General features: G+C 70.7%; 52 protein-coding genes (2 of these 52 running past the window's edge). 30 read left to right on the top strand and 22 right to left on the bottom strand.

Annotated features, from left to right (window positions below):
* From G3I56_RS19615 to G3I56_RS19595, 5 genes are all read right to left on the bottom strand, one after another.
* Window positions 1-1,533, bottom strand: partial view of a CHAT domain-containing protein gene (locus tag G3I56_RS19615; RefSeq protein ID WP_164410610.1) — the 5' portion only. The gene continues 2,808 nt to the left of window position 1, outside the view; only the first 1,533 of its 4,341 coding nucleotides appear in the window; the start codon lies at window positions 1,531-1,533; the stop codon falls past the left edge of the window.
* 5 nt (window positions 1,534-1,538) lie between these two features.
* Complete coding sequence (locus tag G3I56_RS19610; protein WP_164410608.1) at window positions 1,539-2,351, bottom strand: hypothetical protein; 813 nt, start codon at window positions 2,349-2,351, stop codon at window positions 1,539-1,541.
* 117 nt (window positions 2,352-2,468) lie between these two features.
* Complete coding sequence (locus G3I56_RS19605) at window positions 2,469-4,067, bottom strand: transporter (protein ID WP_164410606.1); 1,599 nt, start codon at window positions 4,065-4,067, stop codon at window positions 2,469-2,471.
* A complete protein-coding gene (locus tag G3I56_RS19600) occupies window positions 4,064-4,840 on the bottom strand; it encodes an ABC transporter ATP-binding protein (protein ID WP_164410604.1) in 777 nt (258 codons plus the stop codon). The genes G3I56_RS19605 and G3I56_RS19600 overlap by 4 nt, the downstream gene beginning before the upstream one ends.
* A 101-nt stretch (window positions 4,841-4,941) precedes the next feature.
* A complete protein-coding gene (locus G3I56_RS19595) occupies window positions 4,942-5,595 on the bottom strand; it encodes a bifunctional DNA primase/polymerase (RefSeq protein ID WP_343240003.1) in 654 nt (217 codons plus the stop codon).
* A 339-nt stretch (window positions 5,596-5,934) separates the two neighbouring features.
* Here G3I56_RS19595 and G3I56_RS19590 point away from each other — a divergent pair, with 339 nt between their 5' ends.
* Entirely contained in the window at window positions 5,935-7,320 is a 1,386-nt protein-coding gene (locus tag G3I56_RS19590; RefSeq protein WP_164317397.1) for a transcriptional regulator, read from the top strand.
* Window positions 7,321-7,450: 130 nt separating this feature from the next.
* Window positions 7,451-9,205 (top strand): hypothetical protein, encoded by a 1,755-nt coding sequence (locus G3I56_RS19585; protein ID WP_164410600.1) that lies wholly within the window; start codon window positions 7,451-7,453, stop codon window positions 9,203-9,205.
* 76 nt (window positions 9,206-9,281) lie between these two features.
* On the opposite strand, the gene G3I56_RS19580 is transcribed toward G3I56_RS19585, so the two are convergent.
* Window positions 9,282-10,598, bottom strand: a complete 1,317-nt coding sequence (locus tag G3I56_RS19580; protein WP_164410676.1) for an ABC transporter substrate-binding protein — start codon at window positions 10,596-10,598, stop codon at window positions 9,282-9,284.
* Window positions 10,599-10,715: 117 nt separating this feature from the next.
* Between G3I56_RS19580 and G3I56_RS19575 the strand changes: the two genes are divergently transcribed.
* From G3I56_RS19575 to G3I56_RS43955, 4 genes are all read left to right on the top strand, one after another.
* Window positions 10,716-11,216 (top strand): hypothetical protein, encoded by a 501-nt coding sequence (locus G3I56_RS19575; RefSeq protein ID WP_164410598.1) that lies wholly within the window; start codon window positions 10,716-10,718, stop codon window positions 11,214-11,216.
* 95 nt (window positions 11,217-11,311) lie between these two features.
* Window positions 11,312-12,205 carry a formyltetrahydrofolate deformylase gene (gene purU, locus G3I56_RS19570; RefSeq protein ID WP_164410596.1) on the top strand — a complete coding sequence of 298 codons (894 nt, stop codon included), beginning with the start codon at window positions 11,312-11,314 and terminating at the stop codon, window positions 12,203-12,205.
* Between the two features lie 303 nt (window positions 12,206-12,508).
* Entirely contained in the window at window positions 12,509-13,222 is a 714-nt protein-coding gene (locus tag G3I56_RS19565) for an AAA family ATPase (RefSeq protein WP_164410594.1), read from the top strand.
* Window positions 13,223-13,466: 244 nt separating this feature from the next.
* Window positions 13,467-13,622: a DUF6415 family natural product biosynthesis protein gene (locus tag G3I56_RS43955; protein ID WP_164410592.1), complete on the top strand. Its 156-nt coding sequence runs from the start codon at window positions 13,467-13,469 to the stop codon at window positions 13,620-13,622.
* A gap of 8 nt (window positions 13,623-13,630) precedes the next feature.
* Here the strand turns inward: G3I56_RS43955 and G3I56_RS19555 are convergent, their stop codons facing one another.
* Together G3I56_RS19555 and G3I56_RS19550 are read right to left on the bottom strand one after the other, a co-directional pair.
* On the bottom strand, window positions 13,631-14,977 hold the full coding sequence (locus tag G3I56_RS19555; protein WP_164410590.1) for a zf-HC2 domain-containing protein: 1,347 nt from the start codon (window positions 14,975-14,977) through the stop codon (window positions 13,631-13,633).
* A complete protein-coding gene (locus tag G3I56_RS19550; protein ID WP_164410587.1) occupies window positions 14,974-15,699 on the bottom strand; it encodes a sigma-70 family RNA polymerase sigma factor in 726 nt (241 codons plus the stop codon). Before G3I56_RS19550 ends, G3I56_RS19555 begins: the two co-directional genes overlap by 4 nt.
* A 349-nt stretch (window positions 15,700-16,048) precedes the next feature.
* Here G3I56_RS19550 and G3I56_RS19545 point away from each other — a divergent pair, with 349 nt between their 5' ends.
* On the top strand, window positions 16,049-16,474 hold the full coding sequence (locus tag G3I56_RS19545) for an STAS domain-containing protein (RefSeq protein ID WP_164410586.1): 426 nt from the start codon (window positions 16,049-16,051) through the stop codon (window positions 16,472-16,474).
* Between the two features lie 187 nt (window positions 16,475-16,661).
* Complete coding sequence (locus tag G3I56_RS19540; protein WP_164410584.1) at window positions 16,662-17,228, top strand: EF-hand domain-containing protein; 567 nt, start codon at window positions 16,662-16,664, stop codon at window positions 17,226-17,228.
* Here the strand turns inward: G3I56_RS19540 and G3I56_RS19535 are convergent.
* Window positions 17,153-18,727, bottom strand: coding sequence for an AMP-binding protein (locus tag G3I56_RS19535; RefSeq protein WP_164410582.1), 1,575 nt, complete (start codon window positions 18,725-18,727; stop codon window positions 17,153-17,155). The two genes, G3I56_RS19540 and G3I56_RS19535, sit on opposite strands and share 76 nt — an antisense overlap.
* 151 nt (window positions 18,728-18,878) lie before the next feature.
* On the opposite strand from G3I56_RS19535, the gene G3I56_RS19530 reads away from it, so the two are divergent.
* The 4 genes from G3I56_RS19530 to G3I56_RS19515 all read left to right on the top strand — a co-directional run bounded on the left by G3I56_RS19530 (window position 18,879) and on the right by G3I56_RS19515 (window position 23,192).
* Window positions 18,879-20,072, top strand: coding sequence for an amidohydrolase family protein (locus G3I56_RS19530; protein ID WP_164410580.1), 1,194 nt, complete (start codon window positions 18,879-18,881; stop codon window positions 20,070-20,072).
* Window positions 20,072-21,205: an acyl-CoA dehydrogenase gene (locus G3I56_RS19525; protein ID WP_164410578.1), complete on the top strand. Its 1,134-nt coding sequence runs from the start codon at window positions 20,072-20,074 to the stop codon at window positions 21,203-21,205. Before G3I56_RS19530 ends, G3I56_RS19525 begins: the two co-directional genes overlap by 1 nt.
* Before the next feature lie 9 nt (window positions 21,206-21,214).
* Window positions 21,215-22,129, top strand: coding sequence for an acyl-CoA dehydrogenase family protein (locus tag G3I56_RS19520; RefSeq protein WP_164410576.1), 915 nt, complete (start codon window positions 21,215-21,217; stop codon window positions 22,127-22,129).
* Between the two features lie 514 nt (window positions 22,130-22,643).
* On the top strand, window positions 22,644-23,192 hold the full coding sequence (locus G3I56_RS19515; RefSeq protein ID WP_164410574.1) for an ATP-binding protein: 549 nt from the start codon (window positions 22,644-22,646) through the stop codon (window positions 23,190-23,192).
* A 370-nt stretch (window positions 23,193-23,562) separates the two neighbouring features.
* Here G3I56_RS19515 and G3I56_RS19510 read toward each other — a convergent pair whose 3' ends face one another.
* Window positions 23,563-24,498, bottom strand: a complete 936-nt coding sequence (locus G3I56_RS19510; protein ID WP_164410572.1) for a cyclase family protein — start codon at window positions 24,496-24,498, stop codon at window positions 23,563-23,565.
* 106 nt (window positions 24,499-24,604) lie between these two features.
* Here G3I56_RS19510 and G3I56_RS19505 point away from each other — a divergent pair, with 106 nt between their 5' ends.
* From G3I56_RS19505 to G3I56_RS19490, 4 genes are all read left to right on the top strand, one after another.
* Window positions 24,605-25,519: an SDR family NAD(P)-dependent oxidoreductase gene (locus tag G3I56_RS19505; protein ID WP_164410570.1), complete on the top strand. Its 915-nt coding sequence runs from the start codon at window positions 24,605-24,607 to the stop codon at window positions 25,517-25,519.
* Between the two features lie 109 nt (window positions 25,520-25,628).
* Window positions 25,629-26,780, top strand: coding sequence for an acyl-CoA dehydrogenase family protein (locus G3I56_RS19500; protein WP_164410568.1), 1,152 nt, complete (start codon window positions 25,629-25,631; stop codon window positions 26,778-26,780).
* Window positions 26,780-27,829: a Zn-dependent alcohol dehydrogenase gene (locus G3I56_RS19495; RefSeq protein ID WP_164410566.1), complete on the top strand. Its 1,050-nt coding sequence runs from the start codon at window positions 26,780-26,782 to the stop codon at window positions 27,827-27,829. The genes G3I56_RS19500 and G3I56_RS19495 overlap by 1 nt, the downstream gene beginning before the upstream one ends.
* Before the next feature lie 153 nt (window positions 27,830-27,982).
* Complete coding sequence (locus G3I56_RS19490) at window positions 27,983-29,482, top strand: MFS transporter (protein WP_239134979.1); 1,500 nt, start codon at window positions 27,983-27,985, stop codon at window positions 29,480-29,482.
* On the opposite strand, the gene G3I56_RS19485 is transcribed toward G3I56_RS19490, so the two are convergent.
* Window positions 29,384-30,442, bottom strand: a complete 1,059-nt coding sequence (locus G3I56_RS19485; RefSeq protein ID WP_164410564.1) for a helix-turn-helix domain-containing protein — start codon at window positions 30,440-30,442, stop codon at window positions 29,384-29,386. The two genes, G3I56_RS19490 and G3I56_RS19485, sit on opposite strands and share 99 nt — an antisense overlap.
* 185 nt (window positions 30,443-30,627) lie before the next feature.
* Here G3I56_RS19485 and G3I56_RS19480 point away from each other — a divergent pair, with 185 nt between their 5' ends.
* The gene (locus tag G3I56_RS19480; protein ID WP_343240007.1) at window positions 30,628-31,881 is read left to right on the top strand and encodes an MFS transporter; all 1,254 of its coding nucleotides are present in this window, start codon (window positions 30,628-30,630) and stop codon (window positions 31,879-31,881) included.
* 80 nt (window positions 31,882-31,961) lie between these two features.
* On the top strand, window positions 31,962-32,222 hold the full coding sequence (locus G3I56_RS19475; protein ID WP_164410560.1) for a type II toxin-antitoxin system Phd/YefM family antitoxin: 261 nt from the start codon (window positions 31,962-31,964) through the stop codon (window positions 32,220-32,222).
* Window positions 32,223-32,352: 130 nt separating this feature from the next.
* Here G3I56_RS19475 and G3I56_RS19470 read toward each other — a convergent pair whose 3' ends face one another.
* From G3I56_RS19470 to G3I56_RS19455, 4 genes are all read right to left on the bottom strand, one after another.
* Complete coding sequence (locus G3I56_RS19470; protein WP_164410558.1) at window positions 32,353-33,027, bottom strand: flavin reductase family protein; 675 nt, start codon at window positions 33,025-33,027, stop codon at window positions 32,353-32,355.
* Between the two features lie 50 nt (window positions 33,028-33,077).
* Window positions 33,078-33,920, bottom strand: coding sequence for an enoyl-CoA hydratase-related protein (locus G3I56_RS19465; RefSeq protein WP_164410556.1), 843 nt, complete (start codon window positions 33,918-33,920; stop codon window positions 33,078-33,080).
* A gap of 28 nt (window positions 33,921-33,948) precedes the next feature.
* Window positions 33,949-36,210 carry an acetate--CoA ligase family protein gene (locus G3I56_RS19460; RefSeq protein WP_164410555.1) on the bottom strand — a complete coding sequence of 754 codons (2,262 nt, stop codon included), beginning with the start codon at window positions 36,208-36,210 and terminating at the stop codon, window positions 33,949-33,951.
* Window positions 36,211-36,461: 251 nt separating this feature from the next.
* Complete coding sequence (locus G3I56_RS19455) at window positions 36,462-37,625, bottom strand: NAD(P)/FAD-dependent oxidoreductase (RefSeq protein ID WP_164410553.1); 1,164 nt, start codon at window positions 37,623-37,625, stop codon at window positions 36,462-36,464.
* A 189-nt stretch (window positions 37,626-37,814) separates the two neighbouring features.
* Here G3I56_RS19455 and G3I56_RS19450 point away from each other — a divergent pair, with 189 nt between their 5' ends.
* Window positions 37,815-38,279 carry a Zn-ribbon domain-containing OB-fold protein gene (locus tag G3I56_RS19450; RefSeq protein WP_203690198.1) on the top strand — a complete coding sequence of 155 codons (465 nt, stop codon included), beginning with the start codon at window positions 37,815-37,817 and terminating at the stop codon, window positions 38,277-38,279.
* A gap of 4 nt (window positions 38,280-38,283) precedes the next feature.
* The gene (locus G3I56_RS19445; protein ID WP_164410549.1) at window positions 38,284-38,931 is read left to right on the top strand and encodes a GNAT family protein; all 648 of its coding nucleotides are present in this window, start codon (window positions 38,284-38,286) and stop codon (window positions 38,929-38,931) included.
* Here the strand turns inward: G3I56_RS19445 and G3I56_RS19440 are convergent.
* Together G3I56_RS19440 and G3I56_RS19435 are read right to left on the bottom strand one after the other, a co-directional pair.
* The gene (locus G3I56_RS19440) at window positions 38,909-39,592 is read right to left on the bottom strand and encodes a pyridoxal 5'-phosphate synthase (RefSeq protein ID WP_164410547.1); all 684 of its coding nucleotides are present in this window, start codon (window positions 39,590-39,592) and stop codon (window positions 38,909-38,911) included. The genes G3I56_RS19445 and G3I56_RS19440 overlap by 23 nt on opposite strands.
* Window positions 39,593-39,618: 26 nt before the next feature.
* Window positions 39,619-40,038 carry a hypothetical protein gene (locus tag G3I56_RS19435; protein WP_164410545.1) on the bottom strand — a complete coding sequence of 140 codons (420 nt, stop codon included), beginning with the start codon at window positions 40,036-40,038 and terminating at the stop codon, window positions 39,619-39,621.
* An 83-nt stretch (window positions 40,039-40,121) separates the two neighbouring features.
* Here G3I56_RS19435 and G3I56_RS19430 point away from each other — a divergent pair, with 83 nt between their 5' ends.
* The 5 genes from G3I56_RS19430 (at window position 40,122) to G3I56_RS19410 (ending at window position 44,698) form a co-directional block, all read left to right on the top strand.
* Complete coding sequence (locus tag G3I56_RS19430; protein WP_343240002.1) at window positions 40,122-40,940, top strand: helix-turn-helix transcriptional regulator; 819 nt, start codon at window positions 40,122-40,124, stop codon at window positions 40,938-40,940.
* Window positions 40,937-41,188 carry a DUF397 domain-containing protein gene (locus G3I56_RS19425; protein WP_164410543.1) on the top strand — a complete coding sequence of 84 codons (252 nt, stop codon included), beginning with the start codon at window positions 40,937-40,939 and terminating at the stop codon, window positions 41,186-41,188. Before G3I56_RS19430 ends, G3I56_RS19425 begins: the two co-directional genes overlap by 4 nt.
* A gap of 606 nt (window positions 41,189-41,794) precedes the next feature.
* Window positions 41,795-41,932 carry a hypothetical protein gene (locus G3I56_RS19420; protein ID WP_164410541.1) on the top strand — a complete coding sequence of 46 codons (138 nt, stop codon included), beginning with the start codon at window positions 41,795-41,797 and terminating at the stop codon, window positions 41,930-41,932.
* A gap of 317 nt (window positions 41,933-42,249) precedes the next feature.
* Complete coding sequence (locus tag G3I56_RS19415; RefSeq protein WP_164410539.1) at window positions 42,250-43,152, top strand: hypothetical protein; 903 nt, start codon at window positions 42,250-42,252, stop codon at window positions 43,150-43,152.
* 76 nt (window positions 43,153-43,228) lie between these two features.
* Entirely contained in the window at window positions 43,229-44,698 is a 1,470-nt protein-coding gene (locus G3I56_RS19410) for an RICIN domain-containing protein (RefSeq protein WP_164410537.1), read from the top strand.
* 227 nt (window positions 44,699-44,925) lie between these two features.
* On the opposite strand, the gene G3I56_RS44760 is transcribed toward G3I56_RS19410, so the two are convergent.
* Complete coding sequence (locus G3I56_RS44760) at window positions 44,926-47,331, bottom strand: winged helix-turn-helix domain-containing protein (protein ID WP_164410535.1); 2,406 nt, start codon at window positions 47,329-47,331, stop codon at window positions 44,926-44,928.
* A gap of 525 nt (window positions 47,332-47,856) precedes the next feature.
* Window positions 47,857-50,088, bottom strand: coding sequence for a catalase/peroxidase HPI (katG, locus tag G3I56_RS19400; RefSeq protein ID WP_164410533.1), 2,232 nt, complete (start codon window positions 50,086-50,088; stop codon window positions 47,857-47,859).
* A 327-nt stretch (window positions 50,089-50,415) separates the two neighbouring features.
* On the opposite strand from katG, the gene G3I56_RS19395 reads away from it, so the two are divergent.
* Window positions 50,416-50,826 (top strand): Fur family transcriptional regulator, encoded by a 411-nt coding sequence (locus tag G3I56_RS19395; protein WP_164323759.1) that lies wholly within the window; start codon window positions 50,416-50,418, stop codon window positions 50,824-50,826.
* A gap of 150 nt (window positions 50,827-50,976) precedes the next feature.
* Here the strand turns inward: G3I56_RS19395 and G3I56_RS19390 are convergent, their stop codons facing one another.
* Window positions 50,977-51,549, bottom strand: a complete 573-nt coding sequence (locus G3I56_RS19390) for a TetR/AcrR family transcriptional regulator (protein ID WP_164410531.1) — start codon at window positions 51,547-51,549, stop codon at window positions 50,977-50,979.
* 116 nt (window positions 51,550-51,665) lie between these two features.
* Here G3I56_RS19390 and G3I56_RS19385 point away from each other — a divergent pair, with 116 nt between their 5' ends.
* The gene (locus G3I56_RS19385; RefSeq protein WP_164410529.1) at window positions 51,666-52,175 is read left to right on the top strand and encodes an isochorismatase family cysteine hydrolase; all 510 of its coding nucleotides are present in this window, start codon (window positions 51,666-51,668) and stop codon (window positions 52,173-52,175) included.
* A 23-nt stretch (window positions 52,176-52,198) separates the two neighbouring features.
* Here G3I56_RS19385 and G3I56_RS19380 read toward each other — a convergent pair whose 3' ends face one another.
* Window positions 52,199-53,368: an acetyl-CoA acetyltransferase gene (locus tag G3I56_RS19380; RefSeq protein WP_164410528.1), complete on the bottom strand. Its 1,170-nt coding sequence runs from the start codon at window positions 53,366-53,368 to the stop codon at window positions 52,199-52,201.
* Window positions 53,369-53,540: 172 nt separating this feature from the next.
* Here G3I56_RS19380 and G3I56_RS19375 point away from each other — a divergent pair, with 172 nt between their 5' ends.
* Both G3I56_RS19375 and G3I56_RS19370 read left to right on the top strand, forming a co-directional pair.
* On the top strand, window positions 53,541-54,782 hold the full coding sequence (locus tag G3I56_RS19375) for an acyl-CoA dehydrogenase family protein (RefSeq protein WP_164410527.1): 1,242 nt from the start codon (window positions 53,541-53,543) through the stop codon (window positions 54,780-54,782).
* Complete coding sequence (locus tag G3I56_RS19370; RefSeq protein ID WP_164410526.1) at window positions 54,782-55,306, top strand: nitroreductase family deazaflavin-dependent oxidoreductase; 525 nt, start codon at window positions 54,782-54,784, stop codon at window positions 55,304-55,306. The genes G3I56_RS19375 and G3I56_RS19370 overlap by 1 nt, the downstream gene beginning before the upstream one ends.
* A 127-nt stretch (window positions 55,307-55,433) precedes the next feature.
* Here the strand turns inward: G3I56_RS19370 and G3I56_RS19365 are convergent, their stop codons facing one another.
* Window positions 55,434-56,081 (bottom strand): TetR family transcriptional regulator, encoded by a 648-nt coding sequence (locus G3I56_RS19365; protein WP_164410525.1) that lies wholly within the window; start codon window positions 56,079-56,081, stop codon window positions 55,434-55,436.
* Between the two features lie 168 nt (window positions 56,082-56,249).
* Between G3I56_RS19365 and G3I56_RS19360 the strand changes: the two genes are divergently transcribed.
* On the top strand, window positions 56,250-56,753 hold the 5' portion of the coding sequence (locus G3I56_RS19360) for a VOC family protein (RefSeq protein ID WP_164410524.1). 216 nt of this gene lie beyond the right edge of the window; 504 of the gene's 720 nt are visible here — the first part of the coding sequence; its start codon is at window positions 56,250-56,252; its stop codon lies off the right edge, out of view.

Below are 56,753 nucleotides of genomic sequence, written 5' to 3'. Positions count from 1 at the left end.
GAAGGAGGCGAGAACTCCCTCCGGGTACTGCTGGTCCAGGTCCAGGTCCAGGTCCAGGTTCTGGTTCTGGTTCTGGTTCTGTTCCTGCTCCTGTTCCTGGGGTGCCGTGAACCAGACGACCCGATCGAAGGCGTGCGCGTGCGTCGCGACCAACTCCCTTGCGCACGCGGTCTTTCCGGCCCCGGGCATGCCTTGCAGCAGCACCCCGCAGAGCCCGCTGCGGGGTGCCAGTACGGCGCCGGCGCGGCCGAGGAGGGCGACGCGGCCGACGAAGTACTCGGGTACAGGAGGGAGTTGGGCTGCCATGTCCTCGCCGGGAGCGCCCGTCCCGCCCGGCGCGTCACCCATCGGCGCACCCAATGTGAGCCTCACCGCCCGCGCACCGAACAGTGCGGGAGTCGCCGCCCGGAGCGCGGACGCGGGCACCCCGTCCGCCGGGGAGCCCGCCGCCAACTCGGCCACCACCCCGGCCAGCGCCCGGGGCAACACCCGTCCCTCCATGACCAGTTGCCGGTAGAGGCGCTCGGCGAGGGCGATCGCGAACCCGTCCTCCACCGGGTACCGCATGGCCAGCACCGCGCACCCGAGCCGCTCGACGAGGTCCCCGGCGACGGCCCCGACCACGGGCCCCTCGGGGTCGGTGGAAGCCTCGTCGCCCACCGGAGTCGAGGCCGCCGCCGACCAGCAGGCCGACAGCGTGACCAGGGAGACGCCACGGGCGGCGCCGAGAAGGTCGACGAGTTCGGGCGCCCGGATCCGGTCGGGGCGCCCGGCGTCGGTCTCCAGGAGGAGTTCGCCGGGGGTGCCGTGGCCGGAGACGTGGACGAGGTCCCAGCCGGCCGGCCGCGCCAGTACGGCGCGCAGCCGCTCGCGCGTCACCCCGTACTGCAGTGTGCGCACCTCCACCGCGCGTCCGGAGCGCGCCGCGTCCGTGAACAGCCGGGTCAGCGCGAGCCGTTCACGCCGCAGGTTCAGCGCCCGGCTGCCCTCCGGCAGACTGAACAGCGCCAACACCCGTACGGGCCGATCTCTTTCACGCTCCCCGCCCTCGCGCCCCGCACCCCACTGCGTCACCAGGGTCACGTCCTGGACGGCCAGTGGCCGCCCCCGCGCATGAGCCAGCTCCAGTGGCACGAACATCAGGCGCCGCGCGGCCGGCACGTTCCTCGGCACGACGACCCGTACCACCGCCGGGGCCGCCGCGAGCAGCGCGGGCGCGACGGGCCCGAGGACCTCCGTTCCGATCCACGTGCCCACGTCCCGGACGATCTCCCGCTCCCGCGCGGCCCGTACGTCCGGGGCCGCGTGCCGGCGCAGATATCCGGGCAGGTCGAGGAAGGCCTCGTACTGCGGGCCGGTCGGGTCGAGGCGGACCTCGTGCCGGGCGAGGACCCCGCCGTCCGGCGCCACCAGCACCCACCGCCACCGGTCGGGCCCGGCGAAGTCCTCGACGTGCAGGGTCAGTTCGACCCCGGACTGATCGGGATCATCGGCCCGACCGGACTGGTCGGCTCGACCGGACCGGTCCGGCATCGCGGTCAGACCCCGAACTGTCTGCGCAGGCCCTGGATGACGGCGAGCGCCTGTTCCACCCGGGCGCGCACCGGGTGGCCGGCGGGGAGTTCCCGCAGTCCGCGCGCGTACATGTCCTCAGCGGTGCTGAGGTGTTCGTGATGGCCGGTCTGCACGAGTCCGAAGAGCGTGCCGCCGAGGTTGATGAGGCGCATCGCGTGCATCGGATGGTCGTCCGGGGTGTCGCGCAGTGTGGCGCGGGCGTGTCTGGCGGCCTCGTTCAGGATGGCGCCGTCGTTGTTGGTGCGCCCTTTGCGGAGCAGGGAGTTGGCGAGGTTGGACTCCTGCGCGAGGCGTTCCTCGTTCTGCCCGGCAGCGCGCACCGGCATGAGGTCGAGGCAGCCGCGGTACAGGGCGATGGCCTCGTCGATGGACTCCTCGTCCTTGGTGCTGTCGTAGACCTCCTGGAGGGCGGTGGCCAGGGAGGACATGTGCCGGGGGAGCCCCTGGTCGCCGGGCGGGGACTTGTCGACGGCCTGGCGGCCGTAGTCGACGGCCTTGATCAGGTCGGGGGCGGACCGGTCGCGTTCCCAGCTCAGCCGGTGCAGCATGCACAGCGAGGAGAGGGCGGCGGCGTGGCGGATGTCGTTGACCGGGTAGACCTCCACGGCCAGCTCGGCGGCCTGCACCGAGCCGCGCAGCAGTTTCGGGTCGCCGGTGCGGCCGTACGCCAGCCGCAGGTCGTCGGAGACACCGAGGGGTTCGAGGTGCTCGGACTCCGCTGCTGACCCGGGCTTGTCGTAGCTCCTGGACTTGGATCTGCCGAACCATCTGGCCATGCGCAGGCTCCCCCCTGAAAGCTTTCGTCACCCCCTCAATCCCCCCGATTGGCGCATCAAATCCCTTATGCCGTAGGCAAGTTCGGCCCGTGCGCGAGTCGCGGGTCCCGGGCGGACTCAGCCCTTGCTGACCGCCGCCAGGATCTCCGGCAGCCGCCGAGCCGTGCGCGGGGCGGAGAGCCGCAGGCCGAGGAGTATCAGCAGGGCGCCGTATCCGGCGCCGACGGGCACCAGCAGCCAGGTCCACCGGTCGCCGCCCGAATCGATGTTCAGCCAGATCGTGAGGGCGATGACGGGGGCGCACAGCAGGGCGGCCCCGACCATGCCGCCGAAGATGGCGATCGTGGCGAGCCCGGACTGCCCGGGGGCGACGTTCTTGTAGCCCTCCTGCGGGATGGAGTACGGGTACCGGGCCGACGACCAGGCCCCGGCCGCCAGCATGGCCCCCAGCAGTGCGAGGGACAGCCCGAGCGCCTCCGGCAGAGCGGCCCAGTCGTCGAGCAGCGCGGTGGTCAGAACGACGACGAGGGTGGCGTACGGCAGGCTGATCAGCAGCAACGCCAGTGCCCGGCCGCGCAGTTCGACGTACGCGTCCTGGGTGGACGAGATCGTCATCGCGACCATCCAGAAGGCGGAGGTGTCCTGGCCGAACTGGTTGTACATCTGGATGCCGAGCATCCCGGCCGCGAAGCAGGCGAAGTAGACCGAGCCGGTCCCCTGCAACGCGTTGAACACCGGCAGGATCAGCCCGATCGCGAGCGAGGTCACCCACGCGGCCTTCGTCTTGGGGTCCCGCCACGCATAGCGCAGGCTCCGTTCCATGACCGTCCCGGTGCGCCCGCCCGGCAGCAGCCGCGCGAGCCCGCCGGACGCCCGCTCCCGCTTGGCGGAAGGCTCGGCGGCCTGAAGCGTGGACCCGTCGGGGGAGGTCATCAGCCGGGTGAGGGTGCGCGACCAGACCCTCAGCAGCAGCACCAACGCGGCAACGCTGAGTGCGAGTTGGGCGAGCGCGACCCCGTACGAACCCTCACTCACCGAGTCCACCGCCCCGAGGGCGGAAGCGGGCGGCACCCACGCCAACACATCGGCCGCCGGGTCGAGTTGGCCGAGTCCAGCCGAACCGAGCTGCTGCACACCGAAGTTGACGAGCTGCGCGCCGACCGCGATGACCAGCCCGCTGAGTACGGCGAGATCGCGCCCCTTGCGGCTGCTGAGCAACCGGATGTTGGCGGCGGCGACGGCCCGCGCGAGCGCCACACACACCAGCAGCGACAGGGGGACGGCGACGAGCGACACGACGAACGCCGCCCCACCGCGTGCCAGCGCGATCACCGACCCGACGAGCAGGGACAGCGTGAACAGCGGCCCGATACCGACGAGCGAGGCCACGAGCAGCGCCCGGACCAGCGGCCGGGGGCGCAGCGGGAGCATCACCAGCCGGGTCGGGTCGAGCGTCTCGTCGCCGCTGGGGAAGAACAACGGCATGAAGGCCCAGCCCAGCGCCATGACCGCGAGAAGGATGACGGTGACGGACGCGGCGTGCGCGTTGCCGCGCAGGGCGAGCAGCCCGAGGAACTGGAGCGCGGCGATCAGCAGCACGACGACGACGGAGAAGATGTACGCGGCCCGCCGCCCCGCGGACTGTCTGAGCCCGTTGCGCAGCAGCGACAGCTTCAGCCGTACGACGACGGCCGTGACCGCCCCTTCGCCCGTCACCGGGCGCCGCCGCCCAGCCAGTCGAGGTGGGATCCGTGGTCGCGTCCGCCCGCGCCGACGAGTTCGAGGAACGCCTGCTGGAGCGAGGGCGCGTCACCCCGCACCTCGGCCAGCGTGCCGTGCGCCCGGATCCGCCCCGCCGCCATCACCGCGACCCAGTCGCACAGCGACTCGACCAGCTCCATGACGTGGGAGGAGAAGACGACGGTGGCGCCGGAGGCGGTGTACCGCTCCAGCACACCCCGGATGATCTGCGCCGACACCGGGTCCACGCCCTCGAACGGCTCGTCGAGGAACAGGACTTCAGGATTGTGGAGGAGAGCGGCGGCCAGGCCGATCTTCTTGCGCATGCCGGTCGAGTAGTCGACGACGAGCTTGTGCTGGGCGCCGGCCAGGTCGAGGACGTCGAGAAGCTGGGTGGCCCGCTTGTCGACCTCGACGCCGGGCAGCCCGCGCAACCGCCCCGAGTAGGCGAGGAGTTCACGCCCGGACAGCCGCTCGAAGAGCCGAAGCCCTTCGGGCAGCACCCCGATCCGCGCCTTGACCTCGACGGGGTCGCGCCACACGTCGTGCCCCACGACCTCCACGGTGCCCTGGTCGGGCCGCAGCAGCCCGGTCACCATCGAGAGCGTGGTGGTCTTCCCGGCCCCGTTCGGCCCGACGAGCCCGACGAACTTCCCCGCAGGCAACTCCAGATCGATCCCGGCAACAGCAACCTGCTGCCCAAACCGCTTCCAGAGCCCCTGCACCCGCACGGCAACACCATCAACCATGCGGTCACCCTAAGGTTTTTAGGGGCGCGGGGAACTGCGCGATCAGCCACAACTGGCCCGCAGTCGCCACGCAACCGAAACCAGGCACCCCAAGAGGCGAGTTACCGATCCCGCCCGCACGCGTAAGCGAGCGGCGAGATCAACTCCTCCGCATCAGGCAACCACCGATTCGCGGGCGTAGGCCGGCAGGCCCACTGCACAGCCCCCCGAGACGCGTACCGAGTGGGCGGCGCGGCCACATACGCCCCTTCGCCCAGCGCCACCAGATCCAGCGAAGCCGGCGACCACCCCAACTTGCGTACAAGATCGGGCACCTTCACCGACGCCCCCGGCAGCACGAAGAACCGCATCCGCCGATCCGGCGTCAACATCACCGGCCCGAGTGTCAGTTCCATCCGCTCCATGCGTGCGAGCGCGAGGAACCCGGCCGTCTCGGGCACATCAATCGCATCGAACGTATGGCCGGTGGGCAGCAGGATCGACGCCGTCGGCCGGTCGGTCCACAGCCGGCGCGCGACGGTCGCACTGCCCGTGGCCTGGGTCGCCCAGTCGGGCCGCGTCGGGTGTGCGCCGGGCAGGGCGCACGCGGTGTCGCCGCAGGAGCAGCGCTGCACCCCGTCGACTGTTTCCAGCCACGTACCGGGAAACACGTCCCAGTGGCGTTCTTCGGCGTAACGGACGGCGGTTTCCAAGAGGGATTCGCCGCGTTGCTTGGGGATTTGGGCAGCATCAGGGCCCGCGATGGTCTCTTCCACGATGAGGACAACTCTAGTGGGAATCATGAGTTACGCATGTCACATGCGCGGGGGAGGAGCATCGATTCCGCATCTGGGGCGCATGGATGCATCAGCGGGGGCGCGCAGGAGGATCCACGGCGGGGCTGGGTAGGCAGGGGAGGGGCTGGGCATCCGCCTTTACCCCGGCAATCCTCACATGCTTCGCATTGTCGGCATGTCTGCGGGGCATTGATCTTCGAGGCCGGATCTTTTCGCCGTACTCGTCCGCTGTGAGGACACGTACGGAAGGGGTTCCGGGCACGGAAGACACGTCAACTCGGTGCGCGGGCACGGCACCGCAGCCACAGGGGGTACGCCATGGCCGCAAGGCCTCTCGTCGCGCGGCAGCCGAACGAACGGCTGCAGGCGCTCATCCAGGAAGCGGGCTGCTCGAACGCCGGGCTCGCCCGCCGGGTCAACATGTGCGGCGCGGAGCACGGCCACGATCTGCGGTACGACAAGACGTCCGTGGCCCGTTGGCTGCGCGGACAGCAGCCCCGGGGCCGGGCGCCCGCGATCATCGCCGAGGCCCTCGGCCGCAAACTCGGCCGTACGGTCACGATCGACGAGATCGGCATGGCCAACGGCAAGAACCTCGCCTCGGGCGTCGGGCTCCAGTTCTCGCCGACCGTCCTCGGCGCCATCGAGCAGGTGTGTGAGCTGTGGCGCAGTGACGTGGGCCGGCGGGACTTCCTCTCCGGTTCGTCCGTCGCCGCGTCGGCGCTCGTGGAGCCCAGCCGCGACTGGCTGATCTCGTCCCCCGACTCCCAGGTGGCGCGCCAGGCGGGTCCCCGCGTGGGGCCGTCGGACGTGGCGGCGGTGCGGGCGATGACGCAGGCCCTCACGGACCTGGACCACCAGTACGGCAGCGGGCATGTGCGTCCGGTCGTCGTGCACTACCTCAACAGCGTCGTCTCCGGGCTGCTGGCGGGCTCGTACCGGGAGGCGGTCGGGCGCGACCTCTTCGCCGCCGTCGCGCGGCTGACCGAACTCGCCGGGTACATGGCCGTCGACACCGGCCAGCCCGGTCTCGCCCAGCGCTACTACATCCAGGCACTCCGGCTCGCCCAGGCGGCCGGGGACCGGGGGTACGGGGGATACGTACTCGCCGCCTCCATGAGCCATCTCGCCGCGCAGCTCGGAAACCCGCGGGAGATCGCGCAGTTGGCGCGGGCGGCGCAGGAGGGGGCGCGCGGCCGGGTCACCCCGCGCGCGGAGGCCATGTTCCTCGCGGCCGAGGCCCGGGGGCACGCCCTGATGGGCGACGCGCGGGCGGCCCAGCTGGCGTCCGGGCGCGCGGTCAACGCGCTGGAGGCGGCCGATCCGGAGTCCGGGGACGACCCGGCGTGGATCGCGCACTTCGACGGGGCCTACCTGGCCGACGAGCTGGCGCACTGCCATCGGGACCTCGGGCAGGCCGAGGCGGCGGCGCGGTGCGCGCAGGAGTCCCTGGCCGGACACCCGGTGACGCGGGCGCGGCGCCGGGCCATCGGGCTGGTGCTGCTGGCCACGGCACAGGTCCAGCAGCGCGAGGTGGAGGAGGCCTGCCACACGGGCCTGCGCGCGGTGGAACTCCTCGGCACCCTGCGCTCCAACCGGGGCGCCGAGTACCTGGAGGACCTGCAGCTGCGCCTGGAGCCGTACCGCGACGAACCGGTGGTCCGGGAGTTCGGGGCGCGGGTGGACCTGCGGGCGGCGGCGTGACGGGAGACACAGCGGGGCGCTGAGGTGCTGGTGGGGGAGTGGTCCGGTCCTGTGATTCGTCAATCGGATTCCGGGAACCCGGTAGCTTTAACTGAAGATTCCGAAGGTCCCCCCATCAGCAGGAGTCCCGGTGACGCAGAGTGGACAGGGCGAGGAGCCCTCGCAGCGCGTGGCGCGCGAAGGCATCGTGCTGCCCTCGGACGGCGGCGAACCGCTGCTGCCGGGCATGACGGGGGCAAGCGGCGGCCGGCCGGCTCCGGTCCCGGCGGCGCCCCCGACCCCTGCCCCGAACCCGACCGGCGGTCAGGCCTGGGGGCTGCCGTGGGGCCCGGACACGAACCAGGACCAGGACCAGGACGACTACCAGGGCCAGGGCCAGGGCCAGGGCCAGTATCAATACCAGCCCCAGCCGGAGCCCCCGGCCCAGGTCCAGCCTCAGGCGGCCGGGGGCTGGCCGACGCCGCCCGACGCCCAGCAGCATCAACAGTGGGGTGACCAGGGCCGGTTCCAGCCCCAGCCGCAGCAACAGCCCGAGCAGCAGGCGCCGTCGGCACCGGCGTGGGACAACAACCCGGGTGCGTCCGGCGGTTGGGCCCAACAGCCCGGCTACGGCGAGCCCGGCCACGGCGCTCAGCCGGCCCACCAGGCGTACGGGCCGTACGGTGGCGCCCCGCTGCCGCCGGTCGAGGACGCGACGCAGTACATCCCGCCCGTCCCGGGCACCCCCGGGCCCGTCGCCGACCCGGCCACCCAGTACCTCCCGCCGGTTGAGGCGCACGCCCCCGGGCCCACTTACGCGCCCCCGCACGTCAACGAGGCGGCGACGCAGTTCCTGCCGCCTGTGAGTCCCGGCGCGCTGCCGCCCGAGATGTCCGCCGAGGCGACCGCGTATCTGGGCCGCGTGCCGCAGGCGGCCCCCGGCGGCTCCGAAAGCGACGCCACCCAGTACATCCCGCCGGTGCCCGGAGGGTCGTACGGCACACCCCCGGGTGGCGCGGACGACCGTCAGCCGCCCTCCGACTTCGACAACCTCTTCCGCAGCAGCAGCAGCAGCAGCAGCGGAGCGGGCGCCGAGGTGCCGGCCGGCGCGACCCAGCAGATGCCCCGCATCCCCGCCCAGCAGCACCAGCAGCCCGCTCCGGGTCCCTACGGCCAGCAGGCCCCGTACGCTGCCCAGCAGGCCCCGTACGGCTTCCAGGCGGCCGGGCCCCACGCGTCGCCCCACGACATGGACGACGAGAGTGACCGCGGGGGCCGGCGATCGCGGGTGGCCGTCATCGCGGCCCTCGGGATCGGCATCGTGGTGCTCGGGATCGGGGCCGGTGCCATGCTGAGCGGCGGGGGCGGGGACACCGACAAGGACGCGGGCAACAAGACGGTCGCGGCGACCTCGTCCGCGCCGGAGGAGTCCAAGGCTCCGGCCGCCGACCCCGCCAAGGCGCAGGCCGTCGAACTGGACAAGCTGCTCGCCGACAGCAACAACAGCCGCGACGCGGTGATCAAGGCCGTGTCGGACGTCAAGTCCTGCGACAACCTCGGCCAGGCCGCCACGGACCTGCGCGGCGCGGCCCAGCAGCGCGGTGAACTGGTCACCCGGCTCTCCACGCTGGCCGTCGACAAGCTCCCCGAGCACGCCGCGCTCAGCGATGCCCTCACCAAGGCCTGGCAGGCGTCCCAGGCGGCCGACAACCACTACGCGGCCTGGGCCGACCAGACGGCGGGCAAGAACGGCTGCAAGGGGGGCCAGGCCCGTTCGACGGGGCAGACGCAGAAGGGCAACCAGCAGAGCGGTGTCGCCACCGAGCAGAAGTCCCGGGCGGCCGAACTGTGGAACACGATCGCGAAGACGTACGGCCTGACGGAACGCCAGTCCACCCAGCTCTGACCCGGCTCCGGGTCCGGGGCCGACCCGGCTCGGATCCGACGCGGTCCCTCCGGGAGGGGGGACCGTTCGCCTCTCGTCAGTCCGCCGCGTTCTCCAGCAGCTTCGTCGTGTCGATGAAGCCCTTGCGGGCGGCGACGAGGCGGCCCTCGCGGACGACCTGGAGGGTCACCTGCGCGTTGACCAGGCGCGGGAACCCGACCACCGAGAGCAGGTCCTCGAAGCGCCAGCGCAGCGTCGGGGTGAGGCCGCCGGTGTTGACGCGCAGGCCGTCGTCTAGGGCCCGCCGGACAGTGGTCGAGGACACCTCGCGGCCCTCCAGCGACTCGACGACCGCCTTCAGGACGGTGTACGCGATCCAGGTGGTCTGCACGCCCGCGTCCTGCGGGTCGATGCGGTTGTCGCCGAAGGCCTCCTCGTTGACGACCTTCTTCATCTCGTCCCAGCGGGCGTCGCCGGCCACCGGGTACCAGCCGGTGATGTACGAGTCCTCGTACGGGCCCGACTTGCCGCCGTTCGCGTTGATCACCGTCTGGTCGACGCTGCCGAGGACGGTCGCGGTGCGCACGTCCGGGTAGTCCTCGCGGTCGCGCCGGAAGGAGTCCATGAAGGTGTTGGTGCGGTCCCCGAGCGCCGGCACCACACAGCCCTTCTTCTCGTCGCCCGTGTTCGTCGTCCGTTCCAGGGCGAGCTTCGTGTGCGTCCCGTACTCGGTGGCAGCCTCGGCGGCCAGCTGGTCCAGCGCCGCGGCGTGGCCGCCCGCCTGCAGACCGGAATTGAGGAGCTGGGGCAGCTGGTCGCCCGCGATGGTGTCGGGACGGATCAGGGCGACGGGACCGCAGACGGCGGCGAGTTCCTTGCCGAGGCCGGCCAGAAGGGCGGGCGAGCCGCCGTTGACCGGGTAGGACATCGGGTTGGTGAACTCGTCGTTGGTGACGCCGTAGCCGCCGATGTAGGGGATTCCGGCGGAGGCAAGCGGGCCGAGGAAGTCGTCGCCGAACTGGCTGTAGGAGCCGACGACCGCGACCACGTTCTCGGCGGCGGCGCGCCGCGCGCACTTCGCGGCGGCCACCCGGTCGTTGTGGTCGTTGCAGGTCAGGACCTTGAGCTTGCGCCCGTTCAGGCCACCCGTGGAGTTGATCCAGCGCGCGTACGCCTGCGCCATGGCCGGCATGCCGGGCTTGTTGGTCGCGTCGGTTCCCTCCGGCGCCCAGGTCATGACGGTGACGTCGCCGCTCTCGGCGTCGGCCGAGGTGCCGGGTACGACCCCGCAGCCCGCGGCGAGCGCCGCGCACACGGCCAGCGCGCTCATGGATCTCGCGCGCGTGGACCCGGTGCTCATGGACCTGGGGGAGTTGGTGCGGAAGGTGCTGCGGGTGCGTCGCCTGCCGGTCATGGACATGCACGATTCCGTCACACAGCCAACCCGGATGTGACCCTTGGTCAACAGGCGGTGACGGGGAGGTGAATTACGGGGGGTGTTGATCTCATTTTCACAGGGACCGTACGATCGATGACCGTGCAAGGTTCGGAAGACTCTTCCCGTCGCGGCCGTCGCTCCCCCACCATGGGCGGCATGCCACTCAACGACATGCCGTGGTGGCGCTGGCGCAGCAATGTGCGCTCCGCGCTGCACATGCTCTCCGATCCGGCGTTCCAGCGGGACGTCTGGCTGGCCGGTGTCGACGGGTACGGGGACGTCACCGACGCCGTGTACCGCCTCGTCGAGGACACCTGGCTGGACAGCTGGTCCGCCGAGAAATACGTCGGCACGATCTTCCGGGACTCCCAGGAAGCCGCCCTCGTCGACACCGCCGTACTCCGTGTCCTGCGGATCATGCACCAGGTCGGTCCGGACGCGCCCGTCTCGGCCTACCTCGACCACGCAGGGTGGCCGGAGGCGGTCCGGGCGGCCCGGGACGCCCACGTCCGCCTCGCGGTGAGCGACGGCGAGGAGCCGGACGTCCCGCCGCGCACGCTGGAGGTACTGCGGATCCTGACGCGCTCGGCGTAGCCCCGGTCACGGACGCGGGCGCTCCGGTGCTCCGGTGCGTTCCGGGTGGCGGACGGGAGTCGGCCGTTCCAGGTGGATATGGGACCCTGTCCGGCATGAACGAGCAGTCCAGCGCAGCCGCGGCCCCCGCCGAGAAGTCCTCCGAGCAGTACGTCCTCACCCTCTCCTGCCCCGACAAGCAGGGCATCGTGCACGCCGTGTCGAGCTACCTCTTCATGACCGGCTGCAACATCGAGGACAGCCAGCAGTTCGGCGACCGGGACACGGGACTGTTCTTCATGCGCGTCCACTTCTCGGGTGAGGCGCCGGTGACGGTGGAGAAGCTCCGGGCGAGCTTCGCGGCGATCGGTGACGCCTTCCGCATGGAGTGGCAGATCCACCGGGCCGAGGACCGTATGCGGGTCGTCCTGATGGTCAGCAGGTTCGGCCACTGTCTCAACGACCTCCTCTTCCGCACCCGCATCGGTGCGCTGCCGGTCGACATCGCGGCGGTCGTCTCCAACCACACGGACTTCGCCGAGCTGGTCGCCTCGTACGACGTCCCCTTCGTCCACATCCCGGTGACGAAGGACACGAAGGCGCAGGCGGAGGCGCGGCTGCTGGAGCTGGTGCGCGCGGAGAACGTGGAACTGGTCGTCCTGGCCCGCTACATGCAGGTGCTGTCGGACGACCTGTGCAAGAACCTGAGCGGCCGGATCATCAACATCCACCACTCCTTCCTCCCGAGCTTCAAGGGCGCGAAGCCGTATCACCAGGCTCACGCGCGGGGCGTGAAGCTGATCGGCGCGACGGCGCACTACGTCACGGCGGACCTCGACGAGGGTCCGATCATCGAGCAGGAGGTCGAGCGGGTCGCCCACGACGTGACCCCCGACCAGTTGGTGGCCATCGGCCGCGATGTGGAGTGCCAGGCGCTGGCGCGGGCCGTGAAATGGCATGCGGAGCGGCGGATTCTGCTGAACGGGCGGCGGACGGTGGTGTTCGCGTAGGCGGGTGAAACGGGTTGCCTCCCGCTACCCGCTACCCGCTGCCCGGTAGGTTTCCCCGTTGGTCGTCGATGTTCTGACCACCGCCCCGGGGGCGCCGTCGTCCACTGGGCGATCCAACGCGAGGACCTGACCGCACGACGCTTCGACGGCACGGTCGCCACCGTCTTCTGGAACCCCTGAGGGCGGGTTCCGTCCAGGCCGACCACAACACCGTTCGGTCTGCCTCGGCGGTCGGCCGTACGCGGCACGGAGGGCTCGCCGGAGCGTTGACCGATCCTTCCGAGTTCGGGCGACACTGGTTGCGTGATTATCGAACGTGCGTACGCCCACCTCTCCTCGTACGACGAGGAAACCTGGCCTTGGTCGGTGCCCTGCGTCCGGCAGCTGCTCGACGAAGGGCTGCGGTTCACCGCACCGGTGACCTTTCTGGTCGGTGAGAACGGCTCCGGGAAGTCGACCCTGGTCGAGGCGTTGGCGGAGGGATTCGGCCTGGACTCCTACGGCGGCTCCCACGACTGGCGCTACGCCTCCTCGCGTGGCAAGTCGGCGCTCGGCGAGCGGATGAAATTCGACGCCGCCTCGGGTCGTGGGCGTCGTATGGCCACCAGCTGGTCAGCCCGCAAGGGCTTCTTCCTGCGTGCCGAGACCGCGCTGGACGCCCTCGGCAGGGAGGGGTTCTCGCCGGACCGGGTCAGCCATGGTGAGGGCTTTCTCGCGGCGTTCCGTGGGAAGTTCGTGCATGCCGGGCTCTATGTCCTCGACGAGCCGGAGGCAGCGCTCTCCTTCTCCTCGTGCCTCGAACTGATCGGGCACATCGACCGGTTGGCCAAGGAGGGAGGCCAGGTCATCTGTGCCACGCACTCTCCGTTGCTGACCGCCCTGCCGGGCGCGGACATCATCGAGGTCGGTGAGCACGGTATGCGGAGGGTCGCCTGGCAGGAGCTCGGCGTCGTGGATCACTGGCGCCGCTATCTCGCCGACCCGCACACCTATCTGCGGCACATCGTCGAACCGTAGACGGGTCCCCGCGCAGCAAGAGCCCGCGTCACATGGGTGCGGAAGGCCAGGCTCCACAGGGTGACGTGTGGCGCGGAAGGAAAGAGGAGCAGATCAAGAACTCCCGTCCCTCGCCGTGGACGCGGCCTCGCCCACCCTCGGTCTCCTGGAGCTCGGGCGCGTCGCGCGGACGTGGCCCTGCGGCCGGCACGCACGCCCCGGCGAGGGACCCCGGCACTTTCCTGAAGGCGAAGTCCCCGCATAGGTGGCGCCGGCCGGTGTCGGCGAGGCCCGCTGTCGGCTCGACGAGATCGAACGCGCGGGCCTGACCGGCGAGTTCGAGCGCGTCAAGCGGCTCGCCCGTTCGGTCGTGGCCCTCTGCGGCCACCACCAGAACCTCACCGGGGCGAGGTCCAGCTGAAGGCCTGCCTACATCCGGCTCAGCGAAGCCGCCGCGAACAGCACGTCCCTGATCGCCTCCCTGTCGCCGTCCTGGCCTGCCGCCGCTTCCTCCGGGGATACGTGGCCCGCTGCCAGTTGGCAGAACTCCACGCCGTCCAGGGCCACATGGGCCACCTCGTGGGCGGACGAGGCGAGGGCGGCCGGGGAGTCCAGGGGGATCAGCCATTCGCCGCCGCCGGAACCCTCGATCTCCAGGCGGAGGCTGCGGCCCGGTTCGCCGGCCGGGACCAGGTGGCGGGTCGTCCGGCTCGGCGCGGCCAGGCCTGCCTGGCGGCGGGCGGCCAGTGCCTCCGGGAGCATGCGGGCCGCGAGGTCGATCATGCCGTGGAGGTGGCGCGGGGCCGGCGGTTCGTAGGGATAGTCGACCGCGTCCGCGATGTCACCCGCGTGCACCCAGCACTCGAAGGCGCGGTCCAGCATCGCCTCGTGCAGCGGCAGTTCGAAGTCGCCGTACGACACCGGCAGCTTCCCCGAGCCTCCCCCACGACCGGCTTCGCCCGCACGGGAGGTACCCCCGACCGCGAACGACACCGTCCGGACGATGTTGTGGCTCTGCTCGCGCCACGGCACCCGTACGGAACGGGTGGGCGGGAAGTACGAGGCACGCCAGTACGCCTCCGTGCGGGACGCCGGAGTCGGCGCGCCCGGTGTCTTCGGCTCACCGGTGACCGGGTCGTCGAGGCCCAGCGTGACCGCGACCAGGCCGTCCACGCTCAGCAGATGGGCGATGACACCGGCGACCGTCGTACGACGGCTCGTCTGCTCGTCGCCCTCGAACCAGCGCAGCCGCACGGGCGCGTGCCACTCGGAGTCGCCGAAGTCCTGGAGCAGGGCGTCGAGGCGGGCGGTCTCCGCGTCGTACGGGGTCGCCCACTCCGGTACCGGGATGCGTGGCGGGCGCCGGTCGAGGCAACCCTCCAGGACGCGGGTGCGCAGGGTCGGGTCCAGGTCGAGAGGCTCCGGGCGTTGCAACAGCTCGACCGCTTCTCGCAGGCGCCGCGCCTCGTCCGCGCAGGCACCGCACTCCCCGAGGTGCTCCTCGACGGCCAGCGTCTCCTCCGGCGCGCAGGCGGCCAGCGCCCACGCCCCCAGCAGCGACCTCAGCACGTCGTGTTCCAGTACCAGCGGTACGAGGGGCACGCGTGTCGCGTCGGGCAGGGAGAGCCCGGTGTCCTCGACCGAGGAACGCGGCATCGGTATGCGGGGTGAGCCGTCGCCGACGCCAGGCGCCTTGCCGTCGCCGTTGTCGGGGCCTTGGGGGCCGTACCCCTCGTACTTCTCCCGGTCCCCGTCCTCGTGACCCGCGCCGCTCACACCGCACCCCCGTATTCGGGGGGTGCCCCTGGTGTGCCGGTGTCGTGGGCCGTGGACAGGAGTTGGAGGCCGAGGCGGAGTCGGCGGCGCGCCTCGGCCTCCGTGACGCCCAGGTCGGCGGCGGTCTGGCGGTAGTCGCGCCGCTGGAAGTACGCCAGCTCCAGGGCGGCGCGCAACGGGGCCGGCATCGACGTCACGATGTAGTCGGCGCGGGCGGCGACGGAGGCGCGGCGGACCCGGCGCTCCAGTTCCTCCATGGAGCCCGTGGAAGAACTGGATGAAGTGGAGGAACTGGAGGACCCGGACCCTCTGGAGGAACCTGTGGCGCCGGCATACGCGTCCGCGGGGTCGGCCAAGCCGCCTGCGTCGCCTGCGTCGCCCGCGTCGGCAGGGTCGCCCGCGTCGGCAGGGTCGCCGTGGGCCATTGCCGCCGTCTCCGTCTGGCGCAGGCGCTGTACCGCGAGGCGGTGGGTCAGGGTGGCCACCCAGGAACGCAGCGGGCCCTGCTTGGGGTCGTAGGCGTCGGGGTGCTGCCAGACGTGGGCGAAGACCTCGCGGGTGATGCGGTCGGCGTCCTGTTCGTCGGCGAGGACACGGTGGGCGAGACCATGCACGAGGGAGGCGAAACGGTCGTACAACTCACCCAGCGCGGCTGCCTCCCCGCGCGCGAGCCGCTGCTGCATCTTGCGGTCCCAGCGGGGCGGTGTGTCCCTCTTCGGCATGCTGCCCCTCACCCCCCTACGGCTGTCCAGGTCCGGCGGTTGCCCACCTTCTCCTCGAATGTAGTCGGCCCCTCTGACAGCCCACTCCGCTTTGCGGCATTCTGCGCCGTCCGGAGGGCCTCGGATGGTAGAGAACCGACGGGGATCGACCCATCACGACGCAATCTGAGCTGTTTTCGATCAAATAAGTTCACGGGTGACCGAAATAAGCCCCTGCAAACCGCTTGCAAGTCTCTTGCGGTCCGGGCCGAGCCGATGTGCGGTGTTTGATGACATGGCTGTTGGGCAGCCGCGTCGACAGGAAGCGTAGGTCGAGCTTCCGTTTCTGCCGGACGAGTCGGATAGAGGCGTGATGGTGGCGTTCAAGGTGACCGACGGTGAGCGAGGCGGCTGGACCGTGCTCCAGGTGTCCGGAGAGATGGACCTGGTCACCTCGCCGGAGCTGCGACAGCGGGTGCACGACGCCGTGGCCGAGGGCATTCACCGTGTTGTCCTCGACCTCTCCGAGGTCGTCTTCTGCGACTCCAGCGGCGTCGGCGTCCTCATCGCCACCCGTCGGCTGATGCGCTCCTGCCAGGGCCACCTGCGGCTGATCCTGCCCGCCCAGGGCGACGCGGAGAGCGCCCACGCCCACCACGTCAACCGCGTCCTCGGCGCCCTGGGGGTGCGCCGCCTCTTCGACGTCTACGCGGACGTCACCACGGCCGCCGACGAGACGGCGGAACCGCTCCAGGCGGCCTTCACGCGCGTGGGAGCGGCCCCCACGCGCGCGTGACGCCGGTGTCGCGGAATTCCCCCAGTCTTGGCACAGGCGTCGTCTTCCTGCCCCGGACCCCGCCCGCGCGTCGTACGCTCCGTGCGTGAAGGACCTCGGTGCGGAGGTTGAGACGCAGAGGCGAGTCGCAACGTAAAGCGTGTAAGACGCAGGCGCAGGACGCAGACGTAAGGCAGGCCCGACAGACATGGTCAACTCCGAGTACGGACGGAAGATCGCCGCCCGGTTCACCACGTTCGACCAGGACGGCAACGGCTACATCGACCGGGTGGACTTCAGTGTGGCGGCCAAGGCGCTGCTCGCCGAGTTCGGCACCCCCGCCCGGTCCGACAAGGGCCAGTCCCTCTACAGCGGCGCCGAGGCCTTCTGGCAGGGCATGGCGGGAATCGCGGACCGGGACGGTGACCAGCGGATCACCCGCGACGAGTTCGTGTACGGCGCCGTGAAGCGGCTGCACGACAACCCCGCCCGGTTCGCCGAGATCGCCCGCCCCTTCCTGCGCGCCGCCCTGGCCGTCGCGGACCTGGACGGCGACGGCGCGGCGACCCTCGCGGACACCGAGCGCGTCCTCAAGGCCCTCGGCGTGCCCGAGGACATCGCCGCCACGGCCGCCGCGACGCTCGACACCGATGCCGACGGCAGGGTCGGCGAGACGGAGATCGTCGACGCGTTCGCCCGCTACTTCGACGTCTCCGACTCGGACGACGGCGCCGACTCCGGCTCCGGCTCCGGCTCCGAGGAAGGCTCCGCGTAGCGCTCGCGCAGCTTGTACTTGAGCACCTTCCGCAGGGCATCGTTGCGCGGAAGGGCGTCCACCACCTCCAGCCGCTCCGGCAGCTTGTGCACGGACAGTCCTTCCGAGCGCAGGTAGGAGGTCAGCGCGGCAAGGGTCAACTCACCTGACCCTGCCGTCTGTTCCACCACCGCGCAGACCAACTCCCCGCGCTCCGTGTCCGGCAGGCCCACCACCGCGACGTCGCCCACCCCCGGATGCGTGTGCAGCAGGTCCTCGATCTCCTTGGCCGAGATGTTCTCGCCCTTGCGGATGATCACGTCCTTGAGTCGCCCGGTGAGCACCAAGTGCCCGCTCCCGGTGAGGAATCCCAGGTCACCGGTGCGCAGAAAGCCGTCCTCGTCGAAGGCCTCGGCGGTCTGCGCCGGGTCCAGATACCCCTGGCACACGGCCTCGCCCCGCAGCCGCACCTCGCCCTCCACCACCCGTATCTCCATCCCCTCCGGCGGACGCCCCTCCGTCGTCGCGAGGTTCTCGGCCGTGTCGTCCGGCGCCCCCATGGTGATCATCGGCACCTCGGTCATCCCGTACCCGTGCGTGAGCTCCACCCCCATCTCGCGTACGACGGAGTGGTAGACCTCCGGCGGCTTCGGCGCCCCGCCGCCCGCGAGCAGCCGCAGGGACGGGATCACCGGAACGCCCGGCTGTTTGCGCTGCTCGGCGAGGAACATGGAGTAGAAGGCGGTGGACCCGCCGGCCACGGTCACCCCGTGCTTGCGGTAGCCCTCCAGCGCGTCCGGCAGCGCGAACTGCTCGAACATCACCGCCGGGAAGCCGTACAGCAGGAGCATCACCGTGTAGTCGGGGCCGGCGATATGGGCGTACGGGAAGGCCATCGAGCCCACGTCGGACTCGGTGAGCCGCAGCGCATGCGCGAGACACGAGCCGCCCGCGATGAGCGAACGGTCCGTGTGGAGCACGCCCTTGGGGTCGGAAGTCGTGCCCGAGGTCCAGTAGATCCAGCGGACCGAGGTGCCGTCGGTGGGCGGGGGCGGCAGCAACGACGGCTCCCCGTCCGGGAGTTCGTCGCTGTCGTACGCCTGGAAGACGCCCTTCGCGCCGAGCCGCCGCGCCATCTCCGTGTGGTCGAAGCCGCGCCACACGCCCGGCACCGCGAAGAACTCCGCCTTCGACTCCCGTAGCGCGAAGCCGACTTCGCGGTCCCGGTAGAAGGGGATGACCGGGGACTGCACGGCGCCCAGGCGGGCCAGCGCGAAGGAGAGCAGGGCGGTCTCGATACGGGTGGGCAACTGCCAGGCGACGACCGTGCCGGGGCGTACGCCCATGTCGTACAGCCCGGCGGCCACCCGTTCGGAGCGGGCGCGGAGTTCGCCGAAGGTGAGGGAGCGGTCGTCCTGGAGGAGGACGGGCCGGTCGGGGGTGAGTTCGGCGCGCCGGGCCACCAGTTCCCAGAGGGTACGGGCCGAACCCAGGGCGAGTGCGGTGTCGACGGCGTTCACATTGCCCCCAGTAACTGACGGACCATCAGATTGTGCGGGGAGCGTAGGGCTTGGCGCCTTGTCGGTCCATAGGTGCGGGACTAACCTTCTAGAGGTGCCAAGAACTGACGGTCCGTCAGATAATCACCACCTGGCCAGGCGGAGGGGACTCATGACCGAACTGCCCCGCATCATCAGCGTCGACGACCACGTGATCGAACCCGCGCACCTCTTCGAGACCTGGCTGCCGGCCAAGTACCGGGACAAGGGGCCGAAGTCCTTCACCGCCGGCATCGGCGAACTCGCCTACGTGGGCGGCAAATACCGGATCACGACCGACCCCGAGGGCCCGGTCACCGACTGGTGGCAGTACGAGGACCTGCAGTTCCCGTACAAGCGGATCATCGCGGCCGTCGGGTTCTCCCGGGACGAGATGACCCTCGACGGCATCACGCGCGAGCAGATGCGGCGCGGCTGCTGGGACCCCAAGGCCCGGCTCGCGGACATGGACCTCAACCACGTCGAGGGCTCGCTCTGCTTCCCCACCTTCCCGAGGTTCTGCGGGCAGACCTTCGCCGAGGCCCACGACAAGGAGGTCGCGCTGGCGTGCGTGCGCGCCTACAACGACTGGATGGTGGAGGAGTGGTGCGGCGACAGCGGCGGCCGGCTGATCCCGCTGTGCCTGATCCCGCTGTGGGACATCGAGTTGGCGGTCGCGGAGATCCGGCGCAACGCGGCACGCGGGGTACGGGCGGTCACGTTCTCCGAGATCCCGACGCACCTCGGACTGCCGTCGATCCACTCCGGCTACTGGGACCCGTTCTTCGCGGTGTGCGAGGAGACCGGGACGGTCGTCAACATGCACATCGGCAGCAGCAGCCAGATGCCCGCCGCCTCCCCGGACGCGCCGCCCGCCGTACAGGCCTCGCTGAGCTTCAACAACGCGATGGCGTCGATGATGGACTTCCTCTTCTCCGGGGTCCTGGTGAAGTTCCCGACGCTCAAACTCGCCTACAGCGAAGGGCAGATGGGCTGGATCCCGTACGCACTCGAGCGCGCCGACGACGTGTGGGAAGAGCACCGAGCGTGGGGCGGGGTCAGGGATCTGATCCCCGAACCCCCATCGACGTACTACTACCGGCAGATCTTCTGCTGCTTCTTCCGCGACAAGCACGGCGTCGCCTCGATCGACGTCGTCGGCCGGGACAACGCCACCTTCGAGACCGACTACCCGCACGTCGACTCGACCTTCCCGCACACCAAGGAGGTCGCCCTCGACCATATGAAGGGCCTCGACGACGAGACCGTCTACAAGCTGATGCGCGGCAACGCCATCCGCATGCTCGGCCTCGACCTGGACAAGTAGTGGACCTCTCAGACACTCCCCAAGAGGCTGAGTTCCGCGCGCGGTTGAGGGAGTGGCTGGCCAAGGCGCTCCCCTCGCTGCCGGCGAAGCCCTCGCCCGACGACTGGCCGGGGCGGCGCGCGTACGACCTCGGCTGGCAGCGGACGCTGTACGACGCCGGGTACGGCGAGGTCCACTGGGGCGCCGACCCCGCCGTACGGATGATCTTCCTGGAGGAGACGGAGAAGGCGGGTGCGCCCTACGTCGGCGCGAACTTCGTCGGACTGCTGCACGCCGGCCCGACCATCGCCGCCGAGGGGACCGAGGAGCAGAAGGCCCGTTGGCTGCCGCCGGTGCTGCGTGGTGAGGAGGTCTGGTGCCAGGGGTTCAGTGAACCGGACGCCGGCTCCGACCTCGCGGCGCTGCGCACCCGCGCGCGGCGCGACGGCGACAACTACGTGGTGAGCGGGTCGAAAATCTGGACCTCGCACGCCGAAGTCGCCGACTGGTGCGAGCTGTTGGTGCGGACGGACCCGGACGCGCCCAAGCACCGCGGGATCACCTGGCTCGCCATGCCCATGGACGCGCCGGGCATCACCGTACGGCCGCTGCGCACGCTCGCCGGGTCGAACGAGTTCGCCGAGGTCTTCCTCGACGAGGTCCGGGTGCCGGTCGGCAACCGGGTCGGCGAGGAGAACGACGGCTGGCGCGTGACGATGGTGACGCTGTCCTTCGAGCGCGGTACGGCGTTCGTCGGGGAGGTCGTCGCCTGCCGCCGGGTGCTGGGCGAACTCGCCCTGGCGGCGCGGGAGAACGGGCGCTGGGACGACCCCGTACTGCGGCGGCGGCTCGGGCGGCTGAACGCCGACTTCCGGGCGCTGTGGCGGCTGACGCAGTGGAACGTGAGCGGGGCGAGCGAGGGAGTGCCCGGGGTCGGCGGGTCGGTCTTCAAGCTGCGGTACTCGCACGCCCGGCAGGAGTTGTACGAGGCTGCCGCCGAGGTCCTGGGGGAGGGCGGTGCGGCGCTGGATCCCGAACAGCCCTGGGTGCTCGACCGGTTGTCCTCACTGTCGTACACCATCGCCGCCGGCACCTCCCAGATCCAGCACAGCATCGTGGCCGAACGCGTTCTCGGGCTGCCGAAAGGACGGTGACATTCGCACATGCGTTTTCAACTCACAGAAGACCAGCGGGCGTTGCGGGCGGGCGTACGAGGGCTGCTGGCGGCGCGGTTCGGGCGCGAGCGGCTGCGGGCGGCCATGGAGGTCGAGGAGGTACGCGGGACACCTGGGATACCCGAGCTGGACCGTGGGCTGTGGCGGGAGCTGGGGACCGCCGGGTTCTTCTCGCTGCGGTTGCCGGAGGCGGCGGGCGGGGTCGGACTCGGGCTGCCCGAGGCGGTGTTGGCGTTCGAGGAGGCGGGCCGCGTACTGCTGCCGGGCCCGCTGATCGCCACGCATCTCGCGGCGGGGGAGGTGCCGGGGGCGGCGACGGGGGAAGCGGTGGTGACCGTCGTCGACGCCGGCGGCGTGGTGGAGTGGCTGGAGGCGGCCGACGTCGTACGAGGGGACGCGGCCGGGGCGGTGCCCATGCGGTCGGTGGATCCGCTCACGCCCCTTCACCGGGTGGCCGATCCGGACTCCGGCGACCGTACGGACGTACTCCTGACCTCACTCCTCACCGCCGCCGAACAGCTCGGTACCGCCGCCCGGGTGTGTGAGCTGGCCGCGCAACACGCCCGGACCCGTGAGCAGTTCGGGCGGCCGATCGGGGCCTTCCAGGCGGTGCAGCAGCTGTGCGCCGGGATCCTGGTGCGGGTCGAGGTGGCGCGGGCGGCGGTGTACGCGGCTGCCGTCACCGTCGATCCGGCGGACATCGCGGCGGCCCGGCTGCTTGCCGACGAGGCCGCCGTGCGCGGGGCCCGCGACTGCCTGCAGGTGCACGGTGGGATGGGCTTCACCTGGGAGTCGGACGTCCATCTGTATCTGAAGCGGGCGTGGCTACGGGCCCGGCGGCCCGGCTCGGTGACGGAGTGTGAGGAGGTGCTCGCCGCCGCGTTACTGGTCGAGGCGCGCTGACCGGCGGCCGGAGCCGGACTGGCCGGATTGGTGTCGCCGATCGTGGCGCGATCGAAATGTGACCGAGCTGTTGTGAGATCACTGAACGTCGATACCGGGTTGTGTCCTACGAGCGACTCGTCACGGCCCGGAGTCACGTGTTCGCTCCGGTACCTTCTGTGGCATGCGAGTGGTTCCGAGGTCGAGCCATCCCGGTGTTGCCCCTGAGGCGGCCCCGGATTCGGCGGTGTGCGCCGCTCGTGGGGCGGATCGGAGTTCCTCACCCGCCTGTTCGACTCCCCGCGGTGAGCGTCGCACAGTATGCCGCAGGCGTACTCCTTCGCGTTGGAATATGCCCGAAGCGCTTGTTGGCGTGACTGTACGTCAACCATGCTTTCTCGTAAGGGAATCACGTTCCGTGATCCCCGATCTGGCCGTTGGCCCAACCGTTGTTCTGGGCATGCAGAAAATGGCTACGATCGTGGCCCTCGTGCGGCGCGAGGCGATGTGTCCGCCGGTTCGGATGGTGTGAGCGGTGCAGGTGCTTCAAGTGCAGCTGGAGATCCGGCCCGACCCCGCAGAGGTGGGGCGGGCCCGGAGATGGGCGCGGTCCCGGCTTGCCGGGTCCGGGGTGGCGGACGACGAGCCGCTGGCCGAGACGCTGATCCTCCTCGTCTCCGAGCTGGTCACCAACGCGGTGGTGCACACCGGGTGTCCGGCGTTGCTGCGGCTGTCGTTCGAGGGTGTGAGCGGACCGCGGTCCGGCGCCGGGGGCGTGGCCGGCGGGCTCGTGCGGCTGGAGGTCGTCGACCTGAGCCCCTGTCCCCCCGTGCCCCGGCATGCCGAGGGCGACGAGACCAACGGGCGCGGGCTGGAGCTGGTCGACGGGCTCGCCGACCGGTGGGGGTGGAGCACCGAGGGTGTCGGCAAGCGCATCTGGTGCGAACTGGACCGCTGTCCGGCTCCGGTGCCGTGTGGAAGCGGGAGTTCGGTCGCCGCCCCGGTGGTCGCGGCGGCTGTCACGGCCGCCACCGCCGGTACTTCGTCCGCGTACGGGGGCATGGCGGCGTACGAAGCCGTCTGATCCGGAAGTCCTGCCGATGCGGCGCTCGGCGGGGCACGGGTGCAGAAATGTCCGGGTTCGTGGGCCTGGTGCGGTGCGGTGCGCCGGGGTGTGCCCCCGTGCGCGGTTGTCGCAAAAGGTGCGTAAGCGATAAATCCCCGAACGGGTGTTGACGTGACGTGACCGCGTGAACACGCTTGTTTCAGCGCGATCCGCCGTGAGGGGACGGCGAGGGTTCGGTGACGGGGCCCTCGGCGAGTGCGGTTCGTGTGTTCGGCGTCGGCTCCTTCAGGGGTGGGGGGCGGAGTGGGAACGCCGAAGGCGGGAGGCGGCGCGCGATGCCGTACTTGGGGTGGGCAATGGCGCGCCGCCGGCCGGCAGGGTCGGGGGGTTAGAGGACGGCCACGGGCGCCACGGGACTGCCCGTGGCGCCCGTGAACGGTTCCGGTGTCGCCGACAGCAGGAACTCGTACCGGTTTTCTTGTCCACAGGCTGTGGACAACTTTTCGAGATTCCAGTTCTGGCCCTGCGGCATCCCCATCTCCACCAGGTCGAGCGCGTGTACGGGCAGCCACAGATCATTCGATTCTGGCGGAAATATCTCAAAGGTGAGCGTGTCGTTCGCGACCGCCGCGACATCCCGCGCGTGGAACCACTCCGGTGTACGGATCGACAGTCCCGGCGAGGGATACATGTACGCGTGCTTGTCCCCGGCCAGGTACACCTGGATCTGCCCGGTCCGTACGAGCACGATGTCACCGGCACGCACGCGCGTGCCCGCCAGCTCCTCCGCCGCGTCCAGGTCCTCCGGGGTGACCGCGTGCCCCCCGTCGAGCCGGTCGACGCCCCGCGCGCGGGCCACGTCCAGCAGCACCCCGCGCGAGACGATGTGCCGAGCCTTGTCGATGCCGACGAACTCGGCGCCGGCGTGGGCCGTGATCGTCGCCGCCGGACGCCCGTTGTAGAGCCTCCCGGAGTGGGAGGCGTGCGCGAGGGCGTCCCAGTGGGTCGCGCACTGGAGTCCCAGGGTCACGACGTCGTCGCTGGTCGCGACGGTTCCGCCGCCCGGCGGCCCGAATATCTCCTGGTTGATCTGGACCATGGCGTGCACGGGGTTCACCCGGCCCGGAATCGCGCCCGTCTGGACGCCGTCCTGCTGGAGCGGGAGGGCGAGGGGGACGCGACGGCCCGTGCGGACGGTCGCGGCGGCGGCGCGTACGACGGCGTCGGTGATGAGATTGAGGGTGCCGATCTCGTCGTCCGCCCCCCAACGCCCCCAGTTGTTCACGCGTTTGGCGATGGCGTGGAACTCGGCCGGCAATGACATGAGTCCGGTCCTTCCTGGAGTCCGGTCGCTCCCGGGGCTTGCCTCCGGATATCCGCCGGGACATAAAATCTAACGGTCCGTCAGAAACCGCGGGAAGGGGCCGGACGTGGGGAACTTCTTGGCAGGAAAGGTCGTCGCCGTGACGGGCGCGGGCCGGGGGATCGGCCGGGCGGTGGCGCTGGGCGCGGCGGCCGAGGGAGCGCGGGTCGTCGTCAACGACTACGGCGTCTCCATCGACGGCGCCTCGCCGACGAGCGAGATCGCCGAGGGCATCGTCAAGGAGATCGAGGCGGCGGGCGGCGAGGCGGTCGCAGTCGCCGACGACGTGTCCACCATGGCCGGCGGCCAGCGGGTCGTGGACGTGGCGCTGTCGTCGTACGGGCGCCTGGACGGTGTCGTGTGCGTCGCCGGGATCCTGCGCGAGCGGATGCTGTTCAACATGTCCGAGGAGGAATGGGATCCGGTCGTCGCCACTCACCTGAAGGGCACGTTCACCGTGTTCCGGGCGGCGTCCGCGGTCATGCGGAAGCAGCGGGCCGGGACGCTCATCGGCTTCACCAGCGGCAACCACCAGGGGTCGGTGTCACAGGCCAACTACAGCGCCGCGAAGGGCGGGATCATCTCGCTCGTACGGAGCGCCGCGCTGGGGCTCCACAAGTACGGGGTGACCGCCAACGCGGTGGCACCGGTCGCGCGTACGCGGATGTCGGCGAACGTGCCCATGGAGCTGGCGGAGATCGGGGAGCCGGAGGATGTGGCGGCCCTGGTCGTGTATCTGCTGTCCGACCGGGCGAAGGAGCAGCGGATCACCGGGCAGGTGTACACGGTCGCGGGGCCGAAGATCGCGGTGTGGGCGCAGCCGAGGGAGTTGCGGGCGGCGTACGCCTCCGGCGGTTGGACGCCTGATCGGATCGCGGAGTTTCTGCCGGGGTCTGTGGGGGTGGATCCGATGCCGATGCTTGTGCGGTTGGAGGAGATGGAGCGTGCCGCGCGGGATGGGGATCGGCCCAACGCCCAGTAGCTCGGGGGTGCGGGTGGTTTGGCGGGTGCGGGCCGCCTGTGGCTTGTCGCGCAGTTCCCCGCGCCCCTGGGTGGGTGTGTGTGGGCGCCGGTGTTGAGAGGAGAGGTCTGTGGACTTTGGGGTCAGCGTCGGTGATGAGGAGTTTCGGGCGGAAGCCCGGAGTTGGCTTGGTGGGCATGTTGATGGGGCTCTTGATCGGCGTAGTTGGGAGCGGATTCTTGGGAAGGCCGGGTGGATCGGGCTTTCGTGGGGGGAGTCCGGGTTCGGGAATCGGGCCGCGAGTCTTACCCAACAGGTCGTCTGGGCCGAGGAGTACGCCCGGTCGGGGGCGCCGACGCGGTCCGGGCACATCGGGGAGAATCTGCTCGCTCCGACGCTCCTCGCGCACGGTACCGATGAGCAGCGTGCCCGGTTTCTGCCGCCGGTCGCGGCGGGCGAGGAGCTCTGGTGTCAGGGGTACAGCGAGCCCGGGGCGGGGTCCGACCTCGCCGGGGTGAGCACGAAGGCCGAGCGGGCCACTGACGGCACGTACCGGATCACCGGACAGAAGATCTGGACGTCCCTCGCTCATGAGGCGGACTGGTGCTTCGTGCTCGCCCGTACGGAAGCGGGGTCGGTGCGTCATCACGGGCTCAGTTTTCTGCTCGTTCCGATGGACCAGCCGGGGCGGATCGAGGTCCGGCCGATCCGGCAGCTGACCGGGACCAGCGAATTCAACGAGGTCTTCTTCGACGGGGCCCACGCGCGCGCGGAGCACCTCGTCGGCGGCGAGGGCGCCGGCTGGAGCGTCGCGATGAGTCTCCTCGGGTTCGAGCGGGGGGTGTCCACGCTCGCCCAACAGATCGGGTTCGCAGGGGAGTTGGGACGTGTGGTCCGGGCGGCCGTCGACAGTGGCGCGGTGGCCGATCCCGTCGTACGGGAGCGACTTGTGCGGCAGTGGGCCGAGTTGCGGGTGATGCGCTGGAACGCCCTGCGCACACTGGGCGGTTCGGGGGACGCCGGGGCGCCGAGCGTGGCCAAGCTGCTGTGGGGCGGGTGGCATCAGCGGCTGGGGGAGCTGGCGATGCTCGTGCGGGGCGCGGAGGCCGGGGTCGGGCCGACGGAGTGGTCGGCCGGGGCGCCGTACGAACTCGACGACGCGCAGCACCTGTTCATGTTCTCCCGGGCCGACACGATCTACGGCGGCTCCGACCAGATCCAGCGCACGATCATCGCCGAGCGCGTGCTCGGTCTGCCCAGGGAGCCCAAGGGAGTCGTCTGATGCGCGGTGTGCTGTTCGACGGTAAGCAGATCCAGGTCGTCGACGATCTGGAGGTGAGGGATCCGGGAGCCGGGGAGGTGCTGGTCGCGATCTCGGCGGCGGGGCTGTGCCACAGCGACCTGTCCGTGGTGGACGGGACCATCCCCTTCCCCGTGCCTGTCGTGCTCGGCCATGAGGGCGCGGGTGTGGTGGAGGCCGTCGGGGCCGGTGTCACGCATGTGGTGCCCGGGGACCATGTGGCTCTGTCGACGCTCGCCAACTGTGGTGCGTGCGCGGAGTGCGACCGGGGGCGGCCGACCATGTGCCGGCAGTCGATCGGGCGGCCGGGGAGACCGTTCACGCGGGGCGGGCGGCCGGTGTTCCAGTTCGCGTCCAACTCGGCCTTCGCGGAACGCACGGTGGTGAAGGCCGTCCAGGCGGTACGCATCCCGAAGGACATCCCGATGCCGTCGGCCGCGCTCATCGGGTGCGGGGTGCTGACCGGAGTGGGCGCCGTGCTCAACCGGGCCCGGGTGGACCGCGGGGACAGCGTCGTGGTGATCGGTACGGGCGGGGTCGGGCTGAACGTCCTCCAGGGCGCGCGGATCGCGGGCGCCGCACGGATCGTCGCCGTGGACGCCAACCCGGCGAAGGAGGCGATGGCGCGGCGGTTCGGCGCAACCCACTTCCTGACCTCGACGGAGGGTGTGCGGGAGGTGCTGCCGACGGGCGCGGACCATGTCTTCGAGTGCGTCGGCAGGGTCGAACTCATCCGCCAGGCAGTCGACTTGCTCGACCGGCACGGCCAGGCGGTCCTGCTCGGTGTCCCCTCGGCCACGGCGGAGGCGTCCTTCGTCGTCTCGTCGATGTTCCTGGACAAGTCGATCCTCGGCTGCCGCTACGGCTCCTCCCGCCCCCAGCGGGACATCCCGCTCTACGCCGACCTGTACCGCGAAGGGCGGCTGCTGCTCGACGAGTTGGTGACCGAGACATATCCGGTCGAGGACTTCGAGAAGGCGGTCGGGGACGCGGAGGCGGGGCGGGTGGCGCGGGGGGTGCTGACCTTCTGAGCGCTGAGGGGGGGTGCGGGCGTTCCCTTGAGCGGCTCCGGCGACTTCGATGACTTCGGTGTCCTCCGGTCTTGTCCGGGGCATGGCGGGAATTTTCCACAGGCTGCGGAAACTCCCTGGGGCTTTGTCGGTGCCGCCGCCTAGCGTCGTGCCATGAGTTACCGCGACGTCGCCTCGAAGCAGGTCCTGATCTGGGCCTGCACCTCCGTCGGTGCCCGGATGCCGGTCGCCATGGCCCCGCTGGCCGTAGTGTTCCTGGTGCGCGAACGACCGGGCGGCTATGCCCTGGGCGCCGCGCTCGCCGCCGCGTTCGTGCTCGGCGAGATCGTCGGCGCTCCGGCCATCGGCCTGCGACTGCGTCCCGACCGGGCCCGTCCGCAACTTGCCGCTGCCCTCGTGGCCGGAGCCGCCGGGTTCACGGCACTCGGGGTGTTTCCCACCGCGCATCCCGTGGTCCTCGCGGCGTTCGCGTTCGTGGCCGGCGGCGCTCCGGCCGCGGTCGCGGGCGGACTGCGCGCGATGCTCACCGACCTGGTTCCGGCGCGGGCCGTGGCACAGGCGATGTCCACCGAGTCGATGCTGATGTCGGGCATCTGGGCCGTCTCACCGGTCGCTGTCACCGGCCTGGCGCTGGGCGTGGCACCGCGCCTCCCGCTGCTCCTCGGCGCCGCCCTGATGGCCGCGTCGGTCGCGGGCCTGTGGCTTCTCCCGGCCGGCTGGGAGGCGGACGACGCGCGGGGAGAGGAGAGCGCGCAGAGAGAGCGGAGCGCTCAAGGAGAGGCGAGCGCTCAGGGAATGGCGAGCGGGCCGGGAAAGAAGGGTGCGGGCCATTCGCTGCTCGGGCTCCTGACGGGCGCCTGGCCGGTGTACGTCACCGGCGCCGCCAGCCTCACCCTGCTGGGCCTGGCCGAACTCGTCCTGCCCGCGCTCCTCGAACAGCGCGGCATCGGCGTCGGCTGGTCCGGCCCGATACTGGCGGGCATGGCGGTGGGCGCGGGACTCGGCGCGTTCCTCTACGGCCTCCGGGCCTGGCCGGGACGGCTGCGCACCCGCAGTGTGGTCCTGATCGGCGGGATGTCCGGCTGTGTCGCCGTCGCCGCGCTGACACCGGACAAGGCCGGGATCGCCGCCGCGCTGGCCGTGGGCGGCATGCTCCAGTCGTGCGCTCTGGTCACCCGAAACCTGTCCCTGCGCGATGCGCTTCCGGCGAGCGCCCTGGCCGCGGGTTACTCGGTCATGTACGCGGCTGCCGGTGCGGGTTACGCGGCGGCGGGTTCGCTCGCGGGCGCCCTGCTCCAGGTGACGACACCGTCCACGGCCGTCCTGGCCGGGGTGGCCCTGACGCTGGTGCTGACGGCCGTCGGCTGGTGGGGCGAGACGCGCTCCGGTGACCGGTCGGCGGCACGCGGGGACGGCAGGGTCGTAACCGCCGGTCGTGCCGACGCGGTAGGGCCAGTCGGCTCGGTAGGGCGGCCTGCCGACCCGGCAGGGCCTGCCGACCTGGTGGGGCCTCTCGACTCGGTAGGGCCTACCGACCCGGCAGGGCCTCTCGGCTCAAGTCGCGATCCGGTCGCCGCCCCCTGCCGCTCCGACGCTGCCCGCCCGGAAGGTGCGGCGATACGTGGTGGGGGTGACGCCGAGGGTCGCCTGTAGGTGCTGCCGCATCGACTGGGCCGTGCCGAAGCCCGCGTCGTGGGCCACCTGGTCGACGGAGAGGTCGGTGGACTCCAGGAGGTGCCGGGCCCGTTCCACTCGCTGCTGGGTGAGCCACTGGCCGGGGCTGACACCGACCTCCTCTCGGAACCGGCGTGTGAACGTACGCACCGACATGGACTCCTGCTCGGCCATGTCGCGCAGCTGGAGCGGTTCGTGGAGGCGGCCGAGCGCCCAGGCGCGGGCGGTGGTCGTGCTCGCCAACTGAGGCTCCGGAACCGGGCGTTGGATGTACTGCGCCTGCCCGCCGGCACGGTGGGGCGGTACGACCGTACGGCGGGCCACCTCGTTGGCGACGGCGGTGCCGTGGTCGCGGCGCACCATGTGCAGGCACAGGTCGATCCCGGCCGCGACGCCGGCCGAGGTCAGCACGTCGCCGTCGTCGATGTACAGGACGTCGGCGTCGACCCTGATCTTCGGGAAGAGCCGCTGGAGGTGCTCGGCGTCGGCCCAGTGCGTGGTGGCCGGGCGCCCGTCGAGGTGGCCGGCTGCGGCGAGCACGTACACGCCGGTGCAGATGGAGGCGAGCCGGGTGCCGGGCCGGATGTGGGCGAGGGCGACGGCCAGTTCGTCGGTCAGCACGCCCTCCTCGAAGACCGGGCCGAGTTCGTACGACGCCGGGACGATCACGGTGTCGGCGGTGGCCAGCACCTCCGGGCCGTGGGCGACCTGGATGGCGAAGTCGGCGTCGGTCTCGACCGGTCCCGGGGGGCGGATCGAGCAGGTCACGACCTCGTACAGGTGTCGGCGCAGGGCGTCCCTGGGGCGGCCGAAGATGCGGTGCGGGATGCCCAGCTCGAAGGGCAGCACGCCGTCCAGGGCGAGGACGACGACACGGTGGGGGCGGAAGTCAGGGTCGGCCTTGGTGTCTCTCTGAGTGCATTTCGGGGCCAGAGGCATGGCCCGATCCTAGCGAATGCTGTCCTTCCGGCCACTCGTTCGGAGAGTTGGCAGGTCGGAAGCTTGACAGCGTGACGACGACCTCCAGACAGACGCCCGATGCGCCCGATGCCGCCGCCGCTGCGACCGAGACCGCTGATACCTCCGGTCGCCTCCGGAAGCCCGGCCGGACCCCGCGCCTCCCCATCCATATCCACCGTGCCTGGTTCGTCGCCGCCGTCGCGTTCGTGACGATCATCGGCGCCGCCGCCTTCCGGTCCCTGCCAGGGCTGCTCATCGATCCGCTCCACGACGAATTCGACTGGTCACGGGGCACGATCGGGGCCGCCGTCTCCATCAACCTCGCGCTGTACGGGCTGACGGCGCCCTTCGCCGCCGCGCTGATGGACCGCTTCGGCATCCGGCGGGTCGTCGCGGTCGCCCTCGCGGTCATCGCGCTCGGCTCCGGTCTGACCGTGTGGATGACGGCCGCCTGGCAACTGATGCTGTGCTGGGGCCTGTTGGTCGGCCTGGGCACCGGCTCGATGGCGCTCGCCTTCGCGGCGACGGTCACCAACCGCTGGTTCACCGAGCGCCGGGGCCTGGTGACGGGCATCCTGACCGCGGCCTCGGCCTCCGGCCAACTGATCTTCCTGCCCCTGCTGTCATGGATCATCGAGACGTACGACTGGCGCCCGGCGGCGGTGACGGTATCCCTGGCCGCCCTGACGGTCATCCCCTTCGTCTGGCTGCTGCTGCGCGACCACCCGGCGGACGTAGGCCTGAAGCCTTACGGGGCGCAGGAGTTCGTACCGAAACCGCCCCCAGTGCAGGGCGCCGCACGACGGACGGTCAAGGTGCTGCTGTCGGCGGTCCGCACCGGCCCGTTCTGGCTCCTCGCCGGCACCTTCGCGATCTGCGGGGCCTCCACCAACGGCCTGATCCAGACCCACTTCGTGCCCGCCGCCCATGACCACGGCATGCCCATCACGGCCGCCGCCTCACTGCTCGCGGTCGTCGGCGTCTTCGACGTGGTCGGCACGATCGCCTCCGGCTGGTTCACCGACCGCTACGACCCGCGCCGCCTCCTCGCGGTGTACTACGCGCTGCGCGGCGTCTCGCTCCTGTTCCTCCCGATGCTGATGGCGCCGTCCGTCCACCCCCCGATGATCTTCTTCATCGTCTTCTACGGCCTCGACTGGGTCGCCACGGTCCCGCCCACCATCGCCCTGTGCCGCGAGCACTACGGCGACGACAGCGCGATCGTCTTCGGCTGGGTCCTCGCCTCCCACCAGGTCGGCGCGGCTCTCGTCGCCTTCCTGGGCGGCCTGGCCCGGGACGTCTTCGGCTCGTACGACGTGGTCTGGTACGCGTCGGGCGCGCTGTGCGCGGCTGCGGCGCTGATGGCGCTGGTGATACGGCGGCGCGGGCCGGCTCGGGTGGTGGGAGCGCCGGCCTGAGGGATTCCGGCGTGGTCAGCACGCATCCGCCGCGGACGAAAGGCGTAGCGCACTGAGACGCGCGGGGCCACGCTTGGCATGTGAAGACGATCTCTCAGCGTGAGCTCCGCGACAACTCCGCCGCCGTCATCGATGATGTCGCGGCCGGTGAGACGTACCGCGTCACACGCAACGGCATAGAGGTCGCCGAACTGCGTCCGCTGACGGGTCGGTGCAGGCCGAGCGCCGAGCAGTTGGTCGCCCGACATCTCATGCTTCCGCGTGTGGACTACGCACAGATGCGTGCGGAGGCGGACGAGGTGTTCGAGGGCGAGGAGCGGGTCGACACTGGGTGTTCATGACGGAATGCTTCCAAGCGCCCTGATCGACAGCGACCGGGTTTTCATACGGACCGGACCGGCGCCTGGCCGTGCCGTGTCAACCCAGGCTCAAAGTCCGCGCCGCCCCCTTGTACGGCACGTGCCGCCGACGTCAGGCCGTTGTGGAGGCCGGAGGTTGTCCGGGGGCGTCCTGGTCGCCCCCGGGTCGGGTGAACCGCCCACGGTGGAACAGCAGCGGAGTGCCTTCGCTCTCGCCCGTCCCCAGCGCCTCCACCCGGCCTACGACGATCAAGTGGTCGCCGCCCGTGTGCACCGCGTGGATCGTGCAGTCGACCCAGGCGGCGGCGCCCGTGAGGCGTGGGGAGCCGGAGACCGGGGACGCGTCGTAGTCGACCCCCGCGAACTTGTCCGTGCCGCTCCTCGCGAACCCCCGGCACAACTCGTCCTGGTCGGCGCCCAGTACGTTGACGCAGAAGACGCCGGCGCGCGCGATGAGCGGCCATGTCCTCGACGTACGGCCGACCATGAAGACGACGAGGGGCGGTTCGAGGGAGAGGGCGGCGAAGGACTGGCAGGCGAAGCCGGCGGGGGCGCTCTCGCCTTCGGCGGCAGGTGCCGTGATGACGGTGACGCCGGTCGCGAAGTTGCCCAGTACGCGCCGGAATTCGGCCGGGGCGACCGGTGCCCGCTCGTCCTCACCGACCGCCCGTAAGTCCGGCCGGGGCAGCGCCTCGACGGGGCTCGCGACCGTGGACGCCACTGTCGGTGACCCGGCCGACCTGAGATACCGGACGGCAGCCGCCGCCATTCCCGCTTGTCCCAACATGCGTTCCATTGGAACTGACGGAGCGTCAGAAGTGAAGCCCCGCAAGGCAGTCAGCTCCCGTTGTAGTGCGGGCTGCGACGCTCCATGAAGCTCGCGACGCCTTCCTGCGCGTCCGCCGTCGTCATGTTGATCTCCTGGGCGGCGGCCTCGGCGGCGAAGGCGGTCGCGCGGTCGGAGTCGAGGGAGGCGTTGACGAGCTGCTTCGTGAGGGCGAGGGCGCGGGTCGGACCGGTGGCCAGGCGCTCCGCCCATTCGCGGGCCGTCTTGTGGAGGTCCTCGGCCGGTACGACCCGGTTGACCAGGCCCAGACGCTCGGCGTCCGGGGCCGTCAGCGCGTCGCCGAAGAACATCAGCTCCTTCGCGCGCTGCGGGCCGATCAGACGGGGGAGCAGGTATGCCCCGCCGCCGTCCGGGACCAGCCCGCGCCGCACGAACACCTCGATGAAACGGGCCTGTTCGGCGGCCAGGACCAGATCGCAGGCGAGGGCCAGGTGGGCACCGAGGCCGGCCGCCGTACCGTTCACCGCCGCGATGACCGGCTTCTCGCAGTCGAGGATCGATGAGATCAGGCGCTGGGCGCCCAGGCGGATGACTCGGGCCACATCACCGGCGATCCGCTCCCCGGCGGCCTGTCCGCCTCCCCGCAGGTCCGCGCCCGTGCAGAAGCCGCGGCCCGTGCCGGTGAGGACGACGGCTCGTACGGTGGGGTCGGCGGAGGCGTCCGAGAAGAGCTGGATGAGGCGTTCTCGCTGTTCAGGGGTGATGGCGTTGAGGGATTCGGGCCGGTTGAGGGTGATCCACGAGACCTGATTGTCAGTGGCGTGCAGTACCAATGACTCAATCGACTCAACGGATTTTTCGGGCGTATCGGGTTCTTCGGGGGAGGAAATCATGGGGGTGCCGCTCCGTCTCTTGTGGTGGCTAGGGCAATGGCTGGTCGGTGTCCCGGCCCGGACCCGGGCCGCACACCGCCAGCGCGTCCAGCGCCACCGCTCCCTGCCCCCTGGGCAGCACCATCAGCGGGTTGATGTCGAGCTCCGCCAGCTCGTCCCCGAGTTCCAGCGCCATGCGCTGCACCCGCATGACGACCTCGACGAGCGCGTCCAGGTCGGCCGGGGGGCGCCCCCGGACCCCGTCCAGCAGGGCGCGCCCGCGCAACTCGGTCAGCATGTCCCGTGCCTGGACCTCACCGAAGGGCGGCACGCGTACGGCGGTGTCCTGGAGCACCTCCACGAGCACGCCGCCGAGCCCCACCGTCACCGTCGGGCCGAACAGGTCGTCGTGCGTGACGCCGACGACCATCTCGACGCCCCGCTCGACCATCTGGCACACGAGTACGCCGTCCAGGTCCACGCCCTCGTAGCGCGCGATGTCGGTCAGCTCGCGATAGGCGTCCCGGACCTGGCTGGCCGAGGTCAGCCCGATCTTCACCAGCCCGAGTTCCGTCTTGTGCGCGATCTCGCCGCCCGACGCCTTCATCACCACCGGGTAGCCCACCAGCCCCGCCGCCCGGACGGCCGCCGCCGCGCTGGTCACCAACTGCTCGCGCGGCACCCGGATTCCGTACGCGCGCAGCAGCAGCTTGGCGGCGTGCTCGCTCAGCGCCTGGCCCGGCCGCATCAGCGCCCGCGCCTTGCGGAAACTGGGCGACGGGGTGCGCGGTGCCTCGTCGAAGGGGGAGCGGTAGGAGGCGGTGAACCGGGCGTGGTCGAGGTGGGCGCGGACAGCTGTCACGCAGTTCGCGAAGGTGCGGAAGGTGGCCACGCGGGAGGAGCCGAGCAAGGTGTCGCGGTACGCCGCCTCCGTGCCGACCGGCGAGCCCCAGATCACGCACACCAGCTTGTCCGTCTGCTCGGCCGCGTCCACGAGATCCTGCGCGAGCTTGTCGCTCATCGGGGGGAAGGGGCCGGTGATGGGGCAGACCAGGACGCCCACCGCCGGGTCGGCGAGGATCGCGTCGATGATCTTCCGGCCGCGCCAGTCGCCGACCGGATGCCCGCCGCTGTCGATCGGGTTGGCCACGTTCAGGTAGTCGGGTATCCACTGGTGCAGCTCGGTCTGCTTGTCGGAGGACAGCTGCGGCAGGTTCAGTCCGGCCTCGGTCGCCAGGTCCGCGAAGTGCGCGCCCGTGCCGCCCGAGATCGAATAGACGGCGACCCCGTCGGCGAGCGGACGGCGGGCGCGGGCCAACAGGGCCGAGGTGTCCTGGAGTTGGTCGAGTCCGTCGACGCGGATCACTCCGTACTGCCGCATCGCCGCGTCCACCACCTTGTCGGCGCCGGTCAGTTTGCCGGTGTGGGAGGCGGCGGTGCGGGCGCCGGTCTCGGTGCGGCCCACCTTGACCGCGACGACGGGTACTCCGCGCCGGGCGGCCCGGTCGGCGGCGAGGAGAAAGGAGCGGCCGTCCTTCAGACCCTCGACGTAGCAGGCGATGGCGCCCACCTCGGGCCGTTCGGAGAAGTACGAGATGAAGTCGGCGGTCTCCAGATCGGCTTCGTTGCCGGTGGGGGCCCAGTGGGAGAGGCGGATGCCGAGTTCCTGGAGGGCGAAGACGGGACGGCCCTGGTGGCCGGACTGGGTGATCAGGGCGATCGCCGGGCCGTCGAGGTCCTCGCGGAAGTTCTCGAAGGCGTTGAGGTTGGTGTTCGGGCCGAGCAGCCGCAGGCCCGAGCGTCGGACCGCGGCGGACAGGCGGGCCTGTGCCTCCGCGCCCGCCTCGCCCGTCTCCGCGAACCCGGAGGCGAAGGCGACGGCGAACTTCACCTTGGCCTCGGCGAGTTGCTCGACCACGGGAAGGGGGTCGGCGACCAGGAGTACGGCGAGATCGATCTGCTCGGGCAGGTCCGCGACGGAGGGGAAGCAGGGTATGCCGAAGACGGACTCGCGGGTCGGGTGCACCGGGTGCAGCCGGGCACCGACCCGCTCGGCCCACGCCAGCAACTGCCGGGTGATACCGGTGTTCGGCCGCCCCTCGGCGTCCGAGGCACCGATCACCGCCAGGGACTCGGGCCGGAAGAAGCGGTCGAGATCGGGCACGCCGGAGTACAGCGGCCGGCCGCTGACGTCGAGGTCGTCGACATCGGCGGGCCTGCCGTGCACGACAGGCGAGGGCTGCTCACCGCAGGCGATGACCCGGGCCCGGCGGGAGTCGGTGGTGAGGGTGCCGTGGGTTGATCCAAGCATCGGTCCGCCCGCTCCTGTGTGACAGCCAATTAACTGACGCAGTGTCAGGTTACTGAACTGACACTCCGTCAGGAACTGCTGTGCACGCAGAACCTGTGGTTGGCCGTTCCGGTGCCGGGCCTCTTTTCCTCTTCTGCGGTGGGGAGTTCGGGAAAGCTCGCTGACGGCGATCACTCAGGAGGTGAGGTCTGGCATCGTCTGTGCGGGTGGTCTTACGGATGCTCGTACGGGTGGTCGTGCGGGTGCCCGTGTCACCGCCTGTGCCGTGCGACCGCCTTCGCGATGCGCACCGCGTCGATCGCCATTTCTCGGAACATTCCGCTGATGGGGTTGGTGTAGCCGGTGAAGTAGAGGCCTGGCGCGTTCTTCGGGGTGCGGGGCCCGTGGACGACCGGCTTGCCGCGTGCGTCGAGTACGTCGAGGTGGCCGACGAGGCCTTCCAGGCCCCGGAGGTATCCGGTGGCGGCGATGACGGCGTCCGGTTCGAGGTGCTCGCCGTCGGCGAGGACGACCTTCCCGTCCTCGAACCCCTCGACGGCGGCCACGATCTCGACGCGCCCCTTCCGTACGGCGTCGATGAGGCCGACGTCCTGGACGGGGATCGAGCCGGCGGTCACGCGCGAGTACAGCCCGGTGTCGGGGCGGGGCAGCCCGTGGGCCGACAGGTCGGGCACGCTCAGCTTGGCCATCGGCCCGGCGAGCCGGTCGACGAGGCGCACCGGCAGCCGTCGTACGACGATGCCGGTGAACTGGGCCGCCCAGCCGGCCGTGGACCGCCGCACGATGTGCGGGGCGGTACGCACCGACAGCCGTACCCGTGAGGCCCCGCCCTCCACCAGGTCGACGGCGATCTCGGCGCCGGTGTTGCCGATCCCGACGACGAGGACGTCGCGGCCGGCGTAGGGCTCGGCGTTGCGGTACTGGCCCGCGTGCAGCAGCTCGCCGCGGTAGGCGTCGCGCCCGGGCCAGTCGGGGATCCGGGGTGTGTGGTTGGTGCCGGTGGCGACGACGACCGCGCTGCCGGTCAGTTCGCGCCCGCCGGTGGCGTGCAGCAGCCAGCCGGTGCCGTCGGCGGTCCGCTCGACCCGGGACACCTCGACGCCGGTGACGACCTCCAGCTCATGGAACTCGGCGTACTTCTCGAGGTACCGGACCACGTCGTCCCGCGCCACCCACCGCCCGAACGAGCGCGGCATCGCCAGCCCCGGCAGCGAGGACAGCCGCCGGGTGGTGTGCAGATGCAGCCGGTCGTAGTGGCGCCGCCAGGACGACCCGACCTGATCGCCCCGCTCCAGCACGACAGCCCGCACACCCTGGGCCCGCAACGCGTACGCGACGGCGAGACCGCCTGGTCCACCGCCGATGACGTACACGGGGGCGGTCGAAGACGGTGACGATGTCGGTGAGTCGGCCATGTGCCTGAGCGTATGCACCTGGTCACTTGTTAGGTCTCGGTCAAGCCCGGAATCGGTTGCGGATTGATCACGGCGGTGGGGAAGGCGGGCGGGTCCTGTGGCGCGGGAGGCCTGGTTGTGGGGGGCTCGGTGAGGCCATACTGAACTGACGTACCGTCAGATACGGACAGTCCTCAGGGGGCCATGGGTATGAGCGTGGGCACGGACAGGGGCACGGGCAGCGGCCGGTTCGACATCCCCGAGGTCGACGCCTTCACGCGGGCCTACTGGGACGCGGCGGCCGAGGGGCGGCTGCTCGTGCGGCGGTGCGGGGCGTGCGGGCGGGCTCATCACTATCCCCGGGAGTTCTGCCCGCACTGCTGGAGCGAGGACGTGGTGTGGGAGGCCGCGAGCGGACTGGCCACCCTCTACACCTGGTCCGTCGTGCACCGTAACGACCTACCGCCCTTCGGGGAGCGCACCCCGTACGTGGCCGCTGTCGTCGACCTCGACGAGGGGCCCCGGATGATGACGGAGGTGGTGGACGCTACGGAAAGTGTGGACGGTGTGGAAGGCGGGCTGCGGGTCGGGATGGGGCTGGAGGTGGCTTTTCGGGAGGGTGTGCCCGTATTCCGTCCCAGGGGTGGGGTCGTACAGCCGTACGGGCTTCAATAGGGTGATGGCCCATATCCATGACCGGTCCCACGCCCACCCCGTCCCCGAGTTTCCCGAGCTGCTCGGTCGAGGACTCCGGTTGAGGCAGTGGCGCGCGGACTCCGACATCGACGTCGACGCGTGGCTGCGCGGGCTGACCGACCCGGACTTCCAGCGCTGGAACACCCCGATGAAGCCGGTCACCGACCTCGACAGCGCCCGCGACTCCCTCGGCGCCCGTTCCGGGACCGCGGCGGACGGCACCCGGGTGTCCTTCTGCGTCACGGACGTCGTCACCGGCGCGATACTCGGCCACCTGGGCTTCAACGACATCGACCCCTTCATGCGCGGCGCCCACATCGGCTATTGGGTCCTCCCCGAGGCCCGCGGCAGGCGCGTCGCCACCCGCGCCCTCGCCCTCGGCACGCGCTGGGCCTTCGACGTCCTCGGCCTGAACCGTCTGCAGCTCGGCCACGCCATCGGCCACGACGCCTCCTGCCACGTCGCCGAACGCTGCGGTTTCCGGTACGAGGGGACCCTGCGGGGCGCGATGTTCGAGGAGCAGCGCCAGGACGTCTTCCGGGACGTGCACCTGCACGGCCGGATCGCCCAGGACCCGGAGCCGGAGTTCGATCAGGAGCCGACCACGCCTACGGCCACAGCAACTCCCTGAGCCAACCCGCAGGCGAACTCCCATCCGTACGGCGGTACTTGAGTCGTACGTGGCGGCGCTGGGCGTCTCCCTGGAAGAACTCGGCCTCGTCCGGGCGCAGCCGGTACAGGGTCCAGGTCGGGGCGGGGGCGTCCGGTTCGCGCTGCGCCCGTTCCCAGGCATCCTGCGAGACGCGCTCCAACTCGGCCACCGAGCCCAGTACCTCACTCTGGCGGCCAGTCAGCGCGGCGGCCAGTGCTCCCGTCGAGCGGGCGTGCAGGTCGGCCTGTGCCTCGGGGGAGGGGGCGGACTCCACGGGGCCCCGCAGCCGGATCTGGCGGCCCAGTGCAGGCCAGTAGAAGTGGAGTGCCGCGTACGGTCGCGCCGCCAGTTGCCGGCCCTTGCCGCTCCCGGAGTGCGAGGCGAAGGACCAGCCGTCGGTGTCCGCGCCGTGCAGCATCACGGTGCGTACGTCGGGCAGGCCGTCCGCGTCCGACGTCGCCAGGGACATGGTGTGCGGCTCGGGCTGCCCGGCGGCCACCGCCTCCGCGAACCAGGCGGTGAAGAGGGGGAGCGGATCGGGCGGTGCCGTGTCCGGGTCGAAGGCGGGGAGGGTCGTGACCTCGGGGGACCACACCCGCAGGGTCCTGAGCAGGTCATGAAGATCCGGTTCCGGTTCCATGGGACGAAGTATCGCCGGTACGAGGGTCACTCAGGGCCCTGGCAGCCGTGCGCGAGCTGCGCCATCAGCAGCCCGTGAAGCAACTCCGCGTCCACGAACTCCCCCACCTCCGGCGCCCCGCAACGCCAGCTCAGGGGGTACGTGTTGCCCTCGGCCGCCGGTACCCCGACGTACTCGGCCTGCGCCGCCGACCTCGCGAACCTCCGCGCCCCCGGTGGCCATTCGTACTCCGCGCTCTCCCCGGGCGCGAGCAGGAAGTACGTCCACCTCCCACCTCCCACCTCGCGTACGACGGGGCCGGGCCGTCCGTCGGTCAGGGTCAGGAGGTGGTGCACCGTTGCCTCGCCGCGTACCCCGTCCACGCGGACGGCGTCGAACTGGACCCCGGCGAGACGTAGTTGAAGGCCGGACTTGGGGACCCAATTCGGGGGGAGTTTGCTCGTCATAACCACAAGGGTTGCGCTGAATACGTAGCGTGACCAGCAGGACGCGGTGCACTTCAGTGGTTGTGGGGAGGACGGTGGTCGTTGTGGGATCGAACGGTGAGGTGTCGAAGGAGCGGAAGCTTGTGGGGGAGCTGCTGCGGATCTCACGGGGCCGCCTGGAACTGACCCAGAAGCAGGCGGCGGATGTGCTGCTGGTCGCGGAGTCGACGTACGGGTCGTACGAGCGGTGTGAGCGGATTCCGCCGATCGACTTCCTGCGGGACGCGGACCGGGGGCTCGACGCGCGGGGCGCGATCATCGCCTGCATCGAGATGATGGAGGAGGAGAAGTATCCGCCTGAGTTCGTGAGCTGGGTGCGGATGGAGCGGAAGGCTCTCATGATCAGCGCCTACGAGAACATGCTGATTCCGGGACTGCTCCAGACCCAGGCATATGCGCAGGCGTTGCACGAAGGGCGTCGACCGGCGTACACCGAGGGGGAGGTCGAGCGGCTTGTCACGGCTCGACTGGAACGGCAGCCAGTGCTGAGGCGTACTCCGTCGCCGATCGTGGGTTACGTGATCGAGGAGTCGGTGCTGGAGCGGAATCTGGGAGGCGAGGAGGCGTTGCGGGAACAGCTGATGCACATCCTGGAGTGCATCCGGGCGATGCGTCAGCACCTCACCGTTCAGGTGATGCCGACCAAGCGGCACACACACCCCGGGACGAACGGGTCGTTGCAGCTGATGTGTGACGAGGAGGGGCGAAATCTCGTGTACGTGGAGGCGTACGGCGGCAGTAGGTTGATCCACAAGCCGGAGGAGACGAACGCACTGTTTGATCTTTTCGGCATCCTGCGGGCCCAGGCCCTCACCCCCTGGGAGTCCGAGGAGCTCATCGAGCGGAAGGCGGGAGACTTGTGAACACGACCGAACTTGCCTGGTTCAAATCCAGCTACAGCAACGCCGAGGGCGAGGCCTGCCTCGAAGTCGCCTACACCTGGCGGAAGTCGAGCTACAGCAACAACGAGGGCGGAGCGTGCGTCGAAATAGCCGCCTGCCCTCACACCATCCACATCCGCGACTCCAAGAACCTGAGCCTCGACGCCGACGCGCCCACCCTCGCCGTCGCGCCCGTCACCTGGACGACATTCCTCCGTACCGTCGGCTGACGTACGCGTCCGTCGGGCCACTCCGTGGGGGTGAAGGCTGCTGGAAGAGGGCTACCGCACCATCCGGTGTCCGCGCGCCCTGCCGGGACCAGCACCGTGCCCGACCGCATGTCGAGACGAGTGGCTCCGGCACGCCCGCATCGGCTGGATGGCTGACGCCAGGGGGCTCGCCGGCGCGTAAGCCATGAAGCGAGGGAGTCCGAGGACGGGTGGTGACGCCTGATCCGGACTCCCTCGCCACCGCGCCATCGGTGACCGCCCCACCGGGTTCCCGGACAGGTGGCGGGCCCAGTCCCCCGGTCGGCTCGCAGGCCGGCCGAGGCAGGTGAGGACGCCCGGATCGGCGACCCTGATCCCGCGGACGCCCGGCTTTCTCACGACCGAGTGTCAATTCCGTCTGTCAGGCAGCTGTGATTCGACTGAGAGCCCACTGATACGGACGGCCGGTTTCCTGTCGGCATCGGGGCGAAACGGCCCCGGGCCACACTCGAACGAGCCAGGGAGCACATGATGTCCACCGCCCTTGACTAGACCTCCGCGTCTGACGCGGAACGCCGCAGGAAGCCCCCGATCCGCGGTCGCCGCCGGATACTGACCGTCGCGAGCGTGCTGCTCGCCCTGCTGGGAGGTACGGCTGCCGAGGCCGGCGGCGCGTTCGCCCAGTCGCCCCCCGGTGCCTGCACCCAGAAGTACAACAACCCCCCTCAGGGGGTGAGCGCCGACGAACACGAAGCCCCGGCCTAGCCCCTGAGATCCTTGCTGGGTCGCCACACCACCACCGTGCTTCACGGGACCGCCCCTATCTGGTCGCCCGCAGTGGCCGCCGGGGCGGCCAGCGTCATCGGCCCTACCCATCCCAGGACGGCCGCCTACCCATTCAGTGCGTCCCCCATTGTTTCGGTCTGCCCTTCACCTGCATTTTCGATGTCATCCACACAGGTGGAAGGCACGGTAACGCGTGAGGACGCTCTCGCACTCCAACCGGTGCGTGCAGTGGCACGGCCGCAACCACTCCCCGACACGGAGAGCTCATGTTCAATCGAGCAGAAACGTTTCTGCCCATGTGGCGGATGCGCTACCGGATATCAGCACTCGCGGCGCTCCTCGCCGCCGTCGCGATCATCCTGACCCAGGCCGTCGTCTTGACCAGCCCGGCGAGCGCGGCAGGGTTCTGGGACTGCCCGCGAGGCTTCGGCAACTCCTCCTCGTGTTCCAACATTTCCAACAACGACACTGTCAGCGAACGGCAGTTGCCGTCCGAGGTGTACCGCGGGGACTCGCGGTCGCCGTACGAGATCTTTAACAACGGCTTCACGGCGATCGGCAGCGACTACGACATCCGGCGCCACGTGCAAGGCGGCAACAACGCCCGCAGCGGCTACATCTCCACGAGCGCGGCGCTGTCGGAGTCGGAAGTCTTCGCCCGTAGCCAGGGTGGCCGCAATCTCGACTCGATGGCGGCGCAGCCCAATTGCCGGACCGGCCGCCCGGTTGCGCAGTGGACTCCCTTTCCGGGGATGGGTTGGACCCTGACCGGTCAGTGCGCCAACAGATGGGTGGAGGCGGACAGTTACGTGTACGTCATCGATTCCCACATGGCGCGAAACGCCCTGTACATCCCCGACCAGGTGCGCGGAGACGCCACGCTGGGGCGCTACGCGAGCCAGCAGGAGTGGGCGTACATCCACCACATCCCGAACACTGCGGTCATCGGCGTGCGCGTGTACCGCATGAGGGCGCGAGTTGACAACGGTGGCAGGATCGACTTCAGGTCTCAGACGTTCAGGTACGACCGCTTCATGGGCAATCCCGCCCATGGCCAGGCGCGGGTCACCTATGACCCGGCCGCCGACCCGGGCGCCCACTTCGACTGGCGCACCTACCTCAACGTGCCCGCGCCCGCGGCGAACCCGTATACCCGCGGCTGCAGTGCAATCAACCGGTGCAGGGACGGCAATGGCTGAAACCGGTTCGACTCTCGACACAACCGGCCACGCGGACGCCGCCGTGATCGCCCGCTCCTCGGACCCAAGGAAGACCATGTTGAACGACGCGTCGACAGCGCTGCACCGCACGCGCTCCGCGCTGCGGGAGCGGCCGGGCTCCGCCCTGCTCGCCCTCCTGTCAGTTCTGCTGGCGGGCGGGTCGCTGCTGCCGGCCGCGCCCGCACACGCCGACACCACCACCACGACCGCCACCAGCGCCGACTGGGAGGAGGTTCAGGAACTCGCAGGCTACAACGGCGCCCTGACCGCGTTCGTGGACGCGAATAGCGCCCCGATGATCATCTTCCCGTCCGACTACACCGGTGACATCCACGACCTGAAACACCCGAGCGACTGGACCGATTCCACCGGCGCCACGCCGACCAGTTGGCCCACCCCCACGACCGCCAAAAGCGCCGTGTTCACGCAGGACCAGCTCAACAGCGTGCAGAACGCGGTCGCCAACGCCATCCAGCCCAACGGCGACACCAAGTACTCCCTGGCCGTCACCTACGACGGCACGAGTGACCGGGTGATCACGCAGACCAACGCCCCCTCGCCCATCACCGACCCGCTGGCCGCCCAGTACCCCAACCAGGTCGTCATCCAGGGCCCGCCCGCAAACACCACCCCGCCCGCCACGTGCGTGCCGCAGACCTCGCTCACGTCCAACCCCGGCAACACCGGCGGCGCGACCGCGGCGAGCGAGCAGTTGCAGGCCCTGGCCGACTACAACTGCGCCCTGTCCGCCTTCCAGGACCCGAAGAACGGCCCGGCGATGGTCTTCCCGTCCGACTACGCCGGTGACATCGACAACCTGCAGATCCCGCAACACTGGACCGACTCCAACGGCAACACCCCGACCAGTTGGCCCACCCCGACCACTGCCCGCAGCGTCAAGTTCACCGCCGCGCAGGTCCAGGAGATCATCGCCGCCGCCATCGCGCAGATCGAGCCGGTCGGCTCGACGATCTACTACGCCGCCGCCCACTATGACGGGATGAGCGACCGGATCGTGGTGAACACCGACGCCCCCTCCTCGGTCACCGACCCCCTGGTGGCCGCCTACCCCGACCAGGTCACCATCGCCAGCCAGAAGGCCCCGGCGATGCAGATCGTCAACAAGAAAAGCAACCTCGACCTGGGGATCGACGGCGCCTCCACCGCGTACAGCGCTGGGGTCAAGCAGCAGACCGCGGACGGCACCGCCAACCAGCAGTGGCGGCTGATCTCCGCCGGCAACGGCCAGTACAAGCTCAAGAACGTCAACAGCGGCCTGCTGCTCGGCATCGCCGGCGGCGTCGGCAACCCGGGCGCCCCCGCCGTGCAATGGGGCGACGACGGCCACGACGATCACCTGTGGCAGGTGGTCGACGCCGGCCACGGCTACGTCAAGCTGGTCAACGTGCGCAGCGGGCTCGCGTTGGACGTCGACGGAGGCTCGACCGACCCCGGAGCGAGCGCGCTCCAGAACACCGACAACGGGGCCGACGACGAGCTCTGGCAGCTGACTCCGATCAGCTGACGAGTGGCGGTCGCCGCCGCGGGCACTGCCCGGGCGGACGGTGAACCGGCCCGGGTTGCGCGCGCCTGTCGTGCGCAACCCGGGCCGGTTCATGTGTCGCCCAGCCCGGCGGTGGAAGCGGCGAGAAGGGGCCGGCCCTGCTGCTCCTGCTCGACGACGACCCGGGGCAACTGGCCGACCTGGGACGGCGACTGGCCTCCGTCGGAAGGGTGACGGGTCTCCCGGGCTCAGCCGCGTAGCTTGTAGCCGAAGCCGCGGACCGTCTCGATCCGCTCTCGGCCGATCTTGGTGCGCAGGCGCATCACCTGCACGTCCACCACGTGGGTGTCGCCCGCCCAGGCGCTGTCCCAGACCCGCTCCAGCAGGACTTCCCGGGTGAGCACCGTGCCGGGAGAGGCGACGAACTCGCGCCACAGCTTCAGCTCGGTCGTGGTCAGGTGCAGGCGTTCCCCGCCCCGGTACACCTCCAGTGACGTGGTGCAGTAGACCACGTCGCCGAATCTGAACGTGCCGGGCCGCCGGTCGTCGGCGGCCCGCACCTGGTGGCCGGGTTCCACAGGGACGGGCGGGGTGCTCTCCCCGGGCTCGGTGCCACCGTCGGATTCGGCGGTCAGGGCGAAGTCGACCGCCCGGCCGGGGGTGTCGTGCGCACTGCCTTCGGCGAAGGCCTTCGTGTACGCCGCCTCGCCCAGCGCGTCGATGACGGCCCGTTCGCACCGCGCGTGCTGCTCGGCCATCTGCGGCCCGAACGCGGAGAGCGAGCTGCCCGCGTCGCGCCACAGGACGTCCGCCGTACCAAGCAGCCGGGCGGCCCGCTCGTCGGTGCCGCCTTCGGCGGTGGCCCAGGCGAGCAGCCCCAGCATCGTGGCGACCATCGCGTGGTCGTCGAAACCCCGCATGCTCTCCAGCGCGGCCCTGACCAGGGTCTTGGTCCTCTCTCGGTCACCGCGGGCCCATGCGTCGTGGCCCAGGGCCATCAGAGTCAGGGCCCGGCCCCACCGCTCGCCGCTCGCCTCGGAGGCGGCGACGACGCGTTCGCCGGTCTCCGTCGCCCGGGGATCGCCGGCGTACGTCTGGCCGCTGACCAGCGCGAGCCGCCAGGTGGTCGCCTCGTGCTCGTCGCCCAGCGCCGTCGCGGCGGACAAGGCATTCTCGTACCGGCGGATGGCCTCCTCGAGCTGCCCCCGGTAGTGCGCCGAGACGCCGCGCAGTCCGCTCGCCCTGTTCCGCACCCAAGTGTCGCCCGACGACTCGCCCAGCGCGTCGGCCTCGTCCAGCCAGCCGTCGGCCGTCGTCAGGTCGCCTTGCGTCTGCGCCACCCAGGCGGCGCAGAGGAGCGCGCGGGCACGCTCGGGGCTGGGCTCGCGCGAGGCGGCGAACGCCCGCTCGAACTGGCGGCGCCCCTCGCTGAGGAAGCCGCCGGTGGACCAGTGCCAGCTCAGCGAGGCGGCCAGGGCGAACCGGGCCCGCGGATCGCCGTCGTAGTCCAGGGCGGCCAGCAGATTGGCGTGCTCGGCGCGCAGTCGGGCCAACTTCTCGGACTGGCAAGGCCCGTACCAGCTCTGGTCCACGCGGTGAGCGAGGGCGAGGAAGAAGTCTCGGTGGCGGCGGCGCAGTTCGTCCTGCTCGCCGGACTCCCTGAGCCGCTCCCGGCCGTACTCCCGGATGGTGGACAGCAGCCGGTAGCGCGGCAGACCGTCGACTGCGCAGGTCAGGACGACGGACTGGGCGACCAGCCGGTCGAGGAGGTCCAGCACCTCTGCCTCGGCGATGCCCTCCCCGGAGCAGACGCCCTCGGCGGCCTCCAGGCTGAACCCGCCGGCGAAGACTGTCAGGCGGTCCCACAGCAGCCGCTCGGCCGGGGTGCACAGCTCGTGGCTCCAGTCGATCACCCCGCGCATGGTGCGGTGGTGGACCGGGGCCGTCCGGCTGGCGCCGGTGAGCAGCGCGAAGCGGTTCTCCAGCCGTTCTGTGAGCTGCCCGATGGACAGCGTGCGCAGCCGGGACGCGGCCAGCTCGATCGCCAGTGGCAGCCCGTCCAGGTCCGCGCACAGGCGGGAGAGCTCCGGGCGGTCGGCCTCATCGACGCGGAAGTCCGGCCGGACGGTGGTGGCACGGTCCAGCAGGAGCTCCACCGCCTCGGCCTCCGGAAGCGGCGCGAGGGCGAACACCTGCTCGCCACAGACGTCCAGGATGTGACGGCTGGTGGCGAGGATGCGCAGTTCGGGAGCGGCTGCCAGGAGTGTGGTGGCCAGTTCGGCGCAGGCGTCGATCAGGTGCTCACAGTTGTCGAGCACCAGCAGGGCTCGCCGTCCGGCCAGGTAGCCGGTGAGACGGTCCAGGACGGGCAGGGCCCCGAGGTCGGGCACCCGCAGCGCGCTGGACGCCCTGGCTATCACCGCTGAGGGGCCGCTCACCGGGGCGAGGTCCACCAGCCAGACCCCGTCCGGGAACGACTCCCGGGCCGCGGCGGACACCTCCAGTGCCAGCCGTGTCTTGCCCACACCGCCCATGCCGGTGAGCGTCAGCAACCGCCGTGTCCGGAGCAGGCGGCGGATCTCGGCGATCTCGTGCCGCCTGCCCACGAAAGCGGTCAAGGCGGTGGGCAGATTCCCGTGCTCAGTGGCGGTCATCTGGTTCTCTCTCTCGAGCGCGGGTCGGCACCGGTCCACACCGAACTGTCCGGGCAGTACGGGAAGAGGTGGCTCAGGGGGGCGCGCCTCGCCTTGCGTCCGGGTCGGTCCGTCGGGCTGTCCCTCGACCGCCGTCACCGGTACCTCCATTGGTCCGGCCGGGGGCATCTTGTGCTGACGGGAGGCACTGAGCACCGAGGAGATCTGCCGCCACTCAGTGGACGTCCCCTCCGGGGCAAATGCACTCGATCTGTGCATTATTGAAGCCGATTTTAGCTTTTCTTGCCCCAGGGCCCGGGAAACTTTGCCCATGTGTGGGGTGCACGCTCAGGCAACATGCGACCTGCTCAGATGGGGTGTGAGCCGCTTCGCAACATCCCGGCGACAGTGGTCACGGGCCCCGGTTCGCGGGAGGTCGCAGAGAACACACGAGAGCATGGCGGGTAAAGGCAACGAAAAACGTCCAGGCCGACCCGTACGGGCCGACCTGGACGTCGTGACTCAGCTCTCAGCTGACCGCTGGGATCAGACGAGGTCGAAGCGGTCCGCGTTCGACACCTTGACCCACGCCTTGACGAAGTCCTTGACGAACTTCTCCTTGGCGTCGTCGCTCGCGTAGACCTCCGCGACCGCGCGCAGCTCGGAGTTGGAGCCGAAGACCAGGTCGGCGCGGGTGCCGGTCCACTTGACCTGGCCCGAGGCGTCGCGGCCCTCGAACGTGTTCTGGTCCTCGGACGTCGCCGTCCACTCCGTACCCAGTTCGAGCAGGTTGACGAAGAAGTCGTTCGTCAGCACGCCCGGGGTGGCGGTGAAGACACCGTGCGAGGAGCCCTGGTGGTTGGCGCCGAGGACGCGCAGGCCGCCGACGAGGACGGTCAGCTCGGGGGCGCTCAGGTTGAGCAGGTTCGCCTTGTCGAGCAGCAGGAACTCGGCGGGGAGGCGGTTGCCCTTGCCGAGGTAGTTGCGGAACCCGTCGGCGGTCGGCTCCAGGGGGGCGAACGCCTCGACGTCCGTCTGCTCCTGCGTCGCGTCCACGCGGCCCGGCGTGAAGGGGACCTCGATGTCGAAGCCGGCGTCCTTGGCCGCCTTCTCGACGCCCGCGGCACCCGCGAGGACGATCACGTCGGCGATCGAGATCTGCTTGCCGCCGGACTGGGCGGCGTTGAAGGACGACTGGACGCCCTCCAGGGTGCGCAGCACCGTGGCGAGCTCGTCCGGGCTGTTGACCTCCCACGCGGCCTGCGGCTGCAGGCGGATGCGGGCACCGTTGGCGCCACCGCGCTTGTCGCTGCCGCGGAAGGAGGAGGTGGCCGCCCAGGTGGTGGAGACCAGCTGGGACACCGTGAGGCCGGAGGCGAGGATCTGCGCCTTGAGGGCGGAGACGTCGGCGGCATCGACGAGCTCGTGCGTCACCGCGGGCAGCGGGTCCTGCCACAGCAGCGTCTCGGAGGGGACCTCGGGGCCGAGGTAGCGGACGACCGGGCCCAGGTCACGGTGGGTCAGCTTGTACCAGGCGCGGGCGAAGGCGTCCGCGAACTGGTCCGGGTTCTCGTAGAAGCGACGGGAGATCTCCGCGTACGCCGGGTCGAACCGGAGTGCGAGGTCGGTCGTCAGCATCATCGGGGGCTTGGACTTCGAGGCGTCGTGGGCGTCCGGGATGGTGCCCGCACCGGCGCCGTCCTTGGCGACCCACTGGTTGGCGCCGGCCGGGCTGGTGGTCAGCTCGTAGTCGTACTCGAAGAGGTTCTTGAAGAACCCGTGGCTCCACTGGGCCGGCGTGCTCGTCCAGGTGACCTCGAGGCCACTGGTGATCGCGTCGCCGCCCTTGCCGGTGCCGTACGTGCTCTTCCAGCCGAAGCCCTGCTGCTCGATCGGGGCGGCCTCGGGGTCGTCACCGACAGCGTCCGCCGGGCCCGCGCCGTGGGTCTTGCCGAAGGTGTGGCCACCGGCGATGAGGGCGACGGTCTCCTCGTCGTTCATCGCCATACGGCGGAACGTCTCACGGATGTCGCGGGCCGAGGCGAGCGGGTCCGGGTTGCCGTTGGGGCCCTCCGGGTTGACGTAGATGAGGCCCATCTGGACGGCGCCGAGCGGCTCCTCCAGCTCACGGTCGCCGGTGTAGCGCTCGTCGTCGAGCCAGACCTTCTCGGGACCCCAGTACACGTCCTCGTCGGGCTCCCACACGTCCGCGCGACCGCCGCCGAAGCCGAAGGTCTCGAAGCCCATCGACTCCAGGGCCACGTTGCCCGCGAGGATCATGAGGTCGGCCCAGGAGAGGCTCTGGCCGTACTTCTTCTTGACCGGCCACAGCAGACGGCGGGCCTTGTCGAGGTTGCCGTTGTCCGGCCAGCTGTTCAGGGGGGCGAAGCGCTGCTGACCGGCGCCGCCGCCACCGCGGCCGTCGCTGATGCGGTAGGTGCCGGCGCTGTGCCAGGCCATACGGATCATGAACGGGCCGTAGTGCCCGAAGTCGGCGGGCCACCAGTCCTTGGAGTCCGTCAGCACTGCCGTGATGTCCTGCTTCACGGCGGGGAGGTCGAGGGTCTGGAACGCGGCGGCGTAGTCGAACTCCTCGCCCAGCGGGTTCGAGACCGCGGGGTTCTTCGCGAGGATCTTCAGGTTCAGGCTCTCGGGCCACCACTGGCGGTTGCCGCCGCCCTGGGTCGGATGCGGGGCGCGCGTGTGCGCGACCGGGCAGCCGCCACCCGTGCCCTCGGTTTTCGCGTCGGTGACGATCGCGTCATGGTTCTCAGACATGGGAATCCTTCCGGACGGGGCAGATCTCGGTGCTGCTACTGCTGCTCACGAACTGCGTTCTCAGGAACTGGAGGGGTGGTGAGGGGTGGGGGGACGGTCGGGCGCGTGGAGGAGGTCACACACGCCGTCTCGCCGCTGCTGTCTCCTGCTGCACTGGTGCCGCACTGGAGTCTCTTCCTGTCCCTCGGATCCCTTGGCCATCGCCGTAAGCGATCCTACAATGGACAAGGTCCAAGTCAAGAAGTGTGACAAATCCATATCCTATCGGAACCCGGACGTCCACTGGTAAAATCCGTGTATTCGACCGAACTTGAATAGGTGAACGATATGAGCGACCTGCTGGAGCGACTGCGTGGACGCGGCTGGCGGATGACTTCCCAGCGGCGTGTCGTTGCGGAGGTCCTCGACGGCGAGCACGTCCATTACACGGCCGACGAAGTGCACGCCCGCGCGGCCCAGCGGCTGCCGGAGATCTCCCGGGCGACCGTCTACAACACCCTGGGCGAGCTGGTCTCCCTCGGGGAGGTCATAGAGGTCGCCACGGACGGCCGCGCCAAGCGCTACGACCCGAACGCGCACCACCCCCACCACCACCTGATCTGCTCGAACTGCGGCATGATCCGGGACGTCCACCCCACCGGCGACCCCCTGGCGGACCTTCCTGCGGAGGAACGCTTCGGCTTCACGGTGTCCCAGGTGGAAGTCACCTACCGGGGGCTGTGCGGGGCCTGCGGGTAGCGCTCCGCTTGAGGTGCCGCGAGGGGTTGTCGGTTCGGTGCGGCGCCGTCGTGGCTGGTCGCTCCCCCACTCTCGGCTTCGCTCGAGCGGGGGGACCCCCATCGCGGCGGAGCCGCAGATCGACACCGCCCCGCGCCCCTTTGGGGGCACTCAAGTTCCCGCCCGCAGCCCGTCGCACAGCACCGCCAGGGCCAGCTCGGGATTCGCGCCCGCGTTCGCCCGGTGACGCAGGGCCAGCAGGATGCCCGACAGGATCGCCATCAGGTCCGCGATGCCGATGTCGGCGCGGATCGAGCCGGCGGACTGGGCGCGGGTCAGCAGCCGGCCGATCACGTGGTGGAGGTCGGCGGAGGTCGCGTCGACCGTCGCCTGGACCTCGGGGCCCGCGTGGGCGATCGCGTCGATCAGGTCCGCCTTCGTCACCGCGTCCGTCACCAGCCGGTCGAGCACCGTGAACAGGGCCGAGCCCGGGTCGTCCGCGTCGCGCAGGGCGCGGGCCTCGGTGAGGAGCGGGTCGAGGCGCTCGCGCATCACCGCCTCGAACAGGCCCTCCTTCGTGGGGAAGTGCCGGTACAGCGTGCCCGGCCCCACGCCCGCCCGGCGTGCGATCTCGTCCAGCGACACCGAGAGCCCCTCGGCGGCGAACGCCTCCCGCGCCACAGCCAGCAGCCGGTCCCGGTTGCGGCGGGCGTCGGCGCGCAGGGGCCGGTTCTCAGTGGCCATCTCCGGGTCTCCATCGTCGTGAATCAGATAAACGGGGCGCTGTCTCCGGTACGATGTGGTCAACCGGGGCGAGCTCTCCGATTTTAGTCCCGTTTTCCTCGACGAAGGTGAACACCATGGCTACCGCTACCGGCACCGCGTTTCTCTCCCTCGACTACGTCACCTACATCGTCGACAACTTCAGTCACGACCCCTCCGTTGCCGAGCGCGCCGCACACGCCCTCGCCGCCGCCCGTACGGCCGGGCTGCCCGTCTTCCATGTCGTCCCGCAGGGCATGAGCGAGCAGATCCACCCGCTCCTGACCCCCGTCGAGGGCGAGACCGTGCTGACCAAGACCAGCTTCAGCGCCTTCGCCACCACCGACCTTCGTGAGCTGCTGGAGGCCGCCGGGGTCGGCCGGCTCGTCGTCGCGGGCGTCGCCACGTCCGGGACCGTGCTGTCCACCACCCGGTGGGCGGTCGACACCGGCTTCCAGGTCACCGTCTGCGCCGACGCCTGCGACGACCCCGACCCCGAGGTCAACGCCGTACTGCTCGACGAGTCGGTCGCCCCGAAGAGCTGGATCGGGCTGTGGCGCATCGCCGACGTGCTGCCGGCGGACGAGATCCCCGAGCTGCGCGTGTGACGTGAGCCCCTGGGCCCACCCGCTCAGCCCCGGCCCAGCACCACCGTCCCGGACGAGCAGAACCAGCCCCCGGTGCCGGAGGCCACCCCCAGCTCCGGCGGGCCTCCGGCGGCCGTACGGACCTGCCGCGCGCCCCCGTCCCCGCGCAGCTGCCGTACCGCCTCCACCAGCAGGAACAGCCCCCGCATTCCCGGGTGTTGGGCCGACAGTCCGCCCCCGTCCGTGTTGACCGGCAGCTCGCCGCCCTCGACCCGCAGCCGGCCTTTCGCGGCGTCCACGAACTCCCCGCCCTCGCCCTTCGCGCAGAAGCCGAGGTCCTCCAGCGTCACCAGCGTCATATAGGTGAACGCGTCGTAGATCTCCGCGAAGTCCATCTCGTCGGGCCGAACTCCCGCCCTCTCGAAGGCGATCCGCCCGCTCACGGCCGCCGGGGACACCGTGAAGTCGGCCCACTCGGACATGCTCACGTGCGAGACGTGCTCACCGGTCCCGAGGATCCACACCGGCCGCGTACGGCAGTCCCGTACGTACTCCTCGGCCACCAGCAGTACCGCCGCGCCCCCGTCGGAGCGCAGGCAGCAGTGGAGTTTGGTGAAGGGGTCCGCGATCATCGGGCCGTCGAGCACCTCGTCGACGGTGATCGGCGTCCGGAACATCGCCTCCGGGTTCAGTGCCGCGTTCGCCCGCGCCTGGACCGCCACCGAGGCCAACTGCTCGATCGTCGTGCCGTATTGATGCATGTGGCGGCGGGCGGCCATCGCGTACTTGGCGATGAGCGTGTGGCCGTAGGGGACCTCGAACTGCAGAGGGCCGCGCGCGCCGAAGGAGAGGTTCCCCGTCCGGCGGCCCGCCTTGATGTCCGCGCGGGCCGTGGAGCCGTAGACGAGGAGTACGGCGTTGGCGTGGCCCGCGGCTATCGCGTCCGCCGCGTGCGCCGCCATGACCTCCCAGGTCGAGCCGCCGACCGAGGTGGAGTCGACCCAGGTGGGGCGCAGGCCCAGGTATTCGGCGACCTCGGCGGGGGCCAGCGTGCCGAGACCCGCGGACGCGAAACCGTCCACCACCTCCCGGCCGAGCCCCGAGTCCGCCAGCGCCCGCCGGGCGGCCTGCGCGTGCAGCGCGTACGGGGTCACGTCGTCCACCCGGCCGCAGTCCGACAGGGCGACCCCGACGATCGCGACCTTCCGGCTCACTGTCCGCCCTTTCGTCGGATGCCCTTTCGCCGCCTGCCCGTTCGTCGTCGACTCAGCATGAATCTGACGGTATATCAGCTCGGGCTCTGTGCGGCAGGGTGTGTCCGCCCTAATATGACGAACCGTCAGATCCCGCTGAACGGGCGCCGCGGACGCCCAGGAGGGGCAGGTCATGGACGCCCGTTTCACCCCAGAGCAGGACCACATCCGCCGTACCCTCCGCGAACTGCTCCACAAGCGGTGCTCGCCGGGCGAGGTACGGGCAGCCGTCGACACCCCGGCCGGGTACGACCCCGCCCTGTGGACCGCCCTCGCCCGCGACCTCGGTCTGCCCGGGCTCGCCCTCCCCGAGGTCCACGGAGGGGTGGGCGGCACCACGACCGAACTTGCTCTCGCCGCTGAGGAGTTGGGACGGGCTCTGGCTCCCTCCCCGCTGCTCGCGACCGCCGTACTGGCCGCTCCCCTCGTCACCGCTCTCGGCACCGAAGCCCAGCGCGCCGACCTCCTCCCGCGTATCGCGTCCGGTGCCCTGACCGCGACCCTCGCCGTCCCCGGCGCCTGTCTGGCCACCGTGCTCTCCCTCACCGGCGAACCCCGCCGCGACTGGGCCGGGGGAGGCCGGGCCGGCGGTGTGCAGGCGGCTCAACGGGCGGATGGCTGGCGGCTGTACGGGCAGGTCGGGCAGGTCCTCGACGGACACAGCGCCCAGCTCCTCCTCGTGGCCGCCCATGCCGGCGGATACGCCCGCTCACGCACCCTTCTCTTCCTCGTCCCCGGTGACGCCCCCGGCCTCGTCCGCACCCGGCAGACCTCCCTCGACGCCACCCGCCCCCAGGCTCGCCTCGAACTGCGGGACGTTCCTGCCGAGTTGCTGGGCGGCGAGGAGGCCGACGTCGGTGCCTGCCTCGCCCGAACCGGAGACGTCACCGCCACCGTGCTGGCCGCCGAGGCCGTCGGGGCCGCCGACCGGATCCTGGAGCTGACCGTCGAACATACCCAGCGGCGCGAGCAGTTCGGGCGGGCCATCGGGTCCTTCCAGGCCGTGAAGCACCGGCTCGCCGATGTGTACGTCCAGGTCCAGGCGGCGCGTTCGGCCGCCTACTACGCGGCCTGGGAATCCGCGTCGACCGAGCCGGGTGCCACAACTGTCACGACTGCCACAACTGCCCGCGAGGGGGAGCGGGGCGAGAGGGCCGGCGGGCTCGCCCTCGCCCAGGCCCTGGACTCCCTCCGTACGGCCGCCGCCGAGGGCATCCAGCTGCACGGCGGTATCGGTTTCACCTGGGAGCACGAGGCCCAGCTGTACTTCAAGCGCGCCGCCGGTGACGAGCTGCTGTTCGGGCCGGTGCACCGGCTCCGGGCGCACGCGGCCGACGCCGCGCGGCTCTTCGACACGGGAGAGGTGGCCGTCTGATGCCGGTAACAGCGGCGAGGGTAGTGAAAGCGGTCCAGAAGGTGTCCTCGGCGCCGGCCTTCGCGCGGATCGCCCCGCACGTCGTCCCCGCGCTCGACCGCGTCGTCCACCGGCTGACCAGGGGCAAGGTGCTGCTCAGCGCCCAGCTGCTGCCGGGGGTGGTGCTCAGCGTGCGCGGTGCGAAGAGCGGGCAGCTTCGGCGTACGCCGCTCGCCTGTATGCCGGAGGAGCCGAAAGAGGGGGTGGGGGGAGAGGGGGCGGCAAAGGAGAGCGGCGGCAGCTGGCTGCTCATCGGGTCCAACTTCGGGCGTACGGGTCACCCCGCCTGGACCGCCAACCTCCTCGCCCATCCGGACGCCGAGGTCAGCTGGAAAGGGGAGGACATCCCGGTCACGGCCCGGCTGCTGGCCGGTGAGGAACGGGCCGCCGCCTGGAAGGCACTGCTCGCGTTCTGGCCGCCGTACGCGACGTACCAGGCGAGGGTCGAGCGGGAGATACGGATCTTCCGGATCGTCCGGCGCTGACGCTGAGGAACACGCGTGGCCGAGGCCGCTGACGCGCGACAGGCGGTGGTCCACCGGAGTGGACCACCGCCTGCGTGACAGGACTTGGGCCTGAAAGGGCCGCGGAACCTGGATAAAGGGGCTGGGGCTATTTCGTCGGCTTCTTGCCGGTCACGCCCAGGTGGACCAACTGGGCCAGGTTCGGCTTCAGTTCGGCCTGCTTCACACCCCAGCTCTGGAAGCCCTTCTGGTGCGAGGCCACCGCCGCGAGCATCGCGACGAGGGAGCCGGCCATGGCGGCGGGGCTGACGTCCTTGTCGACCCTGCCCTTGGCCTGGAGCTCGGTGACCGTGTCCGTAAGGGAGTTGGTCACGGAGTTGAGGATCTTCATGCGGATCTTGTAGAACCGCTTGTCGCCCTCGGCCGCACCCAGATCGACGACCCTGAGGATCGCGTCGTTGCGCCGCCAGAACTCCAGGAACCCGTCGACGAGTTCCTGGGCGGTCTGCCAGCCGGCCTTGCCGACCCAGGACCGCCCCGAGAGCAGCTGGGTCAACCCGGCGCCCTCGGTGGCCATTTGCTCCGCGATCTCCAGGACGGCGCCTTCGACGTCCGGGAAGTACTGGTAGAAGGTGGCGGGCGAAGTCCCCGCCTTCCGGGCGACATCGATGACTTTGACGTCCCGGTAAGGGGAGGAGCTGAGCATCTCGCTGAGGCAGTCGAGCAGCTTCTGCCGGGTCGCCTGCCCACGCCGACCGGCCACACGGCCGTCGACGGTACGCACTTGTCCTGTCATGCCGTCAGCTTACCGAGGGGTGATCGGAGCGCGATTCGGCCGACTGCAAATGGGGTGCGTGCGAGGTGAGAGGGCGTCCGGAGGGCGGCGAGAGGCGGCTGTGCCCGGTCCCGCGCCCGCATGCCGCGCTGCTCTGCGGGATGCGTGAAGGACCGTTAACTTGACGGTATGGCCGAAAACAGGGCATCCGCCCGCACAGAGGGCGTCCCCTGCTGGGTGGACGCCCAGCTGCCCGACGTCGAGGCGGGCAAGCGCTTCTACGGTGAGCTCTTCGGTTGGACCTTCCGGGAGAAGGAGGGTGTGGTGCACGCCCTGTGCGACGGCGAACCCGTCGCCTCTCTCGCCCACAAGACCGACGGCCGGATGCCCACCGTCTGGACGGTGTACTTCGCCACCCCGTACGTCCATGCCCTCGTCGCCCGGATCCACGCGGCCGGCGGGCAGGTGATCACCGCGCCGGTTCCGGTGGGCGAACTGGGCGCGACGGCACTGGCCACCGATCCCGAGGGAGCCGTGTTCGGCCTCTGGCAGGCCGGTACGCACCACGGATTCGGCCGCCGCCACGAGCCCGGCACCTTCGCCTGGGCCGAGCTGTACGCCAGGGACACCGCCGTCGCCAACGACTTCTACGGCAACCTCTTCCACGAGGCCCTCTTCGGACCCGAAGCGGCC

The sequence above is a fragment of the Streptomyces sp. SID12488 genome (assembly GCF_010548275.1).
Lineage (GTDB): Bacteria > Actinomycetota > Actinomycetes > Streptomycetales > Streptomycetaceae > Streptomyces.
Note: the sequence above shows the minus strand (reverse complement) of the source record. Positions and strands in the feature narration are given on the sequence as shown.

Coding starts and splice junctions, on each gene's coding strand:
- G3I56_RS19610 (WP_164410608.1), bottom strand. CDS start 2,351: ATGGCCAGATGGTTCGGCAGATCCAAGTCCAGGAGCTACGACAAGCCC.
- G3I56_RS19600 (WP_164410604.1), bottom strand. CDS start 4,840: ATGGTTGATGGTGTTGCCGTGCGGGTGCAGGGGCTCTGGAAGCGGTTT.
- G3I56_RS19590 (WP_164317397.1), top strand. CDS start 5,935: ATGGCCGCAAGGCCTCTCGTCGCGCGGCAGCCGAACGAACGGCTGCAG.
- G3I56_RS19580 (WP_164410676.1), bottom strand. CDS start 10,598: ATGACCGGCAGGCGACGCACCCGCAGCACCTTCCGCACCAACTCCCCC.
- G3I56_RS19575 (WP_164410598.1), top strand. CDS start 10,716: ATGACCGTGCAAGGTTCGGAAGACTCTTCCCGTCGCGGCCGTCGCTCC.
- purU (WP_164410596.1), top strand. CDS start 11,312: ATGAACGAGCAGTCCAGCGCAGCCGCGGCCCCCGCCGAGAAGTCCTCC.
- G3I56_RS19550 (WP_164410587.1), bottom strand. CDS start 15,699: ATGCCGAAGAGGGACACACCGCCCCGCTGGGACCGCAAGATGCAGCAG.
- G3I56_RS19540 (WP_164410584.1), top strand. CDS start 16,662: ATGGTCAACTCCGAGTACGGACGGAAGATCGCCGCCCGGTTCACCACG.
- G3I56_RS19530 (WP_164410580.1), top strand. CDS start 18,879: ATGACCGAACTGCCCCGCATCATCAGCGTCGACGACCACGTGATCGAA.
- G3I56_RS19520 (WP_164410576.1), top strand. CDS start 21,215: ATGCGTTTTCAACTCACAGAAGACCAGCGGGCGTTGCGGGCGGGCGTA.
- G3I56_RS19510 (WP_164410572.1), bottom strand. CDS start 24,498: ATGTCATTGCCGGCCGAGTTCCACGCCATCGCCAAACGCGTGAACAAC.
- G3I56_RS19495 (WP_164410566.1), top strand. CDS start 26,780: ATGCGCGGTGTGCTGTTCGACGGTAAGCAGATCCAGGTCGTCGACGAT.
- G3I56_RS19490 (WP_239134979.1), top strand. CDS start 27,983: ATGAGTTACCGCGACGTCGCCTCGAAGCAGGTCCTGATCTGGGCCTGC.
- G3I56_RS19485 (WP_164410564.1), bottom strand. CDS start 30,442: ATGCCTCTGGCCCCGAAATGCACTCAGAGAGACACCAAGGCCGACCCT.
- G3I56_RS19470 (WP_164410558.1), bottom strand. CDS start 33,027: ATGTTGGGACAAGCGGGAATGGCGGCGGCTGCCGTCCGGTATCTCAGG.
- G3I56_RS19465 (WP_164410556.1), bottom strand. CDS start 33,920: ATGATTTCCTCCCCCGAAGAACCCGATACGCCCGAAAAATCCGTTGAG.
- G3I56_RS19460 (WP_164410555.1), bottom strand. CDS start 36,210: ATGCTTGGATCAACCCACGGCACCCTCACCACCGACTCCCGCCGGGCC.
- G3I56_RS19455 (WP_164410553.1), bottom strand. CDS start 37,625: ATGGCCGACTCACCGACATCGTCACCGTCTTCGACCGCCCCCGTGTAC.
- G3I56_RS19450 (WP_203690198.1), top strand. CDS start 37,815: ATGAGCGTGGGCACGGACAGGGGCACGGGCAGCGGCCGGTTCGACATC.
- G3I56_RS19445 (WP_164410549.1), top strand. CDS start 38,284: ATGGCCCATATCCATGACCGGTCCCACGCCCACCCCGTCCCCGAGTTT.
- G3I56_RS19440 (WP_164410547.1), bottom strand. CDS start 39,592: ATGGAACCGGAACCGGATCTTCATGACCTGCTCAGGACCCTGCGGGTG.
- G3I56_RS19435 (WP_164410545.1), bottom strand. CDS start 40,038: ATGACGAGCAAACTCCCCCCGAATTGGGTCCCCAAGTCCGGCCTTCAA.
- G3I56_RS19415 (WP_164410539.1), top strand. CDS start 42,250: ATGTGGCGGATGCGCTACCGGATATCAGCACTCGCGGCGCTCCTCGCC.
- G3I56_RS19410 (WP_164410537.1), top strand. CDS start 43,229: ATGTTGAACGACGCGTCGACAGCGCTGCACCGCACGCGCTCCGCGCTG.
- G3I56_RS44760 (WP_164410535.1), bottom strand. CDS start 47,331: ATGACCGCCACTGAGCACGGGAATCTGCCCACCGCCTTGACCGCTTTC.
- katG (WP_164410533.1), bottom strand. CDS start 50,088: ATGTCTGAGAACCATGACGCGATCGTCACCGACGCGAAAACCGAGGGC.
- G3I56_RS19395 (WP_164323759.1), top strand. CDS start 50,416: ATGAGCGACCTGCTGGAGCGACTGCGTGGACGCGGCTGGCGGATGACT.
- G3I56_RS19390 (WP_164410531.1), bottom strand. CDS start 51,549: ATGGCCACTGAGAACCGGCCCCTGCGCGCCGACGCCCGCCGCAACCGG.
- G3I56_RS19385 (WP_164410529.1), top strand. CDS start 51,666: ATGGCTACCGCTACCGGCACCGCGTTTCTCTCCCTCGACTACGTCACC.
- G3I56_RS19375 (WP_164410527.1), top strand. CDS start 53,541: ATGGACGCCCGTTTCACCCCAGAGCAGGACCACATCCGCCGTACCCTC.
- G3I56_RS19370 (WP_164410526.1), top strand. CDS start 54,782: ATGCCGGTAACAGCGGCGAGGGTAGTGAAAGCGGTCCAGAAGGTGTCC.
- G3I56_RS19365 (WP_164410525.1), bottom strand. CDS start 56,081: ATGACAGGACAAGTGCGTACCGTCGACGGCCGTGTGGCCGGTCGGCGT.